This is a genomic window from Shewanella sp. SM95 (assembly GCF_025653595.1).
GTDB classification, from domain to species: domain Bacteria; phylum Pseudomonadota; class Gammaproteobacteria; order Enterobacterales; family Shewanellaceae; genus Shewanella; species Shewanella oncorhynchi.
This window is the reverse complement of record NZ_JAKKSE010000006.1, coordinates 115,344-172,402: the sequence shown is the minus strand read 5'-3', so window position 1 is coordinate 172,402 and position 57,059 is coordinate 115,344. Positions and strand designations below refer to the sequence as shown.

The 57,059-nt window shown below is 45.1% G+C and carries 55 protein-coding genes and 1 tRNA gene (2 of these 56 cut by a window edge); 29 read left to right on the top strand and 27 right to left on the bottom strand.

Translation table 11 applies throughout. The features are described from left to right. A protein-coding gene (locus L5M29_RS09735) for a porin (RefSeq protein WP_263167609.1) crosses the window boundary here: on the bottom strand, nt 1-994 show its 5' portion. It extends 71 nt beyond the left edge of the window; 994 of the gene's 1,065 nt are visible here — the first part of the coding sequence; the start codon lies at nt 992-994; its stop codon lies beyond the left edge, outside the window. A gap of 426 nt (nt 995-1,420) precedes the next feature. Here L5M29_RS09735 and tcdA point away from each other — a divergent pair, with 426 nt between their 5' ends. Beyond that, nucleotides 1,421-2,230: a tRNA cyclic N6-threonylcarbamoyladenosine(37) synthase TcdA gene (tcdA, locus tag L5M29_RS09730; protein WP_263167607.1), complete on the top strand. Its 810-nt coding sequence runs from the start codon at nt 1,421-1,423 to the stop codon at nt 2,228-2,230. 86 nt (nt 2,231-2,316) lie between these two features. On the opposite strand, the gene L5M29_RS09725 is transcribed toward tcdA, so the two are convergent. Further along, the gene (locus L5M29_RS09725; protein ID WP_263167605.1) at nt 2,317-3,942 is read right to left on the bottom strand and encodes an ATP-binding protein; all 1,626 of its coding nucleotides are present in this window, start codon (nt 3,940-3,942) and stop codon (nt 2,317-2,319) included. A gap of 168 nt (nt 3,943-4,110) precedes the next feature. On the opposite strand from L5M29_RS09725, the gene L5M29_RS09720 reads away from it, so the two are divergent. Beyond that, nucleotides 4,111-4,722 (top strand): superinfection exclusion B family protein, encoded by a 612-nt coding sequence (locus L5M29_RS09720; RefSeq protein ID WP_105251480.1) that lies wholly within the window; start codon nt 4,111-4,113, stop codon nt 4,720-4,722. Between the two features lie 142 nt (nt 4,723-4,864). Here L5M29_RS09720 and L5M29_RS09715 read toward each other — a convergent pair whose 3' ends face one another. Beyond that, nucleotides 4,865-4,996, bottom strand: coding sequence for a DUF3149 domain-containing protein (locus L5M29_RS09715; RefSeq protein WP_105251481.1), 132 nt, complete (start codon nt 4,994-4,996; stop codon nt 4,865-4,867). 311 nt (nt 4,997-5,307) lie between these two features. On the opposite strand from L5M29_RS09715, the gene L5M29_RS09710 reads away from it, so the two are divergent. Next, entirely contained in the window at nt 5,308-6,897 is a 1,590-nt protein-coding gene (locus tag L5M29_RS09710) for a bacteriohemerythrin (protein WP_263167603.1), read from the top strand. 146 nt (nt 6,898-7,043) lie between these two features. Next, nucleotides 7,044-7,130: transfer RNA gene (locus L5M29_RS09705), tRNA-Leu, on the top strand. A gap of 87 nt (nt 7,131-7,217) precedes the next feature. On the opposite strand, the gene modC is transcribed toward L5M29_RS09705, so the two are convergent. From modC to modA, 3 genes are read right to left on the bottom strand one after another with little or no spacing between them, the layout of a single operon-like run. Continuing rightward, nucleotides 7,218-8,303 carry a molybdenum ABC transporter ATP-binding protein ModC gene (modC, locus tag L5M29_RS09700; protein ID WP_263167602.1) on the bottom strand — a complete coding sequence of 362 codons (1,086 nt, stop codon included), beginning with the start codon at nt 8,301-8,303 and terminating at the stop codon, nt 7,218-7,220. Continuing rightward, entirely contained in the window at nt 8,297-9,034 is a 738-nt protein-coding gene (modB, locus tag L5M29_RS09695) for a molybdate ABC transporter permease subunit (RefSeq protein ID WP_263167630.1), read from the bottom strand. Before modB ends, modC begins: the two co-directional genes overlap by 7 nt. Before the next feature lie 16 nt (nt 9,035-9,050). Beyond that, on the bottom strand, nt 9,051-9,842 hold the full coding sequence (gene modA, locus L5M29_RS09690) for a molybdate ABC transporter substrate-binding protein (protein WP_263167601.1): 792 nt from the start codon (nt 9,840-9,842) through the stop codon (nt 9,051-9,053). Between the two features lie 205 nt (nt 9,843-10,047). Between modA and L5M29_RS09685 the strand changes: the two genes are divergently transcribed. Continuing rightward, on the top strand, nt 10,048-10,827 hold the full coding sequence (locus L5M29_RS09685; RefSeq protein WP_263167599.1) for a TOBE domain-containing protein: 780 nt from the start codon (nt 10,048-10,050) through the stop codon (nt 10,825-10,827). Nucleotides 10,828-11,052: 225 nt separating this feature from the next. Further along, the gene (locus L5M29_RS09680; RefSeq protein WP_263167597.1) at nt 11,053-11,943 is read left to right on the top strand and encodes an IS982 family transposase; all 891 of its coding nucleotides are present in this window, start codon (nt 11,053-11,055) and stop codon (nt 11,941-11,943) included. 265 nt (nt 11,944-12,208) lie between these two features. Here the strand turns inward: L5M29_RS09680 and L5M29_RS09675 are convergent, their stop codons facing one another. The 3 genes from L5M29_RS09675 to L5M29_RS09665 all read right to left on the bottom strand — a co-directional run bounded on the left by L5M29_RS09675 (nt 12,209) and on the right by L5M29_RS09665 (nt 16,112). Further along, nucleotides 12,209-12,994: a RelA/SpoT domain-containing protein gene (locus L5M29_RS09675; protein WP_131523742.1), complete on the bottom strand. Its 786-nt coding sequence runs from the start codon at nt 12,992-12,994 to the stop codon at nt 12,209-12,211. 217 nt (nt 12,995-13,211) lie between these two features. After that, nucleotides 13,212-15,296, bottom strand: a complete 2,085-nt coding sequence (locus L5M29_RS09670; RefSeq protein ID WP_168824750.1) for a M13 family metallopeptidase — start codon at nt 15,294-15,296, stop codon at nt 13,212-13,214. Between the two features lie 261 nt (nt 15,297-15,557). Then, entirely contained in the window at nt 15,558-16,112 is a 555-nt protein-coding gene (locus tag L5M29_RS09665; RefSeq protein ID WP_263167595.1) for a sugar O-acetyltransferase, read from the bottom strand. Between the two features lie 78 nt (nt 16,113-16,190). Here L5M29_RS09665 and rsuA point away from each other — a divergent pair, with 78 nt between their 5' ends. After that, nucleotides 16,191-16,943 carry a 16S rRNA pseudouridine(516) synthase RsuA gene (rsuA, locus tag L5M29_RS09660; protein ID WP_219250439.1) on the top strand — a complete coding sequence of 251 codons (753 nt, stop codon included), beginning with the start codon at nt 16,191-16,193 and terminating at the stop codon, nt 16,941-16,943. A gap of 71 nt (nt 16,944-17,014) precedes the next feature. Here rsuA and L5M29_RS09655 read toward each other — a convergent pair whose 3' ends face one another. From L5M29_RS09655 to L5M29_RS09645, 3 genes are read right to left on the bottom strand one after another with little or no spacing between them, the layout of a single operon-like run. Next, nucleotides 17,015-17,971 carry a DUF4097 family beta strand repeat-containing protein gene (locus tag L5M29_RS09655; protein ID WP_219250393.1) on the bottom strand — a complete coding sequence of 319 codons (957 nt, stop codon included), beginning with the start codon at nt 17,969-17,971 and terminating at the stop codon, nt 17,015-17,017. Beyond that, nucleotides 17,968-18,552, bottom strand: a complete 585-nt coding sequence (locus tag L5M29_RS09650; protein WP_113939048.1) for an anti-sigma factor — start codon at nt 18,550-18,552, stop codon at nt 17,968-17,970. Before L5M29_RS09650 ends, L5M29_RS09655 begins: the two co-directional genes overlap by 4 nt. Continuing rightward, complete coding sequence (locus L5M29_RS09645) at nt 18,552-19,085, bottom strand: RNA polymerase sigma factor (protein ID WP_113939254.1); 534 nt, start codon at nt 19,083-19,085, stop codon at nt 18,552-18,554. The genes L5M29_RS09650 and L5M29_RS09645 overlap by 1 nt, the downstream gene beginning before the upstream one ends. A 438-nt stretch (nt 19,086-19,523) precedes the next feature. On the opposite strand from L5M29_RS09645, the gene L5M29_RS09640 reads away from it, so the two are divergent. Then, on the top strand, nt 19,524-21,386 hold the full coding sequence (locus L5M29_RS09640; RefSeq protein WP_263167592.1) for a methyl-accepting chemotaxis protein: 1,863 nt from the start codon (nt 19,524-19,526) through the stop codon (nt 21,384-21,386). 184 nt (nt 21,387-21,570) lie between these two features. Here the strand turns inward: L5M29_RS09640 and L5M29_RS09635 are convergent, their stop codons facing one another. The 3 genes from L5M29_RS09635 to lolB all read right to left on the bottom strand — a co-directional run bounded on the left by L5M29_RS09635 (nt 21,571) and on the right by lolB (nt 24,131). Continuing rightward, complete coding sequence (locus tag L5M29_RS09635) at nt 21,571-22,518, bottom strand: ribose-phosphate pyrophosphokinase (protein WP_006080255.1); 948 nt, start codon at nt 22,516-22,518, stop codon at nt 21,571-21,573. A 112-nt stretch (nt 22,519-22,630) separates the two neighbouring features. Next, entirely contained in the window at nt 22,631-23,485 is an 855-nt protein-coding gene (gene ispE / locus L5M29_RS09630) for a 4-(cytidine 5'-diphospho)-2-C-methyl-D-erythritol kinase (RefSeq protein WP_263167590.1), read from the bottom strand. A gap of 1 nt (nt 23,486) precedes the next feature. Then, nucleotides 23,487-24,131, bottom strand: coding sequence for a lipoprotein insertase outer membrane protein LolB (gene lolB, locus L5M29_RS09625; protein ID WP_263167589.1), 645 nt, complete (start codon nt 24,129-24,131; stop codon nt 23,487-23,489). Between the two features lie 253 nt (nt 24,132-24,384). Here lolB and hemA point away from each other — a divergent pair, with 253 nt between their 5' ends. The 3 genes from hemA to prmC are packed head-to-tail and all read left to right on the top strand — an operon-like array spanning nt 24,385 to nt 27,592. Further along, nucleotides 24,385-25,635, top strand: a complete 1,251-nt coding sequence (gene hemA / locus L5M29_RS09620) for a glutamyl-tRNA reductase (protein ID WP_028761678.1) — start codon at nt 24,385-24,387, stop codon at nt 25,633-25,635. 14 nt (nt 25,636-25,649) lie between these two features. Continuing rightward, nucleotides 25,650-26,741 (top strand): peptide chain release factor 1, encoded by a 1,092-nt coding sequence (gene prfA / locus L5M29_RS09615; protein WP_131523734.1) that lies wholly within the window; start codon nt 25,650-25,652, stop codon nt 26,739-26,741. 2 nt (nt 26,742-26,743) lie between these two features. Continuing rightward, nucleotides 26,744-27,592, top strand: a complete 849-nt coding sequence (gene prmC / locus L5M29_RS09610; protein WP_113939044.1) for a peptide chain release factor N(5)-glutamine methyltransferase — start codon at nt 26,744-26,746, stop codon at nt 27,590-27,592. 135 nt (nt 27,593-27,727) lie between these two features. Here prmC and L5M29_RS09605 read toward each other — a convergent pair whose 3' ends face one another. Next, the gene (locus L5M29_RS09605) at nt 27,728-28,141 is read right to left on the bottom strand and encodes a GNAT family N-acetyltransferase (RefSeq protein WP_219255813.1); all 414 of its coding nucleotides are present in this window, start codon (nt 28,139-28,141) and stop codon (nt 27,728-27,730) included. A 119-nt stretch (nt 28,142-28,260) separates the two neighbouring features. Between L5M29_RS09605 and L5M29_RS09600 the strand changes: the two genes are divergently transcribed. The 6 genes from L5M29_RS09600 (at nt 28,261) to L5M29_RS09575 (ending at nt 34,497) form a co-directional block, all read left to right on the top strand. Beyond that, complete coding sequence (locus tag L5M29_RS09600; protein WP_263167584.1) at nt 28,261-28,656, top strand: SirB2 family protein; 396 nt, start codon at nt 28,261-28,263, stop codon at nt 28,654-28,656. Then, nucleotides 28,656-29,444 (top strand): SirB1 family protein, encoded by a 789-nt coding sequence (locus L5M29_RS09595; protein ID WP_113939759.1) that lies wholly within the window; start codon nt 28,656-28,658, stop codon nt 29,442-29,444. The genes L5M29_RS09600 and L5M29_RS09595 overlap by 1 nt, the downstream gene beginning before the upstream one ends. A 156-nt stretch (nt 29,445-29,600) precedes the next feature. Then, nucleotides 29,601-30,848, top strand: a complete 1,248-nt coding sequence (locus L5M29_RS09590) for a DUF819 domain-containing protein (protein ID WP_105250145.1) — start codon at nt 29,601-29,603, stop codon at nt 30,846-30,848. 58 nt (nt 30,849-30,906) lie between these two features. Then, nucleotides 30,907-31,755, top strand: a complete 849-nt coding sequence (gene kdsA, locus L5M29_RS09585) for a 3-deoxy-8-phosphooctulonate synthase (protein WP_105250144.1) — start codon at nt 30,907-30,909, stop codon at nt 31,753-31,755. 188 nt (nt 31,756-31,943) lie between these two features. Beyond that, the gene (locus tag L5M29_RS09580) at nt 31,944-32,816 is read left to right on the top strand and encodes a DMT family transporter (RefSeq protein ID WP_263167581.1); all 873 of its coding nucleotides are present in this window, start codon (nt 31,944-31,946) and stop codon (nt 32,814-32,816) included. A 160-nt stretch (nt 32,817-32,976) separates the two neighbouring features. Beyond that, nucleotides 32,977-34,497: an EAL domain-containing protein gene (locus L5M29_RS09575; protein WP_263167579.1), complete on the top strand. Its 1,521-nt coding sequence runs from the start codon at nt 32,977-32,979 to the stop codon at nt 34,495-34,497. 89 nt (nt 34,498-34,586) lie between these two features. Here the strand turns inward: L5M29_RS09575 and L5M29_RS09570 are convergent, their stop codons facing one another. From L5M29_RS09570 to L5M29_RS09555, 4 genes are all read right to left on the bottom strand, one after another. Continuing rightward, nucleotides 34,587-35,900, bottom strand: a complete 1,314-nt coding sequence (locus L5M29_RS09570) for an ammonium transporter (RefSeq protein WP_263167578.1) — start codon at nt 35,898-35,900, stop codon at nt 34,587-34,589. Beyond that, a complete protein-coding gene (locus L5M29_RS09565) occupies nt 35,897-36,235 on the bottom strand; it encodes a P-II family nitrogen regulator (RefSeq protein ID WP_105250140.1) in 339 nt (112 codons plus the stop codon). Before L5M29_RS09565 ends, L5M29_RS09570 begins: the two co-directional genes overlap by 4 nt. A gap of 350 nt (nt 36,236-36,585) precedes the next feature. Continuing rightward, nucleotides 36,586-37,542: a ketopantoate reductase family protein gene (locus L5M29_RS09560; protein ID WP_263167577.1), complete on the bottom strand. Its 957-nt coding sequence runs from the start codon at nt 37,540-37,542 to the stop codon at nt 36,586-36,588. A gap of 50 nt (nt 37,543-37,592) precedes the next feature. Further along, nucleotides 37,593-37,955: a VanZ family protein gene (locus L5M29_RS09555; protein ID WP_105250138.1), complete on the bottom strand. Its 363-nt coding sequence runs from the start codon at nt 37,953-37,955 to the stop codon at nt 37,593-37,595. A gap of 155 nt (nt 37,956-38,110) precedes the next feature. Here L5M29_RS09555 and L5M29_RS09550 point away from each other — a divergent pair, with 155 nt between their 5' ends. Continuing rightward, on the top strand, nt 38,111-38,596 hold the full coding sequence (locus L5M29_RS09550) for a YajQ family cyclic di-GMP-binding protein (RefSeq protein WP_006080274.1): 486 nt from the start codon (nt 38,111-38,113) through the stop codon (nt 38,594-38,596). Nucleotides 38,597-38,717: 121 nt separating this feature from the next. Here the strand turns inward: L5M29_RS09550 and L5M29_RS09545 are convergent, their stop codons facing one another. The 4 genes from L5M29_RS09545 to L5M29_RS09530 all read right to left on the bottom strand — a co-directional run bounded on the left by L5M29_RS09545 (nt 38,718) and on the right by L5M29_RS09530 (nt 41,992). Next, nucleotides 38,718-40,133, bottom strand: coding sequence for an AmpG family muropeptide MFS transporter (locus L5M29_RS09545; RefSeq protein WP_263167576.1), 1,416 nt, complete (start codon nt 40,131-40,133; stop codon nt 38,718-38,720). Between the two features lie 284 nt (nt 40,134-40,417). Then, nucleotides 40,418-40,738, bottom strand: coding sequence for a hypothetical protein (locus L5M29_RS09540; protein WP_028761869.1), 321 nt, complete (start codon nt 40,736-40,738; stop codon nt 40,418-40,420). 73 nt (nt 40,739-40,811) lie between these two features. Next, nucleotides 40,812-41,396 (bottom strand): peptidylprolyl isomerase, encoded by a 585-nt coding sequence (locus tag L5M29_RS09535; RefSeq protein ID WP_263167575.1) that lies wholly within the window; start codon nt 41,394-41,396, stop codon nt 40,812-40,814. Between the two features lie 29 nt (nt 41,397-41,425). Then, on the bottom strand, nt 41,426-41,992 hold the full coding sequence (locus tag L5M29_RS09530) for a YajG family lipoprotein (RefSeq protein ID WP_105250136.1): 567 nt from the start codon (nt 41,990-41,992) through the stop codon (nt 41,426-41,428). 227 nt (nt 41,993-42,219) lie between these two features. Here L5M29_RS09530 and L5M29_RS09525 point away from each other — a divergent pair, with 227 nt between their 5' ends. The 9 genes from L5M29_RS09525 (at nt 42,220) to L5M29_RS09485 (ending at nt 50,494) form a co-directional block, all read left to right on the top strand. Further along, nucleotides 42,220-42,744, top strand: a complete 525-nt coding sequence (locus L5M29_RS09525) for a porin family protein (protein ID WP_411569041.1) — start codon at nt 42,220-42,222, stop codon at nt 42,742-42,744. Between the two features lie 215 nt (nt 42,745-42,959). After that, the gene (locus tag L5M29_RS09520) at nt 42,960-43,991 is read left to right on the top strand and encodes a DUF2804 domain-containing protein (RefSeq protein ID WP_263167572.1); all 1,032 of its coding nucleotides are present in this window, start codon (nt 42,960-42,962) and stop codon (nt 43,989-43,991) included. A gap of 143 nt (nt 43,992-44,134) precedes the next feature. Beyond that, a complete protein-coding gene (locus tag L5M29_RS09515) occupies nt 44,135-45,001 on the top strand; it encodes a sterol desaturase family protein (protein WP_263167570.1) in 867 nt (288 codons plus the stop codon). 169 nt (nt 45,002-45,170) lie between these two features. Next, nucleotides 45,171-45,794, top strand: a complete 624-nt coding sequence (locus L5M29_RS09510; protein ID WP_263167628.1) for a hypothetical protein — start codon at nt 45,171-45,173, stop codon at nt 45,792-45,794. Nucleotides 45,795-45,992: 198 nt separating this feature from the next. Then, complete coding sequence (mpl, locus tag L5M29_RS09505; RefSeq protein WP_263145309.1) at nt 45,993-47,387, top strand: UDP-N-acetylmuramate:L-alanyl-gamma-D-glutamyl-meso-diaminopimelate ligase; 1,395 nt, start codon at nt 45,993-45,995, stop codon at nt 47,385-47,387. A gap of 1 nt (nt 47,388) precedes the next feature. Then, nucleotides 47,389-48,048: a flavin prenyltransferase UbiX gene (locus L5M29_RS09500; protein WP_212599735.1), complete on the top strand. Its 660-nt coding sequence runs from the start codon at nt 47,389-47,391 to the stop codon at nt 48,046-48,048. 7 nt (nt 48,049-48,055) lie between these two features. Then, nucleotides 48,056-48,586: a hypoxanthine phosphoribosyltransferase gene (hpt, locus tag L5M29_RS09495; RefSeq protein ID WP_028761726.1), complete on the top strand. Its 531-nt coding sequence runs from the start codon at nt 48,056-48,058 to the stop codon at nt 48,584-48,586. Nucleotides 48,587-48,788: 202 nt separating this feature from the next. After that, the gene (locus L5M29_RS09490; protein WP_263167568.1) at nt 48,789-49,727 is read left to right on the top strand and encodes an ABC transporter ATP-binding protein; all 939 of its coding nucleotides are present in this window, start codon (nt 48,789-48,791) and stop codon (nt 49,725-49,727) included. After that, nucleotides 49,724-50,494 (top strand): ABC transporter permease, encoded by a 771-nt coding sequence (locus L5M29_RS09485; RefSeq protein ID WP_006080287.1) that lies wholly within the window; start codon nt 49,724-49,726, stop codon nt 50,492-50,494. The genes L5M29_RS09490 and L5M29_RS09485 overlap by 4 nt, the downstream gene beginning before the upstream one ends. A 181-nt stretch (nt 50,495-50,675) precedes the next feature. Here the strand turns inward: L5M29_RS09485 and asnC are convergent, their stop codons facing one another. Further along, entirely contained in the window at nt 50,676-51,137 is a 462-nt protein-coding gene (gene asnC / locus L5M29_RS09480; protein WP_006080290.1) for a transcriptional regulator AsnC, read from the bottom strand. A gap of 95 nt (nt 51,138-51,232) precedes the next feature. Then, a complete protein-coding gene (gene rluA, locus L5M29_RS09475) occupies nt 51,233-51,910 on the bottom strand; it encodes a bifunctional tRNA pseudouridine(32) synthase/23S rRNA pseudouridine(746) synthase RluA (protein WP_263167566.1) in 678 nt (225 codons plus the stop codon). A gap of 203 nt (nt 51,911-52,113) precedes the next feature. Here rluA and L5M29_RS09470 point away from each other — a divergent pair, with 203 nt between their 5' ends. Then, nucleotides 52,114-54,030: a peptidase U32 family protein gene (locus tag L5M29_RS09470; RefSeq protein ID WP_113939781.1), complete on the top strand. Its 1,917-nt coding sequence runs from the start codon at nt 52,114-52,116 to the stop codon at nt 54,028-54,030. 200 nt (nt 54,031-54,230) lie between these two features. Beyond that, a complete protein-coding gene (locus L5M29_RS09465) occupies nt 54,231-54,605 on the top strand; it encodes a PH domain-containing protein (protein ID WP_105250128.1) in 375 nt (124 codons plus the stop codon). A 143-nt stretch (nt 54,606-54,748) separates the two neighbouring features. Here L5M29_RS09465 and L5M29_RS09460 read toward each other — a convergent pair whose 3' ends face one another. After that, nucleotides 54,749-57,059: the 3' portion of a toxin-antitoxin system YwqK family antitoxin gene (locus tag L5M29_RS09460; RefSeq protein ID WP_263167564.1), read on the bottom strand. 86 nt of this gene lie beyond the right edge of the window; 2,311 of the gene's 2,397 nt are visible here — the last part of the coding sequence; its start codon lies beyond the right edge, outside the window — the gene reads right to left on this strand; it ends in the stop codon at nt 54,749-54,751.

Here is a 57,059-nt window from a genome sequence, read left to right as displayed (position 1 = left end):
GATCACCATCAAAGCGTGTGTAGTGACCATAGACCATAGTCTTAGTGCTCAGGCGGTAATCAGCACCCACACTGAACTGTTGCAGGTCAACATCGCTGACTTGTTCTAGGCCACTGTTGTCTTGGTCACCAACATAACGGCTCACGTATTTACCTAAACCTGAGTCATCTTTGCCGTACATCATCTTTAGTTTTAAGTCGCCAATTAAGTAGGCTGCGTTGACAAAATAGGTATCGCCTGAGAGATTGGCAAACTTATCATCTACATGCTCACTGTGTTGATATAAGGCACCTAAGATTACGTCACCGAATTTAGCTTGGGCCACACCACGGTAGGCTTCAACGTTGTCAATACCATCACTATAGGCGGCAGCGACATAGTAGTTTTGTGCTTTAAAGGCTTTATCCCCTAAGGTGGCGCTCAGAGCATACATTTGATCTTTGCTATACACGTCGTTGCCATTCTTATCCACTTGGTTATAGTTATCACTCATCAGATAAGTGGCATTAAGCGTCACGAGATCGGCAATTTTAGGTGAATAGTAAGAAATGCCATCGGCGGAGCGTGTTTGGCCTGCAACCAGTAAGTCGATATCAGCATTGGTATTACCGAAAAGATCGAAGCTACCTTCAGCTGCTTTAAATACGGTATCGTTACGACCCACTAAAGCCGTACCTGCGGCACTTCTGATACCTAGGAATGTATTACGGGCATTGAAGGTTTTATTTGAGTTGTCAAAGTTTTCGACACCAAATTCCATTTGATAAATGATGTCAAAGTAAGGGCTTACAGCTTCAGAACCTTTTACGCCTAACCAAGAGAAGTTGTTTTCAAGAACAGTGCCCTCCTTTTGGTTTTGAGTTGCATAACCTGTGTCTGAATTGGTAATGGCAAGATCAGCATGGCCATAGAATTCAGGGCCATCGGCGAGTGCTGTGAATGAATAGAGTGTGAGGCTAGAAATAATAGCCGTCGTCAGTAGATTCTTTTTCATCTTCATTTTCCTGTGCTTATCGCTGTTATATGCATTGATAACTTCAGTATCTATGCATGCTGTTGAGCTTTTATGCGGCAAAGTCTGCACAGACTTGAAATGATAAAGTGTGATCTGGATCAAGTTTCATATAAAGAATGGCTTATTCAACATATTGTTTTACAAGTGAAATACATGTTTTTATTAAGTCGATTACCAAATGACTCTGTGGTAAATGATGGGCCTTTGCTTTTATTACACTTATTTAGTGTTCGTATCCCTTTGCATCTAGTGTTTTGTGGCTGAGGATCTGATTTCGGTTTATGTCGATATCGTTTAGAATCCACGGCACATTTCTGGTGTTGCTTTTAAGCTGTCCCAGCTGGTGTTTACTGGATGCTAGGGCAAGCGTTCCTGCTGTTATTGGGTAATATAAGGTAAGTATTTATGACTGAGGCCTATCAAAATCGATTTGGTGGAATTGGCCGTTTGTATGGACAAAAGGCGTTGGCTAAATTTGCCATATCCCATGTGATGGTAATTGGTATTGGTGGCGTCGGTACTTGGGCGGCTGAAGCCTTAGCGCGGAGCGGCATAGGGCAGATAAGCTTGATGGATTTAGATGATATCTGCGTCACTAACACTAACCGACAAATACATGCTCTTAGCTCCACCATCGGCGGTTCTAAAGTTGCTGTGATGGCACAACGGATCCGTGAAATTAATCCTGATTGCCAAGTGAATGAAATTGAAGATTTTATTACATTGGATAATCTAGGCGAGTATTTGCTTGGAGCTAAAGAGGGCGGCAATATTGATTATGTTATTGATTGTATTGATGCCGTTAAGCAGAAGGCTGCGTTAATTGCTTGGTGTAAACGTCAAAAAATTAAGATAGTGACAGTGGGTGGTGCGGGTGGACAGACAGATCCGACGCAAATTCAGTTAACTGATCTCGCTAAAACCTACCAAGATCCTTTGCTAGCCAAAGTGCGTAATATTTTGCGCCGCGAGTATAACTTCTCTAAAAACGTGCAACGCCGGTTTGCTATCGATGCTGTTTTTTCCAGTGAGCAGTTAGTGTATCCCCAAGCCGATGGCTCAGTGTGCGGTACTAAAGCGGCGGCTGATGGCAGCATGAGGATGGATTGTGCTTCTGGTTTTGGGGCTGTGACTATGGTCACTGGGACATTTGGTTTTGTGGCGGCAAGTCGCGTGTTAGCGCGATTGGCACTGCAGGCTCAAGAGGCGGTTTAAACTCTTAACCTAGATTCAGTCAAGATATCACCGCTTTCAAGGGCGGTGATACCCCTTCAATATTATGTAATTTCATTAGGTTATAGCTAGATATAAAAATCTTGTTGATTATTGACTGATTCACATTGAGTGTATGGAAATTTAATATCAAATTGTGGGCCGCCTAGTTTTGAGTCTGCGCGATAACTCATCGTGCCTTTTAACAGTGTTGCGGCATTAAAGGCCGCTGATAATCCTAAGCCAGTACCACCTTTATTACGATTTGTAGTAAAGAAGGGTTCGAACATGTGCTCAGCAACATCGGCTGGAATGGCTAAGCCATTATTTTGAATGCTGATTTGAATTGATTCTTCATCCAAAGTCGCACTAATGTGGATAAGATTGTCTTCATGTCCTTGGAATGCATGGGTAAAGGCGTTCGAGAGAATATTACTAACAATTTGATTTAACAAACTGATATTGGTTTTGATATTGAGTGTAGGCTCCACGTTGATCTCCGTTGAGGCGTTAACATTGGGATGCATAATTAATGTCGACTCTAGGATTTCATGTAGCTGCTGGTTTAGATTACAGCATTGGTGTTCTTCATGACTGCGATCGATGGCGATCGTTTTAAATTTTTGAATTAAACTACTGGCTTTAGTGATATTACGGACAATGAGTTCACAGCTTTCTTGGTACTCATTAAGTATTTCATTTATCTCATCTAATGTGGCTTGATCGCTGTGGATCAGGTCGATCAGTTCTTCAATATGGCTGAGCTGCGCACTCGCCGCCGTCAAACAAATGCCAATTGGGGTGTTTATCTCATGGGCAACCCCTGACACGAGTCCACCCAAGGCCGCCATTTTTTCTTGCTCAACTAAAACCTGTTGTGCTCGTTTTAGTGCGCTAAGGGATTGTTCTAACTCTAGTGTTCTTTCTTTTACTTGCCTTGCGAGCTCTTCTTTATAGCTACGTTCGAGCTTGAGTAGCCGCTCTCTATCTTCTAAGGCTATTTGCAGTTCCGTCTTAGAATTCTTTAAGGCGCTAAATGAGCTTCTAAGTTGTACTTGCATGCTATTGATGGAATCGGCGACTTGTTTGAATTCATCAATTTTTTCATGACGGTCAAATTGTAGTGGCTCGTATTCATGGTCTATGTCGATATTTTTGCAGTATTGGCTGAGTTTATCTAAGTGTTTAGTAATGTTGAACCACACTAAAAATAGAATAAACCCAGCCACTAAGAAGGTTTTAATGCCATTAGAAAGCAGAATGATAATGGCCTTATCATACAAGCGTTGATAGATAGCATCGACATCGACTTGTATTTCGAGTGTGCCGACATTGATGTTTTCAGTCGGTGATTTATAGACTAAAGGAAAGGTTTTATCTAAGGAGTGTTCTTGTTTCTGCTCGCCTGCATTCCATGCTTGGCCGCTGTCATCTTTAATCGAAATATAGTTAATATCGGGCAGCTGAATTAGCCCATTGAGCTGAGTGTTAATGAGCCGCTCGTCAATAACCCAAATACTGGCGGCGAGTACATCTAAGTTCACCTTTTCCATGTTGGAAAATACTCTATCGATACGCACTACATCATTGCGATAATCACTGATCAACTGATACGCAGTGGTGATTAAGGTGATAACAGAACTAAAAAGTACAATAGACAGGGTAAGGTGCCTGCCTATGGGGCTTTTGATAAGTTGGCTAAAGAATGTCAGCATCTTAAATTTTCTTTATGCAATAGCGGCTTGAGATGCTTATAAGCATAGACCTACAGATCCAGAAAGTGCATTTTCTCGCAGATAAAATCAACGAAATATGTCTTCATTTGTGGCATTAAATTTGCTTATTAGCCGATAAGTTCAATTTTTTGTCACTGGGATAGCACTATGTTTAAACTCAAGCTGGATTCAGTTAAGTTTTTTAGCCCGAAGAAAATGATGTTTAGAGTCATGCTGTGGCTTATGGTGAGTTGTTCTGTCTTACTTCTTATTCCCCCTAATGTACTGGCAGTGCTGGCGCTCGATAAATTTGTGCCAGAACATGCACAGTTTGTTGGATTAGGTCTAATCGTTTCTATCGCTTACTTTTTGAGTCAATTAATTAACTTAGGCTTAGATGAGTCTATCCGTCATTTAAGTGATAAGCGCGTTATTGAGACGATTGAAGCTAAAGTGAATCTACTTGATCCCGCCGAGCGAGCTTTAGTGAGGGAATTCTTTCTTCAAGGCGCCACGATTTTGACTCTGCCGCAAAATGAACCCGCTGTAAAAAGTTTAGTGAATGCCTGCATCTTAGAAAAGCTCGGTAACGAGCGCCATTATGCGATTCAGGGACCGACCGCCGACTATAAGATTGCCATGAAAGCGCGTATGTACCTCAACCGTGATGTGCTGCGTTTGCCAGCAGGTGAGCCGAGCCAAGAAGAAATGCAGTCGTTGATTAAGGCGCGCCCGCAATTTTTGAATGGATTAGTACAAAACAGAAAACACGCAGCATAGGCGTGTTCTATCTCACTCGGATGAGTGCTAGCTATGGTTTAGTTAGCATTTTTAATATGCGAGACAACAAAAAAATGGGGGTGATAGGACCCCCTAGATTTTGCATTTATACAAGAAACATGAAGAACAACTGGAGCAAAAACTATGGTTTCGGTGCCGACTTCACAATGAACATCCAAGTGATATAAGACACTATTCCTATTGTGCTAAAGATAACGATCATTGAAAGTAAGCCTATGGGGTTACCAAACATCAGATCTAACCAAAATGCCATGACTGAAATCCTCTTTCCTGTGAAGTCCTCGCTAAATTAGCGGTATTCGATAGCTAAAATACTGATCTCGATCAATAAAAAATTGACATAGGAATACAAAGTCATAACCCTTAGTTAACTCTGTGATCTTGGTCAAATTTAAGAGTATGCTTAACAGCGACGAGTTCAAATAATTTAGCTTTGTTTCTTCTTCCGTTAGCGTCTAGGATTAACCTATTCAACTCGATCGATATTTAGTTAACGCGCTATTCCATTTATTCGTTCTTGTTTTTATATGAAGGCGCGATATCAGTTTTTTAAAGGAGTAAAAAATGGATTATAAAAAAAGTCACAAGGATTCAATGGGATATAATTCTATCTTTGCGCCACTATTGTTGCTGATTTATCCCCTCTATTGTTTGGTGATCACAGGGCACTTTGTTGCCATTTTGTGTTTAAGCGCGCTCGCCGCCATTTTAATATTCAACATCAATAAATTAATTCGTAATTTGAGACAACTTGAGCGTGCAGCACACCACTTAGGCGAGGGAGATTTAAGTTATCAATTGGAAGAGAAAGATGCGGGTGTGTTCATCAAGGTAGTACATAACATTAATCGCATGGGTGAGGATGTCAGCCGTACGATTTTGTCTTTATCTGATACCTGTGAAGGGATGAAAAAAGTCGCCTCGGATATCAAGGTTATCAGTGAACAGGCAAAGCAAGGCGTGTTAGAGCAAGAGCATCAAACTGAACTGGCAGCCAGTGCAATGACGCAGATGGTTTCAAGCGTACAAGCTGTATCGCAAAATGCGGTGAGTGCTGCGCAGGCAGCTGATATTGCCCAAAGTTCTGCTAAGCGCGGCGATCAAATCATGAATGGCATAGTCACTAAAATTGGCGCTATGTCGCAACAGATCCATGATACTCGAACCGTGATCGAGCACTTGGCCGCCGACAGCAACAATATCAGTAGCATTATTGAAACCATTTCGCAGGTGGCCGAACAGACCAATTTACTCGCTTTAAATGCTGCCATTGAAAGTGCGAGAGCGGGTGAACATGGTCGCGGTTTTGCTGTAGTCGCCGATGAAGTGCGTAATCTCGCTAAACGAACATCCGAAGCCACGGTTGAGATCCAGCAGCAAATCGCCGCATTACAAAAAGGCGCACAACATGGTGTTGAAGTCATGTTGAAAAACGTGGCGATTGCCGACGAAACGGCTGATATGGTTGATCAAGCTCACAGTGCACTCGGGCAGATTGTCGCTCAGGTGGAGACCATTACCGATATGTCCCACCAAATTGCCACTGCATCGGGACAACAACATACAGTAGCAGAGGAAATTAATAAAAATATCAGTGTGATGGCTGAGCTAGCCCTGAGTAATGCCTCCCACACCAACAACACTAACTTATCGAGTTTGAAAGTGTATAACATGTCGCAGGAAATCGGCTCCTTGCTGCATCGATTCCATGTGAATGCGGCATTCTTTAACTCGAGTCAGGCACAAAATAAACTCTTTGTGAAATGGGGGCCTGAGTTAGACATAGGGATGCCAGAGATCAATCGTCAACATCAGCGCTTAGTCTCATTGATCAATGAATTACACCGCACATTAAATGAAGAATATGGACTCGAAGCCATCAAACGTATCGTGCAAGGGTTAGTAGATTACACCGCCAATCACTTTGCCTATGAAGAGGAACTCTTTGCGCGTTTTGGTTACCCTCAAACTGACAGCCACAAGGAAAAACACGGCAAGTTAGTTGGGCAAGTACTTGATTTTCAAAAGCGGGTTGTTAGAGGTGAAGATGTTGCCGACGAATTAATGGCTTTCTTGAAAGCTTGGTTGGTAAACCATATTCAAAAAAGTGATAAAGAATATACCGCTTTTTTATTATCCCATGGCGCAGAATAACCCCAAGAGCATGATTTTTGAGCGGTTAAATGCAATTTGTATTAAAGTCGCGGCAAAAGACTTGCCATTGTCATAAGCAAAGGTATAATTCCCAGCACTTAGAGACAGCCAGTTGTTTTGATTGCTTCTAAGTGCATATTTGATATGCCAGTGTGGTGAAATCGGTAGACACAGGGGATTCAAAATCCCCCGCCCTTAAAAGCGTGCCAGTTCGAGTCTGGCCACTGGTACCAAATCCTTCTGATGAAGGAACTAAAACCGACCTAGAGTCGGTTTTTTTGTGCCTGAAATTTGGTTTTCGAACGGTGCTCTAGGTTGAGCTAGTGGGATTCAGCGATATCCATTTGCGTCATAGTCACTCCTTTGATTTGTGCATAAATCGCTTTGCCATGAGTGAGTTGCAGTTCGTCGCAGGCCCAAGGGGTGATGTTGGCCCAAAGTTCATCACGGCCTAGGGCGATTTTTAATTGGATTTGCTCGCCGTTATCACTGAGGTATAACTCTTTAATTTCTCCCTTTAGCAGGTTACGTATACTTGAGCCTTTGGGGAGCTCAGTGCAAACCGAGACATGATTTGCCTGAATACGCACTTTGAGTTTCTTTGCCGTTTCAGCCAGGTAGCCACTTACCCACAAATAGTTTCCATCATCCATCACGAGTCGAGTCATGGGGTAGTCGGGATGTCTGTCGGCGACCTTTGCACTGAGGAGTGAGCTGAGTTCCTGCAATGGCACCCAAGGGCGCATTTGCTCGCTATTCCACACTTCACTTAAGGCCCCTTGGGCGATCAATTTTCCCTGATGCAGCACCAGCATATAATCCGCCAGTTGTAAGATCTCATCTAAGCTGTGGCTCACATACACTATCGGCAGTTTTAGTTCCTGCGATAAGGTTTGCAGGTAGGGCAGTAACTCGCGTTTACGGGGTAAATCGAGTGATGCCAGCGGCTCATCCATCAGCAGCATGTCAGGTGATGTCAGCAGGGCACGGCCAATGGCAACCCGTTGTTTTTCACCGCCAGATAGCGTGCTGGGATAACGACTGAGGAGTTTTTCAATCCCTAGTAGTTGCACAATTCTATCGAACAAGACTGGGTTAGCTGTACGCATACCATAGTTGAGATTGCCCTTCACGCTATAGTGCGGGAACAGTCGTGCTTCTTGAAATACATAGCCAATTTGGCGCTTCTCTGGGGGAAGGTTCACTTTGCCTTGTTGATAAAGCAGTTTGTCGCCGAGGCGGATTTCACCGCTATCTGGGGTTGAAAGCCCACCGAGTAGGTTCACTAGTGAGGTCTTACCCGCACCCGAACGGCCAAAAACGGCTGTCACGCCTTGCAATGGCAATTGGGTATCGACTTTCAGTTGCAGTTGTCCGAGTCGTTTTTCAATATTGATTGTTAACATACGCTTGCCGTCCTCTGCAGGGCTTTTTTACTCAGCCATTGGGAGGCAAGTAAAGACGCGAGTGCGATAACGATCGATATAATGCACAGACGCATGGCCTGATATTCGGCTCCCGGAGTTTCAATAAAAGAGTACATGGCGAGCGGAATCGTACGGGTTTCACCTGGGATATTAGAAACGAAGGTAATAGTCGAGCCAAATTCCCCTAGGCTGCGGGCAAAGGCGATAATCATGCCTGACACTATCCCTGGAGAGGTGAGTGGCAGTGTGATGGTGAGAAATACTCGCCATCGACTGCTACCTAAAGTGCGTGCGGCCTGCTCGAGTCGAATATCAACGGTTTCAAAGGATTGGCGTATGGATCTGACCATCAGCGGGAATGACACTATCGCCGCCGCGAGGGCCGCACCGCGCCAACTAAAGCTAAAACTGATACCAAACCAATTAAATAACCACTGGCCGATAAAACCTTGGCGGCCCATGCTGATCAGCAAGAGGTAACCCACTACCACGGGCGGTAACACCAGTGGTAGATGGAGCACACTGTCAAATATAGCCTTGCCAGGAAACTCGACCCTTGCCAGTAACCAAGCGCACAAAATACCCAAGGGTAAACTGGCGATAACGGCAACGGATGACACCTTTAAGCTGAGCAGCAGTGCGGCAATTTCATAGTCGCTCAAAAGAGAGCCACTTAGCAGAGAGCCGCTTAAAAATGAGCCGCTTAACAAAGAACCACTCAGCACCCTAATTCACTCCAAAGCCATATTTCTCAAACACATTTTTTGCGCTTGGGCCCTGCAGATACTCATTGAACGCTTTGGCGCTTGCGGTCGATTCTTGTTTGACTAAGGCGACAGGGTATTCAATTGGGCTGTAACTCGTTTCTGGGAAGGTGCCAACGATTTTGATCTTTTGAGCGACTTTCGCATCGGTTGAATACACTATGCCAAGCGGCGCTTCACCCTGTTCAACCAAAGCGAGGGCGGCACGGACATTGTTAGCACGGGCGAGTAAGGGCTCAGCGGCTTGCCATAGCTTGAGGTTTTCGAGGGCTTGCTTGGCATATTGTCCAGCAGGCACATGATCTGGATCGCCAACAGCCATACGACTGCCTTTTAATGCGGCTTTAATATCCCAATCGCCATTGAGCACGACTTCTGTAATGGGACTATTTTTCTCGGCAATCAAGACTAAGGTATTTTTTAACAAGGTTTTTCGGCTGTTAACATCGACCGCTTTAGCATCGACCAGATAATCCATCCACTTTTGATTCGCCGAGACAAACAGATCGGCTGGCGCACCATTGGCGACTTGTTTTGCCAGTGTTGAGGAAGAGGCGAAGGAGAATATCACCTTAGTATTGTGTTCTTTTTCATATTGCTGGCCGATTTCGTTAAGTGCATTGGTGAGCGATGCCGCTGCAAAAACAGTCACTTGCTCATTGTCTGCCGCAAAAATAGGGCTAGATGTCAGTACGATTGTGAATAACGAAGCCGTGGTAAAACGCAGTAATTGCTTAAGGTGAATGGATTTCATTGTGTTCCTCCGTGATAAAAAGTGATCGTTATATACCAATATATACATCGATTATTCAAGCCCTAAGCAATCAATTAGTGATCTGTGTGCGGTTTCTTGCTGATTAATGGTATTGATCTGCTGAAATATCTCGGCAATCTTATTGGTATCCTCAAGGTGATGAAGGACAATAGGACTCAAGTCAGACTTGGGTGCGGGATAAACGATGGATTTACATGCATTACTTACGCTTTACCTCGGGGATAAGCCCTTCGCCAATCCTAGGCGGATAAGACTGCTTGAGCAGGTCGCCAACACAGGCTCGATCAGCCAAGGCGCCAAGCTTGCGGGGATCAGTTATAAAGCGGCGTGGGACGCGATTAATGAGATGAACACCGCCATGCCCGAACCCGTAGTGTGTAGCGAAAAGGGCGGCAAAGGCGGTGGCGGCGCTAAACTCACCGAATTTGGCGAACGGTTGCTTAAGGTGTATTCCATCACCTCCCAAGTACAAGAAATGGCTTTGGCTGCCTTGCTCGATGAGTCCGTCGATATGCACAGTTTATTGGATGTGATGGCGCATTTCTCCCTCAACACCAGCGCCCGCAATCAGTTAACGGGGCGTATCAATAGCATTGATTCATTTGGATTAAATGATAACATCAGCGTGACTTTAGCGGGCGGACAACAGATTCAGATTTCAGTGACCCATTCGAGCTGCGAACGCTTGCAGTTAGCCCTGGATAAATCTGTGTTGTTACTGTTTAAAGCCCCCGCTGTACTGGCGACGACTCATGTCTGTGAAGTGGATGGGCAAAATTGCCTAAGCGGTCGTTTGCTGAGCGTGACTGAACTTGGCGATAAGGCCGAATTAGCCATAGATATTGATGGCAAAGACATCATCTATTCAGTGATGCCACTGACTCAAATGCAGGCGTTGGCTGTCGGCGAGCCATGTTTCGCCTGTTTTGATGCCACGCAGGTGATTCTTGCCAGCATGAATTAGTCGAATTGAATAATTAATTCGATTAATCATTGGGTTATTCACTGGGGATGGCCCGTAACTTGGCGTTATTGTTGTCAAAGTGAGTTGGTGGGGCTCTCTATTTATAAAGTAAGTCTTGGACTTATGGATAAATAACCTGAACTCGGGATAAGAAATGTTGAACTAATAGCCCTCCAAGTGATCGGATCTTTCGACCAAGAGAAACCCCATCACACCGGAGGGCCTATGCATAAATTAGTGGAAGTGTTTTGCGATGTCGATGATTTTTGCGCTGTTTTCATTCCAGAATGGGAAAAAACGCTGTTAACCGATGGTACACGCAAGCGTCAACGCCCTGGCCGTATGACGATGAGCGAAGTGATGACCATCATCATACTTTTTCAGATGTCCCACCACCGTGATTTCAAGAACTTCTACATCGGCTATCTGGCTCATTTCTACAAATCTGCTTTTCCTAATTTACTCAGCTATACCCGCTTTCTTGAGGTGATGCCCACTACTTTAGTGCCGCTTTGCAGCTACTTTGCCAGCCTCAAGAGTGACCCCACTGGCATTGAATTTATAGATTCAACCAGCATCAAAGTGTGTCATAACCTACGTATTCATCGCCATAAAACCTTGGCGGGACTGGCGTGCAGAGGTAAAGGCACCATGGGGTGGTTTTATGGCTTTAAGCTGCATTTGATTGTGAATCATCAAGGCGGAATCGTGGCGGCCAAAGTGACGCCTGCAAATGTACATGACACAAAACCGGTGAATGAGATGGTGCACAGTGACATGAATAAACTCTATGCAGATAAAGGGTATATCAGTAAAGCGCTGTCCAGTGAATTGCTGGATAAAGGCGTGAAGTTGGTGACGAACGTGCGTAAGAATATGAAAGCGAAGGCAATGTTGTTGTGGGATAGAGCGATGCTGTCGAGACGTTTCATCATAGAAACCATCAACGACCAGTTAAAAAATATCTCTCAAGTAGAGCACTCAAGACACTGCAACGCGCATGGTTTTATGCTGAATATGATTGCGGGACTCATTGCCTATCAATTGAAAGACAATAAGCCACAACTGAACCTCACTAACGGGGAGTTTAATGCGATTGCAGTTATGGCTCGTTAAACCGCTCTCAGGTTATATAGCAATCGCGTTGGAATGCAATATTCTTGTACCACAGAAGCAAGCCATATGGACGTCCATGGCGATAGTGGCTATTTACTGAAACTAATTATCTTTAGGTTCTTTGCGTATCGACTTAAATGGCGCTTTGATGTGAGAGAGTGCTTTTTTAAGCTTATTTTTAATATGGTTTTTCAGGCACTGTAAAATATAAAAAAAGGCGCTGGCACCTTTACAGATAACCAGCGCAAGAGTGGAAGCTTTTTAGTTAAGCGACTGAGGCTCTTAATAAACTGGCTTCATCAACCCGTTTATAGTTAAGCCATGCCTTGTGGTACAACTTATGTGATTCTTGACGTAATTGGGCAATCTGCGCGAGTTCAAACTCACTTAGTGAACGTTGTTGTTTACGAGCATTGGCCTCAATCCTCTGTACTTTTTCATATACCTTGTGTTCAGGACCATTTTTAATATCAGCGATATCCTGTAGGTGTAATTGCACTTCAGCAATCATGCCTGATTGGGGTAAGCGTACCAGTAGATTGAGATCGCGATAGCCGGAGGCTTTAGGTTCAGCAAAGCGGTTTTTTTGTTTCACAACTTGGGTGTGCTCATTCAAAGTTTGGTAGGCCTGCATCAGATCTTGAATGCTGTCGGTCACAATACTTGCCCTTGCAAGGTCGGTAATTTGGCTGGCATCACCGTTAAATTTTGTGGCCACTTTATCGGCAGCTCTTTGGTAACTCTTTACTGGCGGAACAATCACTTGTGCCTGTGAATAATGGGCAATCTTGGTGAGTAATTGGGCGAGTTCAGCTTGTGCATCATAGGCTTGGTGATGGAGCACGGATAAGTCATTCGAGGATTGATGAGGCGCATCGAAGGTCTGACTGCTGAGTGCATATAGACCTTGTAGGTCATGGCTTGATGCCTGTCTTGCACTGTAATTACCACGTTCTGCTTTACTGTCACTAATGTCGAGAGGATTTGCTACACCAGCGCGGCTTGATAATAAGAGTAGAAAAATAAAAAAAGTACGAAATAACTTAGTCATGCGGCCTACTTCCTTATGGGTGAGTTATTCAGGTCACGCACCCACCATAGGCTTCTATTGCTTAATTAAAGCTGAACCAACCATGAAGACTTGTTCATCTTGCGCATGGGGTCACATTCATAACTCAGTGGTTTAAGGAAATAAAAATGGCGCCACCTTTAACAGTGAGCGCCATTGTTGGCCAGCTTATGCCGCTGAACAGTGATTTAAATTTGGCTTACCAAATTTTTACGCGTTTCTCTGGTGCGATATACATGGCATCGCCAGGTTTTACATCATACGTAGTGTAGAACTCAGGCATGTTAGATAGTGCACCCAGTGCGCGGAATTCCGCAGGTGAGTGTGGATCGGTCGCTACGCGGTTACGCATGGCTTCTTCTTTGGCTTTTGCGCGCCAAATTTGCGTGAAGCCGATGAAGAAACGTTGATCGCCAGTTAAGCCATCGATAACGGGTGCATCTTTACCGTTAAGCGATTTCTTATAAGCACGATAAGCGATAGTCACACCTGACAAGTCACCAATGTTTTCGCCTAAGGTTAAGCTGCCGTTGACATGCAGATCATCAAACACTGCGTAACCATCGTACTGTGCGATTAGCGCTTTGCCGCGAGCAGAGAACTCTTTCAAGTCTTGCTCTGTCCACCAATCACGCATATTGCCTTCGCCATCGAATTTAGCGCCTTGGTCGTCAAAACCATGGCCCATTTCGTGGCCGATTACCGCACCAATACCACCGTAGTTGACTGCATCGTCAGCTGCCAAATTGAAGAAGGGTGGTTGCAGAATGGCAGCAGGGAACACGATTTCATTCATGGTTGGGTTGTAGTAAGCGTTAACCGTTTGTGGCGTCATGTGCCATTCGTCTTTATCGATTGGCGCGCCCAGTTTGGCTAATGATTTAGCATGTTCAACTTCGCTGGCACGCATAGCGTTACCGACTAAGTCGTCTGCCTTGATGGTCAGCTTACTGTAATCTTCCCATTTGTTCGGGTAACCGATTTTCGGGTTGAATTTTGCTAATTTATCCGCCGCAGCCACTTTAGTGCTGTCGCTCATCCAAGTTAATTCTTTGATGCTGTCGCCGTAAGCACCACGCAGGTTTTCAACCAGTGCTTGCATACGGTCTTTGGCTTCTGGAGTGAAGTGACGTTTGACATACACTTTACCCACAACTTCACCAAGAACGCCATTGACGGCTGCAACGCCACGCTTCCAACGAGGTTCTTGTTCTTCTTGACCATTTAAGGTTTTAGAGAAGAAAGCGAAGTTTTCATTGTCTAACGCTTCACTTAGATTGCTCGCCGCGTGCGTCAGCACTTGCCATTGCATATAGGTTTTCCAAGTGGCTAACTCAGTCGTTTTTAAAACTTCGTTTAACCCTTGGATATAGCTAGGTTGGTTAACTATGATATCGGTTTGCTTGTCAGCGCCAAGAGCGGCTAAGTAGCCTGCCCAATCGATATCCGGTGCCAGTGTTGGCAGATCTTTGACTTGATATAGATTGTAGGTCTTAGTGCTGTCGCGGTTTTCAACCACATCCCAGTGCTTGGCAGCAATGGCCGTTTCTAAGGCTAAAATAGCTTCAGCACTGGCTTTAGGGTTAGCAAGACCCGCAAGGGTAAACATTTTTTCGATATGAGCGACATATGCCTTACGGATATTAACGAAGCGTTCGGATTCGTTAAAGTAGTAGTCTTTCTCTGGCAGGCTTAGGCCATATTGATAGAGATGCGTTGCGTAACGGCTAGAGTTTTTCGCATCGATATCGATATAAAATGCTATTGGGGTACCCGCGCCAGCGATTTGGCTGTGGGCGAAGTACTTCACTAATTCATTCTTATCTTTTAAGGCATTAATAGCATCAAATTCGCCTTGGATTGGTGTGACTCCCAGCTTATTGAGTGTCTCTGTATCCATAAATGAACGATATAAATCGGCCACTTTTTGCTCGTCTGTACCAGCGGCGAGATTGGGCGTTGCAGCCACTTCTTCGATAATAGCTTTTACGTCGTCACGTGATTTTTCACGTAAATCGTAGAAAGCGCCAATGCTAGTGCGATCGGATGGGATCTCAGTGTTTTTTAGCCAAGTGCCGTTAACGTATTTATAGAAATCGTCTTGTGGACGAATCGCTTTATCAAAATTAGCAAATTCAATTCCAGAACCTAGTGCTTGAGTCACTGCCGCTGCGGTGGCTGTTTTAGCAGTTTCAGGTGCTTTAACTTCGGCAGCCTTGTCATTACAGGCAGTCAGGCCTGCGATAAGTGAGGCACACAGTCCCCCAATGAGTACTTTTCTCATGTTGTTTCCTTCGAGTTTATTATTGTGCCCATTATTGGGGCTGTTATTTTGGCAAAATGGGATTGCTTCAGGCGCAATGAACTATGTTAATGCCTTACTAGGAATCGAAACAAGATCATTACACTGTTTATCGTGGATTTATCTTGAGTGATATGTAACTAAAGGTTACCAGTGAGCATATTTAAGTCAGTAGCTGCAAAGTTACCGTATGCAGGCCTTTTCAGGTAAGTGAGCACTTCGATTTATCATTTTAAAATAGGGTTAATTCAGTTGCCTAATTAGTTTTGCAGGGTTACCTGCAACCACTGTTTTGGCTGCGACATTTTTAGTTACTACGGCGCCAGCACCAATGACGGCATCATCACCAATATTGATTCCTGGCATTATGATTGCGCCGCCGCCAATCCATACCCGTTTACCGATGTGAATCGCTTTAGCGGTTTCCAAACCTGAGCAACGTAGCTCGGCATCAAGTGGGTGACTTGAGGTATAAAACTGTACATTGGGGCCAATCATAGTCTGTTCATCAATAAAAATGGGGGCATTATCCTGCAAGGTGACATTCACATTGATGAACACTCTGTCAGCAAGAGTCAGATTGATGCCATAACTGATAAAAATCGGCGTGGAGATAGTTGCGACTGGCGATTTAAGGGGCAGAAGTTGTTGGCAGAGTTGGACGTACTCAGTGCTATTTTGAGCAATCGTTTGATTTAATTGTCGATTCAGTCGCTGCTGTTGTGTTCTTAAACTTAAGAGTTCGCTGTTAAGACAATCATATTCTTGGCCTGTGATCATCTTTTGGAATTCAGTCATAGCATCTTTCCCTATGGTGATTGCTGTCAATGCGTAAGGGCTAATATAGAAACACAGCTCGCGTTGAGCAGCAATTCTTTGCCCTTTGAACGGGTCGGCTTCATAATACGGCAGTTTTCTTTATTGAAGTTGAGTATTAACGTGCGTTTAGACAAATTTATCTGTGAGAGTACCTCACTGACTCGCTCATTAGCGAAAAAAGCCCTGCATCGCGGTGATATTACTTGTGATGGTTTAGTCGTTAAAGACTCGGGTTTTAAAGTGACTGAAGGTATGTGTGTTTGCCTTGAAGGCGAGCCGATTGTCTTAGTGGGCGAGCGTTATTTAATGCTTAACAAACCGGTAGACACTATTTGCTCGACGATAGATGAAACCTACCCTTCGGTATTGAGCTTAGTGGATGTGCCTAAGCCAGAAACTCTGCACATTGCTGGTCGTTTAGATGCTGACACTACAGGACTCGTGTTGATTACCAGTGATGGCCAATGGTCGCATAAGATCACCTCACCGAAGAAAGAATGTGGCAAACGCTATTTAGTGCAACTCGATGAGCCAGTGGATGCTAGTTTGATTGCGGTATTTGCCGCTGGCGTTGAATTGCGCGGTGAAGATGGTCTAACTAAGCCGGCGTTACTGGAGATTATTGATCCACAATTAGTGCGATTAACCATCACCGAAGGTAAGTATCATCAAGTGAAGCGTATGTTTGCCGCTGTGGGCAATCATGTGCAAGGGTTGCATCGTGAAAGTGTAGGGCAAATTGAATTAGACCCCTCCTTAGCACTGGGTGAATGGCGATATTTGACGCCTGAAGAGATAGCTTCAGTCTGATGACTTTGATATAAAAAATGCCGCCCGAGTTTTACTTTGGCGGCATTTTTATTTGTGCTAAATAGCTTTTATTACTGTTTCTTTAAAATCAGATGACCGCTGATGGTATTCATCTTCACGTTGGCTGCACCAGAGCCTGTTTGGAATGATAACTCTGTGCTTGGTACATATTTTTGTTTTTGCGGTACATCTTGGGTTAAACCGTTGTTGATTTTTCCACCAGGACCACCATCTAAGTTGAAGCTGGCATCGGGAACATCATTAAAGATCACGGTAATATCGCCACTCACACTTTCAAAATTTGCTTTGTTGAAGTTTTTAGCGAGTGATACTTGTGAATCTCCGCTGACGGTTCTGAGCTCGATTTCCTTGGTGACGCTAAAGTTAGCATTCACTTCACCTGAGACTTGTTCAATCGTGACTTTTTCTGCTTGAGTGTGGCTTTTTAAGTCACCGCTAACGAGGCGATAATTCATTTCTCCTTTACTGTCAGTGTCCTGAATCGTGCCGGATACGGTTTCTAATTTGATTTTTCCATCAAGTGCTTTGGTCGTGATATCACCAGAGACTGTATGTAACTCAGGTTTACCACTTAAGTTGTTGGCGTTGATATTGCCGCTTACCGTATTCAAATCCAGTTCACCTTGAGTTTCGGCAACTTGCAGATTGGCAGAGATGGTATCTGCACTGAGTTTAACCGTTTTTGGGACTTTAATGGTGAGCTGTGATCCTTTGTCATTATTGCCATTATAGTGGCGAGGCATTTTGTCTTCGATATTGAGACTATTTCCCTGTTGCTCAAACACAAAGCCTTCGCTCAATTCATCTAATGTGCCAGTGACACTCACTTCACTCTTATCCCATGTTTGAATGGTCACATCACCGCGTTGGACTTTGATCTGCAGTTGAGTGTCGCTGCTGACACTTAACTGTTTATCAACGCTTTGTGCTGCTAACACATTGCCCATTAAGCCTAAACAGAGTGTCGAAACCAATAGGCTAGCTTTAGTGAGATTGAGGTTACTCATAGGGTGTTTCCTTGTGTCGAGTTTCTAATGGGTAATTTTTGGCCCTGTTGTAATAGGTCGAGCTCACGCTGCTGCACCCAAAGCCACAGTTGCCAAAGTTGTTTATCGGTTGGATTCGCTTGTAAAGCTTGGTAAATCTGTGTTGCCGCGAGCCTTAGCTCAGTTAAACCTTGCTCAACGGGTGCGCTGAAGCTGCTCGTTTGCCACATTAGCGCATTTGGCGCCTGTTCTAGGTTGTCCACTTGCGCTTGGTGTGATGTTGCAATTTGGGTGAGTAATAAATGTAAGGCCGCATCCCCTGGTTGCTCTGGCATAGCTTGGTTCTGGGCAAGCTCTGTCTGCTGCATTATGAATGAGTTGAAATAGGGCAATTGGGTATATCCCAATGCCGCTAGAATAATAAACGAAGCCGCTATCGCCCAAGCGTGACTCTTCTGGGATTTGTACGTTTGGGGTATCAGCGTTTTATCCATGCGTTTTTCAATGCCTTGCCACAGATCATGTGTAGGCGACATCTCTTTGGGCGCGCTATTAATCAATTGCTCAAGCTGTTGTTCACGGGAAAGCGGCGTTAACGTCATTACAGCATCTCCTGTAGTAGTTGCTTAGCTCTATGGTATTGGGTCTTACTGGTGCCGACGGCAATGCCAAGTAAGTCAGCGATTTCATCATGTTGATAACCTTCGATTGCACAGAGTACGAAAACCATGCGAGCGCGTTCTGGCAGTTTGAAAATTAACTTATCTAATCCGCTATAGCTGCTATCAGAGCTTAAGGGTTCAGTTTCTTGTTCCAGCGGAATAAATCGTGACCAAAAGGACTTTTGTTTACGAATGCTGCTCAATGCTTGATTGACACAAATACTGTGTAACCAAGTGGAAAACTGACTCTCACCTCGAAATTGTGGCAACTTCTGCCACACTAAAATAAAACACTCTTGGGTTATTTCTTCAGCCATAGCGCTATGGCCGCAAAGGCGCAGTGATAGGGCGTAAATACGTTGGTAATGGCTTTGATACAGCAACTTGAAGGCAGTTCTGTCTCCTTGGCTCGCTAAGGTGACCAGTTCAAAGTCAGACATTGAGCCATTGAGTGGGAGTATCCCTGCTGTCACTGTCATTCCCTGCCATAATTATTAAGTGTTGTAGTTTTGACGCACTGAATGCAGCAAAAGGTTTGGAGTCGTAAAAAATATATTTTATTAAGATTCATTATTCAGCGTAACATTTTTGTAATCTGTAGTAGAATCCGCGCGAAATTTACAGTTAAGCTTATGAAGTTATTCATTTTATACCAAGTGGTATTGTAATGTTTTTATCGGCGTTTAAACGGTATCGTTACCAAGGTTAACACGCATTACTTTGTAAAATATGCCGACAGTATCTTGATGAACTAAGCTAGAAATAATGAGGTGCTTTCGATATGTGAGCTTTTAATCAACAAGCTATCAGAGTATTTGATATGAACTTTTCATGTATTGCTACACTGGCGCTGTTAAAGGCTTAATTTGCAGCTATCTTTTTAAGATAGGTTATTTATTCGGGGACTTTCTATGCTAATCCGCTCAAAGTTGTTACTCAGCGCAGCTGTGTCTATTTCGGCATTAATTGCCATGTTTGGATTACAACTCTATTCAAATTCGGTGAAATCGGAACTTTCTAACGCGGCTCAAAGTGTGCTTGAGTTAGAGCGCGATGTTTTGATGCTGCGTAAAAACGAAAAGGATTTCTTCGCTCGTAAGGATTTAAAATATGTCGAGCTGCATAAGCAAAGCTACATGGCAATCGACAGTATTGTCCCCGAGTTAGAGAGAGTGTTTAAAGACTACGGTATGTCGACGGCATCGCTTGAAAGTTTCGACAGTAATTTAAATCAGTATCAAGCCGCTTTCTCTGAAGTGGTGTTACTACAGCAGGAAATTGGCTTAACACCTAAAACAGGTTTGTACGGCACATTGCGAACTGCGGTACATAATGTTGAAACGTTACTGAAGGAATTTGATCAGCCCGCACTCGAAGTGGCTATGCTACAACTTAGGCGTAACGAAAAGGATTTTATGCTACGTCGTGAGTTAAGTTATGTTGAAACCTTCGATACCAATATTGGTAAGTTTAATGACAAGCTCCATGCTTCGAGTTTGGATCTTGATACTCAACGGAAAATTGAAGAGCTTATTACTCAGTATCAGAAAGATTTCAAAAGCTTAATTAATAAGGAGCAGCAGCTTGGTTTGACAGAGAAGGATGGCACTATGGCGCGTCTTATCGCTGCTAACCTAGAAACTGAAAGTAGTGCGAATGACTTACATAACCTAGCGCTTAAGGCCATTGATGATGCTGAGAGTAGTAGTGTTAATGTCGGTATTACTGTGTTTATCTTTATTGCGTTACTACTATCAATCATTACCTACTTGATTATCCGCAGTATTATCGCGCCTGTTGAGCGTATCACTCAGATCATTTCTCGCATTGAGGTGAGTAAAGATCTGACATTGAGGTGTGATGCTTCTACCCAAGATGAACTCGGTGAAATTGCACAGCATTTCAATAGCATGGTGAGTAGCTTCCAACAGCTGATTGAGCAAGTGATTGAGTCGGTCGCAACGATTAACACTTCCTGTAAACGTGTTTCAGAAAATGCCATGCTCGCCTCCGAAGGTGTGGGTCAACAACTTAATGAGACCGACATGGTCGCAACAGCAATCACTGAGATGGGCGCAACGATTGAGGAAATCGCTAAAACAACCGAATTAGCGGCATCAAAAGCGGGTCAGACCCACGATAATGCTCAAAGTGGTCAATTAGAGGTTGAGCAAACGATACATAAAATCCAGTCACTTGCTGAGCAGCTAAATAGCTCAGCAGCGGTCGTTAATGAATTGGAACGTGACAGCGAGACTATCGGTAGCGTGTTAGATGTGATCCGCGGCATTGCTGAGCAGACTAACCTTTTAGCCTTGAATGCCGCGATTGAAGCGGCGCGTGCGGGTGAGCAGGGCCGTGGTTTTGCTGTGGTTGCCGATGAAGTGCGTAACTTAGCGATGCGGACGCAATCGTCAACCCAAGAGATTGCTAACATCATTCAGACCTTACAGACGCGGACTCGCTCGATTGTGCAATTGATGGAATCGAGCCAAAAACAAGGTGTTGAGAGTGCGGAGCAAGCGGCAAGTGCTGGTGCCTTACTTAAGCTTATCAATACAGATGTGCGTAACATCATGGATATGAGTACTCAAATTGCTGCGGCGATTGAAGAGCAAAGCATGGTGGCGGCCGAAGTGAATAAGAACGTGGTAGTGATCCGCGATATCGCCGAGGAATCCTCCCATGCGGCAGATGCAAATGCGTCGGCATCGGATGAGCTGAAAGCGCAGGCTGAATTCTTATTCCGTGCGGTGAGTAATTTTAAAATCTAATGCGTAGAAGCCAGTTTACATCTGATGATCAGAAGCTGGCTTAAAAAATACACTAACAAAAACGCACTCCGAGGAGTGCGTTTTTATGTCTGAGTGATTAGCTCTGCAGCTTAGTGATTCGTTAAAACAGTAAGCTGTGCATTGGAACCACTCAGATTAGTCAGAACGTTCAGTAACAGAACTATTAGTGACGGAACATGGCAGAAATAGACTCTTCGTTGCTTACGCGACGAATTGCCTCAGCCAGTACCGCAGACATAGTTAACTGAGTCACTTTAGCCACTTTCAACATTTCTGGGCTTAAAGGAACTGTGTCAGTCACAATCACTTCATCAATCACTGAGTTAGCGATATTTTCAGCCGCTTTGCCAGAGAACACTGGGTGAGTTGCGTAAGCAAATACGCGGTTCGCACCATGTTCTTTTAAGGCTTCAGCCGCTTTACACAGAGTGCCGCCTGTGTCGATCATATCGTCAACGATAATGCAGTCACGACCTTGAACATCACCAATGATGTGCATAACTTGCGCAACGTTCGCTTGTGGGCGACGTTTATCAATGATCGCTAAATCAGAATCATCCAACAGTTTTGCTACTGCGCGAGCGCGAACAACACCACCGATGTCTGGAGAAACAACGACTGGATTATCTAAGTTCTTCGCTAACATATCTTCTAGCAGCACTGGGCTACCGAATACGTTATCAACGGGAACGTCGAAGAAACCTTGGATTTGCTCAGCGTGCAGGTCACAGGTCAGAACGCGGTCAACACCCACGCTAGACAGGAAATCGGCAACCACTTTTGCAGTAATAGGTACACGGGCGCTACGAACGCGACGGTCTTGACGTGCATAACCAAAGTAAGGAATAACAGCTGTGATACGGCCAGCAGATGCACGGCGTAGCGCGTCAACCATCACGATGAGTTCCATCAGGTTGTCGTTTGTCGGCGCACAAGTGGATTGGATGATGAACACATCGGCCCCACGTACATTTTCGTTAATTTGGACACTGATTTCACCATCGCTGAAACGACCAACCACTGCGTCTCCGAGTTTGCAAAATAGACGATCGGCTATCTTTTTAGCGAGACTGGGGGTGGCGTTCCCAGCAAAGAGCTTGATGTCGGGCACTGTATGAACCTCAGGCGTTTGCTTTATATTTTAGTGGCTAGAGTAACGACGATGTAGGGACGGGAGGAACCCGAGGCGTTATCGTTAAGTGGTTACTCTAGAAGAAAGTAGTTTAAGGGTGACTGAGTCGCGTGATGAGCGGCGAAAGATTCATCCCTTGTGCAACAAATCCTTGCATTTCAGACGGTAATTTCGCCAAGGCTGCGAGAGCTTGTTGCTTTTGTGTGAATTCCCCGAACACGCATGCGCCTGTTCCTGTCATTCTCGACGGCGCATATTCTAGCAGCCAGCCTAATGCCTTGGCAACTTGAGGGTATTTAGAAACGACTAGTTTTTGACAATCATTTGCCCAAGGTTGGTTCATTAAGGTATCTATGGCCAGTTTCGGGGTATCACGTGGTAAAAGTGGATCTTGGAATACTTCAGCGGTGGATACATGGGCATCGGGTGCGATGATTAAGTACCAAAGCTCACTCGGATTTACCGCTTGTAAGCGTTCACCTACACCTTCGGCAAAAGCGGCGAAACCATGAATAAAAACAGGAATATCGGCACCAAGTTTAAGGCCGATTTTAGCCAGTTCTTCGGTCGATAATTGGGTGTTCCATAATGTGTTCAGTGCCACTAAGGTGGTGGCAGCATCTGACGAGCCGCCACCTAAACCTCCGCCCATGGGTAGACGTTTATCCAACCAGATTTCGGCGCCGCCAGTAAAGCCTGTGGTTTGTTGTAATGATTTTGCGGCTCGCAGAATTAAGTTATCGCTATCGGCGACAACATTAGAGATATTGGAGTGCAAAATCAGTTCTGCGGTTTCAGTGACCTTAAAATCGAGCATGTCGCAGCAATCGATAAACTGAAACAAGGTTTGCAGTTCGTGGTAACCGTCGGCGCGGCGGCCATTAATGTGTAAAAACAAGTTGAGCTTGGCTGGCGCAGGCCAATTGCGGGAAATTGCAGCGGGCATGTTAAGGTTGTTCTCCGACTAAGATCGCGGGCTTGCCAAGAGCTTGCCATTGATTCAGTTGTAGTTTGAGTTGTAAGTCACCACGCTCAAGCTTTAATTGATGGGGCACGTTGGCGCCGCTCTGGGATTGCCAACTTAAAAATGTGACCTGCCAAGGCGGTGGGGTTTGAGTGTTCGTGAGCTGTTTGGGTTTGCCTTGGCTATCGCTTTCCAGTACTTGGTCATTCGGGCCAACTTGGCCGGTGATCCATAAAGGTAAATCGGCCAAGGGGATGGACCAACCGCTGACGCGCTCGAGTAAACGCTGGGCATTATCGTCGCGAAAATCTTTGCCATCGATATGTAAATGGGCAGAGTTTGAGGTTGAATTAAGCGTCAACACCGTTGTACCTAGCATAGTCGTGAGTGTGAGTTCATCGCGATCTTCACTGTGGCGCCAGTAGATATTGGCACTGAGTTTATCGTCGGGAGTTTTTATCGCTAGTTTTCCCTGTAATTCCCAAGCTTTGGCTTGGCGCGCATCATTGACTGTGATTGGGCTTAAGTCAGTCATCGGCGGCAAAGTTTCACACCCCGCCAGTAAGAGTAGGGCGCTTAAGGTAAAACAAGAGAAAATGGTTTTTGTGAGGCGCTTCAAATTATTCATCTATGACTGATATACCAAAGTCCTTATGATACGAGGGCTTGGAAAGAATACCAATGCCAAACGTAAAATTTCCATCGGCGGTCACTTAGATTTGCTCCCTTGGGACAAATTTTGCCTTACCTATTATTGATAGAAAATTTAGGTAAGAAGTTAGACCTTTATTCGGTTTTGTTAAGCGTATTCTGTTTTTAGTTGGGCCAATTCAGTAGAATGCCCTTATTAAGAGAGTCGCCAAGAATCTAGAAAGAGTCAGATGAGCCTTGTAGCAATCGGTATTAACCATAAAACAGCCACGGTAGACCTGCGTGAGAAAGTTGCCTTCTCTCCGGACAAAATTCATGATGCTATGAAGAGTCTGGCCAGTCGTACACGCTCGGGTGAAGCCGTTATTGTCTCAACCTGTAATCGCACTGAGTTGTATTGCAACAACGGCGATGAGGCCGACATTATTGCGTGGCTTGAAGAATATCACGGCCTAGATCATGAGGATGTAGCACCTTGTCTCTATAACTATCATGGTCAAGATGCCGTCAGGCATTTGATGCGCGTAGCCTCTGGGCTCGATTCTTTGATCCTTGGTGAGCCGCAGATTCTCGGTCAAGTAAAGCAAGCGTTCGTTAAGGCCAAAGAGGCTGGTACGGTTGCACTAACCATAGATAGACTCTTTCAGAACACTTTTTCAGTCGCTAAGAAAGTCCGCACTGACACTGAAATTGGCGCCGCCGCAGTTTCTGTGGCATTTGCCGCGGTAAGCATGGCGAAACATATTTTCTCATCGATATCGACCACTAAAGTACTGTTGATTGGCGCAGGTGAAACCATAGAACTGGTTGCTAAGCATCTTAAAGATAACGGCGTGGCTTCAATGGTCGTAGCAAATCGGACGTTAGAACGTGCCCAAGGCATGTGCGAGGAGTTTGGCGCAACAGCAATTACACTGGCGCAGATACCAGATTATCTCCCAAAAGCCGATATCGTGATATCCTCTACCGCCAGCCCTCTGCCTATCCTAGGTAAAGGCATGGTCGAAAAAGCGCTAAAGCAGCGTCGCCATCAACCTATGTTATTGGTTGATATAGCAGTTCCCCGGGATATTGAGCCGGAAGTCGCCGATTTGGATGACGCGTTTCTGTATACAGTGGACGACCTGCATAGCATTATTGAACAGAATATGGCTTCTCGAAAAGAAGCCGCCGAGCAAGCTGAAGTAATTACTGAAGAACAATCTTTCCTATTTATGGATTGGATCCGTTCTTTAGAGTCGGTCGACAGTATTCGCGAGTATCGCAGCCAGAGCATGGCGGTAAAAGATGAGTTAGTGGAACGCGCCTTGAATAAATTAGCCCAGGGCTCAGACACTGAGCAGGTATTGATTGAACTAGCCAATCGCCTGACCAACAAACTTATCCACGCACCGACACAGGCCCTCACGGCAGCGAGTCGTCAGGGCGATTTGAATACTCTCGGTCAGTTAAGATCAGCGCTTGGATTAGATAAAAACTAAGGTTAGCGAGTTAAATGAAGGAATCCGTTATCCGCAAGCTGGAAGGCTTGCTCGAGCGCAATGAAGAAGTCATGGCTTTGCTGGGTGATGCTAGCGTCATTTCTGATCAAGACAGGTTTCGTGCGTTATCGAAAGAATATGCCCAGTTAGAAGACGTTGTTGCTGGCTTTAAAGCCTATCAGCAAGCGCAGGCCGATCTCGATTCTGCCAAAGAAATGCTGGAAGAAGACGATGCTGAAATGCGTGAAATGGCGCAGGAAGAGATGAAAGCCGCTAAGGCCAAACTCGAGCAGCTCGAAGACGAATTGCAAATTCTATTATTGCCAAAAGATCCTGACGACGATAAAAACGCCTTCGTTGAGATCCGCGCTGGTGCTGGCGGCGATGAAGCGGCTATTTTCGCCGGTGATTTATTCCGCATGTACAGCCGTTATGCTGAAGCAAATCGCTGGCAGATCGAAATCATGAGCTGTAACGAAGGCGAACATGGTGGCTTCAAAGAAGTGATCATGAAGGTCAGTGGTGACGGCGTATACGGCAAACTTAAGTTTGAATCCGGCGGCCACCGTGTACAGCGTGTGCCAGAAACCGAATCCCAAGGACGTGTGCATACTTCAGCGGTTACTGTTGTGGTACTTCACGAAGTGCCTGAAGCGGAAGCGATTTCAATCAACCCAGCCGATCTGAAAGTTGATACCTATCGTTCATCGGGCGCGGGTGGTCAGCACGTTAACAAAACTGACTCAGCTATTCGAATCACCCATATTCCTACTGGGATCGTGGTGGAATGCCAAGATCAACGTTCGCAACACAAGAACCGTGCCCAAGCCATGAGTGTACTGGCCGCACGTATTCAAGCTGTTGAAGACGAAAAACGCCGCAGCGCCGAAGAATCGACCCGTCGTAGTCTGGTTGCCAGTGGCGATCGCTCCGAACGTGTACGTACTTACAACTTCCCGCAAGGCCGCGTGAGCGAACACCGCATCAACTTGACCTTATATCGCTTGAACGAAGTGATGGAAGGCGATCTCGATGCTATTTTATTGCCTCTGATGCAAGAGCATCAAGCCGATCAGTTAGCCGCACTGGCTGACGAGCAGGGGTAATTTTGTCAGATCAATCTAGCATAGCCGAAGCCCTGCAATGGGCTTATGTGCAGTTAGCATCAACCTCTGAATCCGCTCATTTGGATGCAGAGGTTTTGTTGTTATATTGCCTCAATAAAAGCCGCAGCTATTTGTATACTTGGCCTGAAAAATCCCTAACGGTTGAACAGTGGAAACGCTTCCAGCAAATGGTACAGAAACGCCAAAAAGGCGTACCTGTGGCACATATTGTCGGTGAGCGCGAATTTTGGTCGTTGCCTTTTATCGTCAACGACACCACTTTGATCCCGCGTCCTGATACTGAAATTTTGGTCGAAACCGCCTTGAACATGCCGCTTTCCACCTACGCCAAAGTGCTCGATTTAGGCACTGGCACTGGGGCAATTGCGCTGGCGTTGGCGTCTGAGCGTGAGTCATGGCAAATCACCGCGGTCGATAAAGTCGATGATGCCGTGGCTTTGGCTATCGCGAACCGCGAGAACTTAAAGCTGCCACAGGTCGAAATTCTCCAGAGTGACTGGTTCAGTGCCGTAAAGTCGCGGGACTTTGATTTAATCGTCTCAAATCCGCCCTATATTGATGAAGCTGACGAACACTTACACCAAGGTGACGTGCGTTTCGAGCCCCAAAGCGCGTTAACCGCCGCCGAGGAAGGCTTTGCCGATCTTTATTATATTGCCAACACTGCCCGAGATTACTTAAAGCCTAACGGCTATATCCTGCTCGAACATGGTTTTGAGCAGGCTGTGAAACTCAGAGCTAAGCTTATTGAACTGGGCTATGAGAATGTCGCCACAGTGCGAGACTTTGGCAGTAATGACAGATGCACTATGGGCAAATGGGCGGAGTAATAACTCTGCTTTAAGTGAAGATATTTACCCAGTTATACCGATTTATCGAACGCCATTGGTTATTGCCAATGGCGTTTTTGTTTTCGATAGGGCGACCTTAAGTTGGTGTAAGGTGAAGATCCTAAACCTTAAACATCACAACACTTTTACCATAAAAAATTTACTGCCGGTTTCTGGATAGGCTTGTTGTATCCACTGCACGCGATAGTCGTGGCGCTCATAAAAGGGCTTAGCTTGAAAATCTAAGGTATCGAGTAGGGCAAATTGGCAGCCGCGCTCCTTTGCTTGGCTTTCTGCGGCTAATAATAAGCGCGTGCCGATACTTTGGTGTCTTAAAGAATCATTGACCCACAGATAGTCGATTAACAACCAATTGCCGAAGGTTTTACCGCTGATCCCTGCTAACAGTTTACCTTCGGAGTCCTGTAGTTTGAGTCCGAGATTTTTACGGCTAAGCCCCTGCCATTGGACTTGGTTGAACTCGACAATTTTTTGTTTTACAGCGTCGGCGAACTCGGTTGATTCATCATTAATTAAGCTTAAATTCATCGTCACTTCTCGTTTGATTTTTTATGATGTTAGCTCTGAATATCTAGGCTGATAGGCATTGGTATGCCGCCAAGGATTAGGGTAAACTAGCGCCTTTGTCACTGGCCATAAGTATCGTAATGGAAACTTTTTACAGTCTATATCCTGCGGTTAAACATCTGCATTTTACCTTTATCGCGTTGAGCGTGTTACTGCTTAGCGTGCGCTTTGTCCTGCATCTTCGCCAATCGGCTCTGATGGAGAAGAAGCTGCTCAAGATAGCGCCCCATGTTATCGACACTTTCCTACTGCTGTCGGGCTTAACTTTGTGTTTTATGATCCAGCAATTTCCTTTTGTGGATCCTTGGATGACCGAAAAAATCGGTGCTGTAGTTGCTTACATTGTCCTAGGCGCCATTGCCATAAAAGCGAATAGAAACAAATTGTTCAAAGTGTTTGCTTACTTAGGCGCGATAGGTTGGTTGGTTTATGCTGCTAAATTGGCTCATTTTAAACAAGCGGTATTATTGGGTTAATGGGTAACTACACTCTGCAAGATGGCATTTCATTGCCCGAGTCGGCATTGGATGTAGGTGCGCACCTTGGATTTTCTAAACTTGAAGCCGCTAAATGGGCTTGGTTTGAAATGGCGGGAGCCGTATTAAGTCATTACTTGGTTGATCAACAACAGCGTTTTAATGCGCTGTTGCATTGGTTTTACGAGGATTTAGGTTTTTGTGTTCGTGAGAACTACTTCAGTACAGAGGCGGCAGATTTAGGTACTTGCTTAATTAGTCGCCAAGGTAATAGTACAACGCTGGCGACGGTATTGATGTTGCTGGCAAAGCAGTTAGATCTTGAACTCGACCCCATATTGCTACCTGGCAATACAGTGCTGCGTTGTAAGATTGGCGGTGAAGTGAGTTATTTGGATCCTTTAACGGGCAAGGAACTCACCCGTCACCAGTTGCACGTGTTAGTGCGCGGCGAGTTAGGTAATGCTGCTGAACTTAAGGCAAGTTACTTAAAGCCTGCAACGGTGAAAAAACTGCTGACGCGTATGCTGCATGAGCTTAAGGCGGGTTGCATAGTGTCGCATCAATTTGAGGCAGCGATGGAGTGTTGCAGTCTGCTGTTGCAATGGCATGTTGACGATGTGCATTTGAATCGTGAGCGGGCGTTTATTGCACAGCAGTTGGGTTGTATTAATGTGGCCGCCGCCGATCTGCAGCATTTTGTTGATAATAGTCCTCACGATCCCGTGATCGAGATAGTGAAGATGCAGCTCAAAGAATTAAACGAACACGCCGAGGTTTATCACTAAAGCAGAGCCTTTCGGGGCTCTTCTTATTTATTCAACTTTTATTAACGAATTCAATCCGCAAAAATAATAACACTGGGCAGATGGAAGTTTGACCCAGGGACTTAAAAGTTAAGTCTCTAATAAAAATAATAACTGTATCGACAGGGAGAAATTAGCATGACAAGCACGGCTTTAGTGACGAACGATGCCACGGCGTTAGGAATACTCGCGACAATTCTAGGTTTTGTATTTTATACCAGTAGCAGTAGTCATCCTTTTTGGCAGAAGTTTTATCGTTTTATTCCCGCCCTTTTATTGTGCTATTTCTTGCCATCGTTATTGAATACCTTTGGGGTAATCGATGGTAATACCTCACAACTGTATTTTGTTGCATCCCGTTATTTGCTGCCAGCTTGTTTAGTCTTATTGATTTTAAGTGTTGATTTAAAAGCCATTTTAAGTTTAGGGCCGAAAGCTTTGATCATGTTTTTAACCGGCACTGTCGGTATCGTTATCGGCGGCCCTATCGCCTTGTTGCTGGTGTCGGTTATTGAACCTTCTTTAATTGGGGTCGATGGCCCCGATGCGGTATGGCGTGGTATGACGACCTTAGCGGGGAGCTGGATTGGTGGCGGCGCAAACCAAGCTGCAATGAAAGAAATTTATGACGTGGGCGGTAATATTTTCTCTGTGATGGTGACAGTCGATGTGATAGTCGCCAATATTTGGATGGCAGTGCTGCTGTTCCTAGCCTCAAAAGCGAAAGAGATCGATGCTAAAACCGGTGCGGATACTTCTGCTATTGAAGCGTTAAAAGATAAAGTTGAAAAGTATCACGCTGAAAATGCACGCATTCCTAATCTGCGCGATCTTATGCTGATTGTCGCTGTAGGCTTTGGTATCACAGGTATTGCTCATATCGCCGCTGATTTTCTGGGGCCATTTTTTGAAGTGAACTATCCTTGGACCGCAGATTACAGTTTAACCTCTAAATTTTTCTGGCTAGTGGTGATAGTCACAACGATTGGTTTGGCGATGTCATTCAGCCCAGTGCGTCATTTAGAGGCGGCGGGGGCATCAAAAGTGGCTTCAGCCTTCCTTTACATCTTAGTTGCGACCATTGGTCTACATATGGATGTGAGTAAGGTGCTCGATACGCCATTGTACTTTTTAATTGGTATTGTGTGGATGATCGTTCACGCAAGCTTTATGTTACTGGTGGCTAAGCTGATTAAAGCCCCGTTATTTTATATGGCCGTAGGCAGCCAAGCGAATGTGGGTGGCGCTGCGTCAGCCCCTGTAGTTGCGGCGGCATTTCACCCCGCTTTAGCACCCGTGGGCGTACTGTTAGCCGTATTAGGTTATGCGTTAGGAACCTATATGGCATGGATTTGTGGTCAAATTTTACAGTTAGTTGCGGTATAACCGCCTTAGCTCCTATTCACCGCTGGGAAAGGTACCAGCATTTTAGAGAGAAGTTGCGATGAGTAATAAAATCATAAACCTAGGTTCAATCGAGATTGCCAACGATAAACCTTTCGTGTTGTTTGGTGGCATGAACGTGCTTGAGTCTCGCGATCTCGCTATGTCGATTGCTGAAACCTACGCCGAAGTGACTCAAAAGCTGGGGATCCCTTATATATTTAAGGCGTCTTTTGATAAGGCGAATCGTTCTTCGATCAACTCTTACCGCGGTCCAGGTATGGAGGAAGGCTTAAAGATTTTTGAAGAGATTAAAAAGACCTTTAATTTACCTTTGATCACCGATGTGCATGAAGTGCATCAGTGTGCGCCAGTGGCAGAAGTAGTTGATATTATTCAGTTACCTGCATTTCTAGCACGCCAGACAGATTTGGTTGTCGCGATGGCAAAAACTGGCGCTATCATCAATGTGAAAAAGCCACAGTTTTTAGCACCACATGAAATGCGCCATATCATCACTAAGTTTAACGAAGCGGGTAATGACGAGATCATCCTGTGTGAACGTGGTTCAAGCTTTGGATATAACAACTTAGTCGTTGATATGTTGGGTATGGACGAGATGAAGCAATCTGGCTATCCGGTGATTTTCGATGCGACCCATGCGCTGCAACGCCCTGGTGGTCGTGCCGATTCAGCGGGCGGACGTCGTGCACAGGCGACCGAGTTAGCGCGCAGTGGTATGGCGCTGGGTTTAGCGGGTCTATTCATTGAGGCGCACCCCGATCCTGATAACGCTAAGTGTGATGGCCCATGTGCGCTGCCTTTGCATCAGTTAGAAAATTATCTGAAGCAAATGAAAGCGATCGACGATTTGGTTAAATCCTTCGAGCCAATCGATACCAGTAAGTAATCGCAAGCTAAGACTTAATGAATTAGTGACTTAATCCTAAAGCCTCGACTCGTTCGGGGCTTTTGTTTTTCAGTCGAGGAATGTGATTGGTATAGCCCCGTAGCTATCTGAAACATTAATGTTTTATGATGGGCTTTGCCTAACAATCTTGTTTTTATAGCCGACCAGATTCTTTACGGAATACCTTTATGTGGATCTTACTCACTTTGCTGGCGGCATTTATGCAGGCTTGGCGTAATGCGTTTCAAAGCCAGCTGAGTAAAGAAGTGAGTGTTGCGGGCGTGACCTTAGCGCGTTTTATTTGGGCTGGGCCGATTGCCGCCGTGTATCTGGCGAGCTTATATCTTTGGCAGGATGTCGGAATCCCCGATTTTAGCGATCGTTCTATCGGTTTTATTCTCGGAGCATCGGCGATGCAAATCCTCGCGACGGGCTTGATGGTGAAATTGTTCAAGCAACAGAACTTTGCCGTTGGTGCTGGGCTAGCCAAGAGTGAAGCTGTGGTCGCGGCTGTGTTAGGCACAGTGTTTTTTGGGACGCATTTATCCCTTTTAGGTTGGTCGGGAGTGTTGTTGGGTGGTGTGGCAATTTTTCTCATGAGTGCCAAGCAAGGCCTGCGAAGCTTGTCGCTCAATACGGTATTGATTGGTTTGGCTTGCGGTACTTCGTTTGCGCTGACATCGCTTTGGGTACGAGAAGCGAGTTTATGTTTGAATGTGGGTTTCCCCCATAGCGCAGCTTGGGTGTTGCTATTTGTGATAGGCCTACAAACTTTGCTGTTAGTCAGTTATTTGTTGCTTAAGGATAAATTTACGCTGATAGCATTATGGCAACGACCTAAGTTGACTTTACTGACAAGCATCGCCAGTTGTTTAGGTTCTATCGGTTGGTTTAGTGCTATGTCGTTGCAGGCTGTGCCCTATGTTAAAACTTTAGGTCAAGTTGAAGTTTTCTTTATGATCTTGATTGCCACCTTTTGGCTGAAGGAAAAAGTAAAGATAAAAGATATGCTAGGGTTAGTCTTAATCGCTATCGCCGCCATTTTGGTGATGTGGGAATAGACTAAATTAATAGAAGGTATGCTGGTTTTTTAGACTAAAATAGAACTCGATTCAGTGTGTTTATATCAAGCAAACATTCGCTGAGATACAAATATACACACGTCTTGCTCCATAGATTTTGATACCATTTTTAACCGAGCGCTGTGCGAGTTAAGGATATATGCGAAAAAAGTTAGCAAAATTAAATCTGTCATTATGGCAATGGCTGGCAGTCATATTGTTTCCAATTGGAATTGCTGCTGCCGCAAGTTATCTCTCTGCACAGTATTTTGTTGAAGATAAAGTCAAAGGTGTGGGGGCTATTTATGTGAGTCATATTGATACTTTGGTGTCCCATGCTAATGAAATCAGCCATTATGCATTGGCATTGAAGGATTCTGAGTGTCAAGAGTTATACAACTATATGTTGTTCCAACCTTACTTTCGCTCGGCTTTAATATATGATTCACAACATGTTTATTGCTCATCTAAAACTGGTGATATTGATACTCCCCTGAGCATTGTTAGTGCTACCGAAAATCTTGAAATATCTAACCAGTTTATTATTACGGGCACGCCTTTTATGCCTGAGGTGCCCGCGATAGTGTCATCTAAATGGGACCCTAAATCTAAACACGGCGCTGCTGTCATTATAGAAGGACAATATTTATTAGATTCCTTTGTACAGCCCGATGTGTTTCCTAGCGCAGTTATCAATGTCGCTTTATCCATCAATGGTAAAACGATTCCTGAATCACTCGAGTTTATCAAAAATGAGGTAATGACTTTAGATTCTGAGGATCATCGTTTTTCGGTGTTACTAGAAATGTCACCTGCTTTTTTTAGGCATTTTTTTTGGATATTTTTTGCCATCTCATTACCCTTTAGCATTATTTTGATTACGGGTTCTATCTTGTTTGTGCTCTATTCACGGTTATCTCGTCACTCCCTTGCTGATGATATTCGTAGCGGGATAGAGAACGAAGAGTTCTTTTTGGTTTATCAACCTGTGATCTGTGCTGAGGACGGCAAGGCCAAAGGAGTCGAGGCATTAGTGCGTTGGCAGCACCCACAAATGGGCTTAGTACGGCCTGATTTGTTTATTCCTATCGCCGAAGAGAGCAAGCTGATTGTTCCATTGACCAATTATATCTTCGAAAAGGCATTAAAAGATTTTGCTAATATGAAGGTTGAATCGGGCTTTAGAGTCGCGTTCAACGTGGCGCCAGAGCATTTTACCCAAAATGATATCGAGTCGAAATTTATTCATCTGCGGGATTCTTTGGATCGTATTGGCGTTAAGCCTTTAATCGAAATCACCGAACGGCAATTATTAACGCCGGATATTTGCCAGCGCATTGAAAGCTTACGCCAGTTGGGGATTTTAGTGGCTATCGATGACTTTGGTACTGGGCAAACAACCTTATCTTTGTTACAAACCATGCCATTAGATTACTTGAAAATCGATAAATGCTTCATCGATACCATAGGGCAGGATTCCGTGACTTCCCACGTGCTCGATACCATTATTGAGCTCTCCCATAAGATGAATTATGTGGTGGTGGCTGAAGGGGTTGAAACCCAGGAGCAGGCAGATTATTTGACCAGTCGCCAAGTCCATTTTTTACAAGGTTATCTCTTTGCTAAGCCGATGAAGTTGGCGGATTTAAAGTTATGGTTAGTCGAGCATTTTAAAAAGTAGCATCATGATGTAAGTCTGCCATAAGGGCGCCTTGGTACCCTTATGGCTATTCAACTGTCTTAACTAAAGGTTCTGGCTCGAGGTTCTGATTAAAGGCTATAACCCGTTTCTTCGTGTTCCGATAAATCTAAGCCGTTAACTTCTTGTTCTGTGCTGACGCGAAGGCCGCCAAGTAGCTTACGGATGATCACAAACAGCAACCAAGTGACCACCGCAGTATAAGTGAATGTCGCCGCAACCCCGATAATCTGTACCCCAAGTTGGTCTATCATAGTGTCGTTCACTGCCGCAAAACCGTAGCCGCTAAAGACGCCTAATTGGGTCGAACTAAATACTCCTGCCAAAAGGGTACCGAGAATACCGCCGATACCGTGTACGGGGAAAACGTCTAAGGAGTCATCGATTTTAAGTTTCTGTTTGATATAAACCGTTGAGTAAAAACACACGATTCCACCGAGTAAACCTATGACTAAGGCGCCTGCTGGGCCAACATAACCAGAGGCGGGAGTGATAGTGCCTAAGCCCGCTACCATGCCTGTGACTATGCCAAGGGCGCTGGGTTTACCAAACTTAATCCACTCAATTGCCGCCCATGTTATCGCGCCCATAGAAGCGGCGAGATGAGTGGCTAGAATCGCCATGGCTGCGGTGCCGTTAGCGCCTAGCGCACTGCCGCCGTTAAAACCGAACCAACCCACCCACAGCATGCCCGCACCTGTGACAGTCATCGTCAGGTTGTGCGGCATAATCGCCGAGTTTAAAAATCCTTTGCGTGGACCTAGCACTTTAGCGGCCACGAGTGCAGCAACCCCTGCGGTGATATGCACCACGGTTCCGCCCGCGAAATCATACAGTCCTAGCTGTGCTAACCAGCCACCGCCCCAAACCCAGTGGGTGATCGGCGCATAAACCAGTAATAACCAAGCACCTGAAAAGATAAGCACAGCTGAAAACTTCATTCGCTCGGCAAAACCACCGATGATTAAAGCTGGCGTTATGATGGCAAAGGTCATTTGAAATAGCATAAACAGCGGCTCGGGAATATCCCCGCTAAGACTATCGCGACCAATACCTGACAGTAGTGCTTTGTCTAAGCCACCGATGAGACTGTTACCTGTGTCGAATGCGAGTGAATAACCTAGCCCGAACCATAAAACTGACACTAGGGCGGCAATAGAGAAGCATTGCATCAATATTGAAAGCACGTTTTTACTGCGAACTAAACCGCCGTAAAATAAGGCTAATCCTGGCAGGGTCATCAACAACACTAATGCGGATGAGCTTAAGATCCACGCCGTATTTGCAGCGCTAAATTGACCATCATCGGCGACGGCGTTCGTCGTCAATATACTGAATAATATCAATAGGGATTTAATACTGAATCTGAAGCTCGCTAGCATCATAGGGCATCAACTCCTTCTTCCGAAGTGCGAATGCGCACCACTTGTTCTAACGAAGTCACAAAGATTTTGCCATCACCCACTTTGCCCGTATGGGCTGCAGCAATAATGGCATCAATAACGGCATCTTCTTGATCGGAATGAATGGCAACTTCGAGTTTAATCTTAGGTAAAAAGTCCACTGCATATTCAGCACCACGATACAATTCCGTATGGCCCTTTTGGCGGCCAAAACCGCGTACTTCAGTGACTGTCATGCCATGGACGCTGAGCTGAGTTAAGGCTTCACGTACATCGTCTAATTTGAACGGTTTAATGATTGCGGTGACCAGTTTCAATTTTCTCTCCAACAAGCTGTAGACTCAATTTATTGGAATAAAGCAGGAATTAGGCCATATAGATAAAGCATTTATTATCATTGCGTTAACATTAAAACGCACCGAAATAGCTTAAAATTTTGGTGCAAAACAGTGCAAAGCAAAGTTAATCTGCCCTGATTTGGTGCGTATTGTTGGTGCAAGGTAAATTTGCTTGACTAGCATGAGTGCAGCAAAAGCCGAGTGAGTATGGCGCTAGGGTAATTCGCGTTTTAATGTGGTAAATAAAAAGTGAGGATTCAGCAAAAAATTAAAAATTATTTAAATTAAACATACTGTTATATTTGGTTTTGTTATGTGAGTTTTCTTGCTTAAGCTTCTAGCTGTTTGACGCGCGCCCAGAGGTCAGCATTAACTGGCGCACTTAAACCGTGCGCTCGTGCACGCTCACAGATATAACCATTAATTTGGTCTATCTCAGTTCGTCTTTGGTGTGCAATATCTTGGTGCATCGATGAGAAATTCCCCGCAGTGAGGCGGATCACCTGATAGACCCTGTCGTGTAACAATTGTTTATCGAGAGGCACGCCCTCGAGTGTGGAAACCGTGACTAACTCATCGAGAATACCCTTAATCATTTCACTAAAATCTGGCTCAGCTAGTTTGCCATTGGGGCATTGATATAGCGCCGTGAGCGGATTGATGGCGGCATTGACTGCGAGTTTTTGCCACAGGCAAGGTACAATCGCATCGACCCATTCACTGCCCGGAATGGCAGCCAGCAAAGCATTGCGATAATGCTCAGTGAGCTCTGTACCTGCAAAATGCCCAAATTGAGTTAGCCCTTGTCCCGTTTGCCTAATTTGCCAACTGGCTTGACGTAACACCCCTTGAGAAGTTGTCCCTAGGCTTAACCCTCTGCTATCAGCTTGCGCATCAATTAGCGGCGCTAGGGCTAAATGAGGTCCCATTCCATTGTGTAACAACAAAATATGGCATTGTCTGGGCAGTTGGTTAAGTAAGGGCAAAAGTGCATCGAGCACTTGATAGGCTTTGACGCAGACAATCACGAGGCGGATATTATCGAGCGCATTGGCCGTCAAGATAGGCACAGAATACTGGAGTGCGTGTGTTTTCTGTTGATTATCATTGGCCGGCGCTAATGGAGTGACGCTAAGTGTCTGCTGTATAGATGCAATTGAATCGCGGCCGATAAGACCAACACCCATGCCCGCTGTAGTCAGTTGGTGGCAAATAAGCTGCCCAACGGCACCAGCACCTAAAATCGCAATATCCACCACGCGATTTATGTTCACAGCATGAGTCATATCTGTAGCCTTAAGGTATCGGTCATCAGTACCAGTTTGAAGCGCCTGAGTTAATCTTCTCGCAATTGCGCTGCGCGGAAGTATTTGCCATAGGCCCAATTGCAAAAGTAAAACAGTGCAATACCCGAAAAGTCGGCAATAACGTCACCCACAGAAGCGCTACGGTAGGGCAAACGTGATTGCACTAACTCAATTAAAATGGCATAGCTTGCCAGTGTGAGAGATAACCAATACCACTTAGGTTTGAAAGCAAGATAGGTGAGATAGGAGAGGCAAAAAAAGCTCCCAAGATGGCCTACCTTGTCGATATTCGGAATACTTTGCGAATAGGTTGGTCTGGAAAATACCAGATAACTGATCACGACAAAGGCTACGGCTAAAGCCAGCTTAAATAGGGTGTTTTTAGTTATCACAAATATGTTTGTATTAGCTTAGAGTGGGGCAATGATAGGAAAATGTGTGGCTAAAGTCACCCATGATTACGCTTTTATTCTAGGCTTTACCTTCAACTTAGGCCTGTGTGTGGGTAAACTAGCTGCATATTAATTTGATATGGGACATAAAAACTATGCCTTCAATGGATATTGTGTCAGAAGTGAATGAAGTTGAACTGCGTAATGCGGTTGATAATACTAAGCGTGAGCTGGCGACACGTTTCGATTTTCGCGGTAAAACGGCTGACGTGGAATATAAGGACCATGTGGTCACGTTAACCGCTGAAGATGACTTCCAATGCCAACAATTAGTGGACATTTTACGTATGCAACTGAGCAAACGTAATGTGGATCCGTCTTCGATGGAAGTCGATGAGAAAGCCATCCACAGCGGTAAAACCTTCTCCCTAAAAGTGAAGTTTAAAGAAGGTATAGAAACCTTAATTGCTAAAAAACTGGTCAAGCTAATTAAAGACAGCAAACTTAAAGTGCAAGCGTCTATTCAGGGCGAGAAAGTACGAGTTACAGGTAAAAAACGTGACGATTTACAAGCTGTCATGGCGTTGGCACGTGAGTCTGAGTTAGGCCAGCCTTTCCAATTTGATAACTTTAAAGATTAATCGAGCAGAATTGGTTTAACGTGATGCAGTATCGCGTTTGCCATTTCGTCTTTAAATGTAAAAGCCCTCACACTAAGGTGTGAGGGCTTTTTTATATTGATGACATAAGTGCTATGAGACCTTAATCCGATTTTGTTGGTGCACTTTTTGACGAATCATCCATTAATGATGTGCTTGGATGCGGCGCATACTTGTTGACTAAGACAACCAAAAACAACACCGGAAAGCCAATAACACTGGCGGCGACAAAGAAGTTCACATAGCCAAATGCGTCGACATAAGCGCCCGAGAAGCCCGCGATAAATTTAGGGAAAAGCAACATAATCGAAGACAGTAAGGCATATTGCGTTGCACTGTAGCCGTTGCTAGTGAGACTCGAGAGATAGGCAATAAATGCCGCCGTGGCTATCCCAGCGCTGAAGTTATCCACGGAAATCGCAAAGGTTAAAAAGGGCACGTTGTAGCCAATCACTGCCTGCCACGCGAATAGCAGATTGGTTACGGCAACCAGTAAGGCACCGAGGAAAAGGATTTTCATAGTTCCGAAGCGAGCTAACAGAACGCCGCCAAAGGCTGCGCCGACTAAGGTCATGATCAGACCATAGATTTTACTCAAATAGGCAATTTCTTCCTTAGTGAATCCCATGTCCACATAAAAGACGTTCGCCATAATCCCCATCACAATATCCGAGATCCGGTAGCAAGAAATCAGTAATAAGATGAGGATAGCGCTGCGGCCATAGCGTTTGAAAAAGTCGATAAAGGGTAAAATACTGGCCGTATATACCCAAGATATGCCCGCTGCGATAATTCTTGGATAACGGGCACTTAAGCGTTGTTTTAGCGCTAATTCAGTGGCATCGGCGGCGCGGGTATCGACTTCGGGTTCGCGGCTAAAAAGCGTGGTCAAAATCCCAACAGACATCAATCCTGCCATAATCAGGTAAGAAGTTTGCCATGCCACTAAGTTGTATTCTGTGTTACCGGGTTCAACCCAAGCCGCTATGGTGAGTGCGCCTGCGGTGGCGATAATCATGGCGCTGCGATAACCCACTTGATAGGCCGCTGCTAGTGCGGCTTGCATCTTTTCTGGGGCTGATTCAATCCGAAAGGCATCAATAACAATATCTTGGGTGGCTGAGGCAAAGGCGACCATTAACGCGTACAGTGCCAAGCGCTCGAGATCTTTGAGAGGGTCACTAAAAGACATGCCTAAGATGGCACCAACCAATAACAACTGAGCGAACAGCATCCAGCTACGGCGGCGGCCTAGAAATCGAGTTAGCAGCGGCAATGAAAGCCGATCGACTAAGGGTGACCAAGCCCATTTAAACGCATAGGCTAAGGCTATCCAGCTGAAATAACCGATTGAAGTGCGATCAACACCAGCTTCACGCAACCAAAAGGATAACGTTGAAAATACCAGCATTAATGGTAGACCAGCAGAAAAACCCAGTAATAACAGGATCAAAACCCGCTTGTGATAATAGACACTGAGGGCATCGAGTGTACGTTGAATAAAACCTTTTGCGGACATAGGCATGAGTCTAAGTGTTTAATCCGCTTAGCTTACGGGTAAGGTGCCATAGGGTTCAAGGGCTAATGGTATTCCTTTTACTTTGGAGTCCCGTTTAGCACTATAAGATGGTTGAATATGGCTCGAGAGTTAACTGCTTGTAGCTAAAAGTTTACCGCTTATCTTTATCGCTAGCATAGATCTTGATAGTAAGGAGAGCGTAATAATGTACACACGAGGAATTGGTTTACGAAATAAAAAAGGCCCTATTACAGGGCCATTTTTTATCGATAGGAATGCTGAACTTAAGGTCTTATCCCGATGCATCCCTGCGGCACTCGGCCGCCTAAACTCAGGTAGTCACAGCAATCATTTACTTGCTTACGCAGATATTGATTACCGCGGATCACACAGTCAGGCCACCTGTTAAAGCTGTGGAGCAAGTGCCAAAACACTTTTTCAGTTTCAGTTTGCGCTTCGCCAGTCGAATTCAGTTGCTGCCATTCTTCTAACGTGTCCCATAAGTAAAGTTGCACTTCATGGAAGTCGAGTTCTTCACTCAAAAACGCTTTTCCATAGAAGGCGAGTTGGGGCGCTTTATTATCGATGAACTCAGTTGCCGTCATCGTTTGCCTCCTTTCTGTTTACTATCACAGTATAGATGCAAAATTAGCGCTTTTGCTCGAAATTATATTTTGATTACTGTTTTGGTAATAATTTGGCTTTTTTCAATATGATAGGGGTAACAGGAACATCGGGCCAATTGAGCTTAGTGTTAGTCCCTGTCTCAACGACAGCCATAGCTTCGAGGACGGTTTTACCTTCAATCACTTCACCAAATACGGCATAACCCCAACGACGTTTAGAGGGATCGAGTTTAGTGTTGTCGGCTACGTTAAAGTAGAACTGACGAGTGGCTGAGTGCGGCTCGTTTTCACGAGCCATGGCGATAGTGCCCATGCTATTTGTTAGGCCATTTCCTGATTCGTTGACTATCGGCTTACCTTCGGGCAGCTCTTCATACTTGGGGGTGATTCCGCCGCCTTGCACCACAAAGTCACTGATCACGCGGTGAAATATTGTGTTGTCGTATTCGCCTTTAACGACATGAGTTAAAAAGTTATCGACAGTGATTGGTGCACGAGTTCTATCTAGCTCGACCACTATTTTGCCTAAGCTAGTATCAAATTCGACTCTGGGATACAAGGTATCGGCCTGAATGTCGAGTGCGAGGCTATGATGACTCATAAAGATGAGTAAGAGGGCTGATATCCAACGGAGCATATTGATTTCCTTATAATAAACTGACGCTGTTATTTTTGTAGAAACTGATTAAGCTCAGGATCGTTTAGAATCTCGCCGGTAAGTTGGCCGAGCAATTTGTTCATATCCAGTTCTAAGGTTGCAAAATCGGGCGTTAAAGGACCTTTTAAAGTGCCTTTGGCTTTATAGCGTTTTACCAGCTCTTGGGTGGAATTTTTGGCTTGAACTGCGATTAACACACTGTGTTTTGCCTCATAGCCAAAGGTCTTTTTAGTGATATCCATTTGCAATTCTTCTAATTGAATTTGCACTGAATTAGTTGCGCTTGGGTCGATTTGGTAGCCCGCTTGAGCAAAACCTGCGCGGAATACTTCATCGAGTAACAGTTTAGGCGGTTCGCTCGGGCCAACTAAACGTGTTTTTGTCCCTTCTTCAATAAAACGAGCAACATAATCGACTGTGCGTGTATCTACCGTTTCAAGAGCGATAGGTACAAGTTGCGCCGTTTGTTGGCTGATATTGGGCACTTGAGGGCTGAAAGCCATATGAGTCGGATTTTGGCTGGCACAGCCCGCGAACAGCAGGGGGAAAGTCAAGGTCAGTAATAGCCGTTTCATGGGATCTCTCGTACAAGTAAAAGTGGCTACAGCATACCAGAAATCACTTTTGATGCCACAGAACACCGTGATTCAGTTGAGGTACAGCTTTTATTGCTAATATCTTGTGCTCATTATTCACATCCGTGTTTTCTGTGCATTCACATCATTTATTCGCATAGTTACAAGGCATGGAAGGCAGGTTAAATATGGAAAAAATATCATTCACTTCGTTATTTGTTGGCCTGATGCTGGCGTCAGGCCTGATGAGCTCCAATGCGCTCGCGGGCGATTCTGCCCATATACTGGGTGGTAGTTTAGGTTACGGTACCCAAGAATTTGAAACTAAGAACGGTAAATATGATGCGGGTGACACATTAACCAGCGACTTATATTACCGCTATATGCTCAACGAGCATTTTGGGTTTGAGGCGGGTTATTTAGCGGGTTCAGGTGGGGTGGCGAGTGCGCTTGTTAGCGTCATCAGTGAGATAAAAGATTTACGTTACCAAGGTGTTATAACCGCCGCTTACGCTGAATATGCTTTGTCTCGTGGTAACAGCCTGTATGCCAAATTAGGCGCTGCTTACACTCAAGTCAGCTATGAGATAGATAAACAAGATATGGACTCGGATGATGTCGGTTTTTATGGCGCTGCAGGCTGGCAATATCGATTTAAGTCAGGATTCGGTTTGAATTTGGAATACCAATATATCCCGATGAAAGAGCTTGAATTACAGGGGATCAACTTTGGTATTAGCTACCGATTCTAATCTTTCCTTATCCAACGATTAAAGCGCCTTTAGGCGCTTTAATCGTTTTACAAACAAGGAATTTAAAACATTAAACCGAATACTGGCTGGCAACAAAATGACAACATTTTGTCCTTGCACTCTTTTAATGCAATGGGGGACAGGTTAGAGTAAAAATTCGATGTTTAGAATGAGAGAGCATAGATGCTCCCGCGTCCTTTTTGTAAGGCTTAGTCATGTTAACGATAGCAACGCAAATCGCCCCAGATAACTTGATCAATCCGAAGGGGTTACCCCATTTTGGTCATTTCGATGGCATAGTCAAAACCTTAGGTTTAGCGGACTTTGCCTATTTCGATACTATGGATAAACCTGCTTCAGCGTGGGCTAAGCATTTCGATTATAAACAATTTCAGTTTGTCTCTTTGGTCACGCCGCGTTATGTCCTAGGCATCGCGCTTGCCGATATTGCCTACGTCGGCAGTGCTTTTTGTTATTTATACGATATAAAAACCAACACACTCACCCAGCTTGATTGGCTAAAACCTTTGAGGTTTGGCTATCAAATGACGCCATCGCCAGCCGAGGGCCGAAGTAGTATTGGCCGTAAAGGGGCGCAGTTAAGCTTTGAGATTGTAGAGGGCGGTTGGCGGTTAATGATTGATACTAAAAACATTCAAGCCGATGTGACTTTACACTCAGCCCCCTTAAGTTTGCCTATGGCTATGTGTAGTCCTACTGGATACAACGGCTGGACTTACACACAAAAGCATAATGGTTTGACCGTTAAAGGTAGTTTGACTGTGGGTCATGAGCCGCAGCCGCTGAATCAAGCTTTAGCAGGCTATGACTTTTCAGCGGGTTACATGCGCCGTGATACCAGTTGGCGCTGGGCGTCAATTAACGCGCGGATCCATGAGGGCATTATGGGGCTTAATTTAGCGGCGGGTGTTAATGAAACTGGGGCTACTGAAAATGTCTTTTGGATTAATGGCGAGCGTCATTTACTCGGGCCAGTGCAATTTGAGTTTGATCGCCATGCCACGCTCGGCGCCGAGGTTTGGCGAGTCTACAGTCAAAATGGCCAAGTGGATTTGCAGTTTGCGGCGCGCAATTGTCGCAGTGAAAAGCGTAATTTGCTCTTGCTTAAGAGTAATTTCCGCCAATTCATCGGTCATTTCAGTGGCACGATTACCGATAATCAAGGGCATAGTTACCAGTTAAATAATGTTCTGGGACTCGCCGAAGATCACTATGCTCGCTGGTAACCTAATGCGGGTCGTCAAACGCGACTAACCGGCCGCGGTTGTCTGTGTTGTGGCGTTTAATGCGGTTTATAAAATTCGCTCAGAATCGATATAAAAAACACTAAAAATAATCATAAAACAACAAGAGAACAGGACGACCTTATATGGATATCGCCTCGCTGATCCAGCACCCCGAAGTGTTACTGCTCGTACTCGCGCCGTTGTTTTTCGTGTGTATTTTGCTGGAATGGTATTTTGGCGATAAAAGACAAAAGCTACCGTTAACTGCACGTTATCGCGGCCAAGAAGTACTGTGTAATTTCAGCCTTGCGGCCATGCATCAAGGTGCCGATCTACTCACTGGCTTGTTGATCGCTAAGCTGTATCTGGCGATGTTTGGTTGGAAGTTATTCGATATTGAAATGGGCCCATTAAGCTTTATTGCCTTGATGGTTGCGCAGGATTTTTGTTACTACTGGTTCCACAGGGCGAGCCACAGAGTGCGTTGGATGTGGGCGGCTCACGTGGTGCACCACAGCTCTGAGAATATGAATTTTAGCACGGCGTTTCGCCAGAGTTTAATGTATCCGTTTGCGGGCATGTGGGTGTTTTGGTTGCCGCTGGTGGTCATAGGTTTCGACCCAAACTGGGTGGTGTTTGTGGTATTACTCAATCTAGGATTGCAATTTTTTGTGCATACCCAAGCGATTAAATCACTCGGACCGCTGGAATGGGTCTTTAATACTCCATCGCATCACAGGGTGCACCACGGTCGTAATCCCCAATATATAGATAAAAACTATGCTGGCGTGCTGATTATTTGGGACAAGCTGTTTGGCACTTTTGAGCCCGAGGTAGAGACTGTTATTTACGGTATCACTAAGCCTGTGAATAGTTTCAATCCCTTTAAAGTGACTTTTAGTGAATGGCGAGACATGTTTGCTGAGGTTACTGCGGCAGGCTTGAGTGTTAAACAACGCTTACGTATCTTGTTTGCTCCGCCTAACAGCAGTTTAAAAAGCGAGGAATAACAATCCACTGCATTTTCCAAGTTAAATAGCGCAAATGGCTAATAGAGTCTTGAATTTAGCCTTGCTAGCCTATATTCCGTTTTTTGCCACTGTTTTGGTGTAAAAATGTACAATCCCATACTTTGGTGGTACTTTTTGGGATAAGGAATTTAACTTGGGAGGACTTATCATGATGGATGAACCTCGATTATCCGCGGAGGAGCTTGCTTGTTTTAGCGAACTTTTTTCGCCGACTCGTGTGGGCACTGCCTTGACTAACGATCCCCTAGTCAATCACGTGCTCACAGTCACAACTGAAGTGCCGCAAGTTATTGCCTCGATTCTCGGCAAGGCAAAACTCACTTTATTGGCCGAAGTTGGACCCTATAAACTCTGGTTTCCGCTACTGATGAATGTGGATGACTTTGGACAGTTTCAACCCACTTTAGGTGTGCCTGAAGTGCTAGATGCCTCGGGAGTGGAGCGCAGTTGGCGGTTAACTCAAGCCGATGATGTGTGGATATTTGACCACGATCAAGGTGAGCAATGGTCTGTTGCCTCGTTATCCAGTTCTGGCATGGCCATCCGTCCTAAATCACAGCAGCAATTTAAGCAATTGTTAGGCAGTAAAGACTTGCAATTACAATTGCCCAATGGCGAGACTATGCGCGTCGATATCGAGCCTATTCGTAGCGAGAAAGGTCTGGCCTTCGTTAAGTTTCAGGCCGAAACCGAAGAGCGTGAAGCCTTACGTCAATTCTTATTTAGTCGTCACCGTAGCCAGCACGCTCAGCTCTACCGTGACTTACGTTAGGACCTCCATTGCGACAGTTTTCGGCCTTGTGTTAGTTGACCTGTTATCTAAAAATCTCAGTTCTGCAGCTCAAATGTGAAATCTACGGATTTAAAAACTGTCATTTGCGATTGCAGTGCTTTTCACCGATTGTTACCTGCCAATCTGTCGCCCGATGGATTAGAATGGCGGTGAATTCAACACATCAGAGCGAGCGGTATGCACGTACATATTTTAGGGATTTGTGGAACCTTCATGGGTGGTCTAGCGTTATTGGCTAGGGCCAAAGGGCACAGAGTGACGGGCTCGGATGCCAATGTCTATCCTCCAATGAGCACGCAACTAGAGGACCAAGGCATTGAGCTTATTCAAGGTTTTGATCCCAGCCAGCTGGGTGAAGCAGGGCATTATCCTGACTTAGTTGTGATTGGTAATGCCATGAGCCGGGGTAATCCTTGTGTGGAAGCCGTGTTGAACATTGGCATCCCTTATACTTCTGGCCCGCAGTTTTTAGCCGATCATATTTTGCCTGAGCGTTGGGTGCTGGCAGTGTCTGGTACTCACGGTAAAACCTCGACATCTAGCATGTTAGCCTGGATTTTAGATGATTGTGGTTATGAGCCTGGGTTCTTAATCGGTGGCGTACCGCAAAACTTTGGTGTGTCGGCACGTTTAGGCAAGACCGCTTTCTTTGTCGTTGAGGCCGACGAATACGACAGTGCCTTTTTCGATAAACGTTCGAAATTCGTGCATTATCATCCGCGTACCTTAGTGATCAACAATCTTGAGTTTGATCATGCCGATATTTTTGCCGATCTGGCTGCTATTCAAAAACAGTTTAACCACTTAGTTCGCACCGTTCCAGGTGAAGGCAAGATCATTTGGCCCGCCGATTCCCATGCTGTTAAGCAAACGATTGATATGGGTTGTTGGAGTGAGCAAGAAACCTATCATTTAGCCGAATCGACCAGCGGTTGGTATGGCAAAGCGTTAAGTGATGATTGCCATCGCTTTGAAGTGTTTTTTGATGGTGAGTCTCAAGGCATTCTCGAATGGGATTTGATTGGTCAACACAATATTGAAAACGCCATAATGGCTATTGCTGCCGCACGCCACGTGGGCGTTAAGCCGAGTGCTGCAATTGAAGCTTTAGCTAAGTTTATGCCACCTAAGCGTCGACTAGAATTACTCGGAACCGTTAACGGTGTGAGCGTATATGACGATTTTGCCCACCATCCGACGGCCATTGCGACCACGTTAAAAGGTATGCGGGCTAAGGTTGGGCAGAGCAAAATTACTGTGGTACTTGAGCCGCGCTCAAATACCATGAAGAGCGGTGTCCATAAAGACACTTTAGCTTTTTCTATGATGCAAGCCGACGAAGCCTTTTTATATCAAGCCGATACCATCGACTGGAATATGAAAGAAGCCATGGAAGCGGCGGTGATCCCTGTGACTGTGTTACATCAAATTGATGATGTGGTCGCGAAAGTCGCAGCAACCGCCAAAGCAGGCGACACCATAGTGGTGATGAGTAACGGCGGTTTTGGTGGGTTACATAAGAAGCTGCTGGCCGCATTAGAACAGGCTTCAACTGTAGAGCAGGTTAGCTAAGATGGCCTACGCAAAGTCGACTAAGGCGATTAGCTTAGCTTGGACAGGTGCCTCGGGTGCACCCTATGGGCTTAAGTTACTCGAGTGTCTATTGGTATCGGGTTATCAAGTGTTTTTGATGATCTCCAGTGCCGCTCGAGTGGTATTGGCGACGGAACACGGCTTACAGTTAAGCGCCAACGGTGACAAAGCCCATGCCCAGCTGTTGGCTTTGCTGCACGAAAAAGGCGTGATTATTGCTGGCGAGTTAGTGGTATTAGGCAAAGATGAGTGGTTTTCGCCGCCTGCATCGGGTAGCGCTGCACCTAAACAAATGGTGATTTGCCCTTGCTCGACGGGGACGTTAGCGGCTGTAGCCACTGGAATGAGTAATAATTTACTCGAACGCGCCGCCGATGTGGTGATTAAAGAGCGCGGTCAGCTTATCCTAGTACCGAGGGAAACTCCTTTTAGTGCCATACACTTAGAGCATATGTTAAGCCTTTCTCGCCTCGGCGCGACCATTATGCCCGCTGCACCCGGTTTTTATCACAATCCCAAATCGGTAGAAGATCTGGTAGACTTTATGGTCGCTCGAATTCTCGATCATTTGGGCGTTGACCATGCATTAACGAGTCGCTGGGGTTATGACAAACAGTCTAACCGCGACCTCGACAATTGAGACTTATATGAAACACACCACCGAAGTGATGATCTCTGCTGAAGAGATAAGCCAGAAATTGGATCAAATGGCCGAGCTAATCAATGCCCATTATGCCCACAGTGAACGTCTGCTGATGGTAGGCTTGTTAAAAGGCTCAGTGGTCTTTATGGCTGACCTGTGTCGCCGCATTAAAGGGCATGTTGAAATCGATTTTATGTCGGTTTCCAGTTATGGCAATACTATGACCAGCTCACGGGATGTGAAAGTGCTGAAAGATGTGCAATCAGATATCGCCGGTCGCGATGTATTGATTGTGGAAGACTTGATTGACTCAGGTAACACCTTAAGCAAAGTGCGCGAGATGTTGTTACTGCGGGAGCCTAAGAGTCTTGCACTGTGCACCCTGTTGGATAAACCTGAGCGTCGTGAAGTGGATGTGAAGGTCGATTTTATCGGTTTTACTATCCCTGATGAGTTTATCGTAGGTTATGGTATTGATTATGCCGAGCAGTATCGCAATCTACCTTATATCGCCAAAGTCGTACCACTCGATTAAGTGTCCGATACAGTTTAAAACTCCCGCAACAGGCGGGAGTTTTGCTTTTTGCGGCAATATAAAAAGCATTAATGATTGAATCATTAAATTTTTCTTTTCAATCAATTAGCTAATTTTTTGCTTTAGTTCTGCAATCCATCATTGTAATTGTGTTTTTTAGCACCATCTTATTACTTTCTAATGTGTAAGGAACGGTACAAATATGGCGAATATTACCCATGCTCTGGTACTCGAAGGGCTTAAAAAAACCTATAAAGGCGGCGTAGAAGCGGTCAAAGGCATCAGCCTTACCGTCAATCAAGGGGATTTTTTTGCCTTGCTCGGCCCCAATGGTGCGGGTAAATCCACCACGATTGGTATTATTAGCTCCTTAGTGCAGAAGAGTTCAGGTACGGTCAAAGTCTTTGATTATGATATTGATAAGCAGTTAGAACACGCCAAGCTCTGCATTGGTTTAGTACCACAAGAGTTTAACTTCAACCAGTTTGAAACCGTGCTGCAAATTGTGGTGAATCAAGCGGGTTACTATGGTGTGCCAAAACCGGTTGCCCTTGAGCGTGCCAAAAAATATTTAAGCCAACTGGATCTGTGGGAAAAGCGCAATAGCCCTTCGCGGGAATTATCCGGTGGCATGAAGCGACGGTTAATGATTGCTCGCGCCCTGATGCACGAACCTAAGTTATTGATTTTAGATGAACCTACCGCAGGTGTGGATATTGAACTGCGCCGCTCTATGTGGGAGTTTCTTAAACAAATAAACCAGCAGGGCGTGACGATCATCCTGACCACTCATTACCTTGAAGAAGCGGAAATGCTTTGCCGTAATATCGGCATTATCGATAAAGGTATTTTAGTGGAATGCACTAGCATGAAGGCGTTGCTGAGTAAGCTGAATATGGAGACGTTTATTCTCGATCTGCGTCACGATACAGCAACAGCACCAGTACTCGATGGTATGACTTGTCGCTTAACCGACTCTCATACCTTAGAGGTGGATGTAGCGAAAGAGCATAATCTTAACGATGTCTTTAGCCAATTGAGCGCAGCCAATATTGAAGTGCTATCGATGCGTAACAAGTCTAATCGGTTAGAAGAACTCTTCGTCGAACTCGTGAAGAAAACTCAGGGAGCCTCAGCATGAATCAGCTCTACTTTATTGCCTTTAAAAGTATTTTAAGTAAAGAGATCAATCGTTTTACGCGAATTTGGATCCAGACCTTAGTCCCGCCAGCGATTACCATGACCTTGTATTTTTTGATTTTTGGTAACTTAGTCGGCAGCCGGATTGGAGAAATGGGCGGCGTATCTTATATGGAGTTTATCGCCCCTGGTTTGATCATGATGTCGGTGATCACTAACTCTTACTCGAATGTTGCTAGCTCATTTTACAGTGCCAAGTTTCAACGTAATTTAGAAGAGTTGATGGTGGCACCTGTGCCCCATTATGTGCTGATTGCTGGCTACGTAGGCGGCGGCGTGGCGCGCGGTTTGTGTGTTGGCCTGATAGTGACATTAGTGGCCATGTTCTTTGTTGATATTAGCTTGCATCATGCCGGTTTAGTGGTAATGACAGTGTTTTTAACCTCAGTGTTATTCTCACTGGGTGGGTTAATCAACGCTGTTTTTGCAAAGAGTTTTGATGATATCAGTATCATCCCGACCTTTGTGCTCACCCCATTAACTTACCTTGGCGGGGTATTTTATTCCCTGTCACTCTTGCCCCCATTTTGGCAAGGCGTGTCGGCACTCAACCCTGTGGTCTATATGATCAACGTGTTCCGCTATGGCTTTTTAGGCTTCGCCGATATCAGCGTGCCATTATCCATCGCCATTATGATCGGTTTCTGTGTCGCCCTGTGGACCTTAGCGTATTACTTAGTCTCGCGCGGAATAGGCCTGCGTTCTTAAACATATTTCTTTAGAGCGTAATAGAAAAAGGGAGCCATTAAGGCTCCTTGTTTATGTCCGAGGACTTAATAGTGCATATGCTGAGGTAGTAATAGGATATTTTTAGTTGTTGCTGAGGAAAATGAATCAATTCAGTATTGGAATATCTTTTCTGTTATTAGTCTTAAGGGGGATTTCCTGTTTAAGGCTTAACCGCTCTGACGATTGGGTTTTGTAGGCTGATTAAGGTTTCTGTCGACTGGATTTCATCGATAGATTGAATGCGATTGATGAGTACGTGCTGTAAACCATCGATGGATTGGCACATTACCTTTACGAAAATACTGTAGTTGCCTGTGGTGTAATAGGCTTCGACGACTTCTTCGAGAGCGTTGAGTTTGGCGATAGCGGCGGGGTAATCGCCAGCGCTTTTAAGGTTGATACCGATAAAACAGCAAACGTCATAGCCTAGGGCTTTAGGGTTTACCGTGATTTGCGCACCTGTAATGATCCCCGCTTGCTTCATTTTTTCTACCCGAACATGGATAGTGCCGGCGCTAACGCTAAAGCGTTTAGCGAGTTCGGCAAAGGGGGTGCGGGCATCCTGCATTAGGGCTTCGAGGATATGATTATCGAGTTGATCGCGCTGAAATGCGGTATCCATAAATAAACTCTCTATAACGTAGTGAATTGTCATAAAGTTACGTTTTTTTATGGGGAATTGCTACCGATTTTGCCCGTATTATTTGATTTTAGTGATCATTGTTCACCCAAAGGCTCACAAAAAGGGACTTTTGCGCTAAAAGTCATACTGACACCCGAGTAGGGATGTTTGATGGTGAGCTCTGCTGCATGTAGTAATAGTCGAGGCGCTAAGGATTTTGCCAGTGAGTCGGCATAAAAACCATCGCCTAAAATCGGATGTCCTAGCGCCATCATATGCACCCGTAATTGGTGTGAGCGGCCTGTGATTGGCATCAGTTTAACCAGCGTTGAGCGTTTGGCGCGGCTCATTACTTGGTAGTGAGTCAAAGACGGTTTGCCAACAAGATGATCGACTTTCTGTTTAGGGCGATTTGGCCAGTCGCAGATCAGTGGATAATCAACGCTGCCAGTGTCATTTTTGACATGGCCTGCAACCCTTGCATAATAGGTCTTGCTGGTTTCTCTATCGTGGAACTGACGTTTTAATTCCCGCTCGGCGCTACGAATAAGGGCGACAACTATCACACCTGAGGTTGCCATATCGAGGCGATGGACGATTTGACAATGGGGATGCTCTGCTTTTACCCGGGCATAGACACTGTCATAATGGGCGGGGTCGCGACCGGGCACAGACAACAATCCTGAAGGTTTGTTGATGACGATAATGTCTTTATCTTGATAAAGAATATCGAGCCAAGGAGTGGTCGGTGGTTGGTAAATAAAATCAGTCATAAATAGTGCCTATTCGTCAATGCGGGGCAAAGATACTCTGCTAGGCTTGAGGGCGCAAGTGTGAGGCCAAAAGATCGGCTGTGCCATTATCCTTGCTGACAAAAGTAAAGCGGATTAGTTGATGATTTGCTGATAGAGCTGTATTTGAGTTTTTGTTATACTCCCGTCCTTTTCGTTAATGATCATTTTGAGTCTGTGAAGCCATGAGCCAGCCAGAGATATACACTCCCGAGAATCTTTCTCACGTCCATAACCGTCTTGAGTTATTGGCGCCTGCAAAAAATGCTGACTACGGTATCGAAGCCATACGCCATGGTGCCGATGCGGTATATATAGGTGGTCCTGCATTTGGTGCGCGGGCAACGGCGGGTAACAGTGTTGAAGATATCGCGCGCCTGTGCACTTATGCTCACCAATACCATGCTCAGGTATTTGTCGCCCTCAATACCATTTTGATGGATAACGAACTGGCCGACGCCGAAAAACTTATTTGGCAATTGTACGAAGCGGGAGCTGACGCGCTGATTGTGCAGGACATGGGCGTATTACAGCTCAATTTGCCGCCGATTGCCCTGCATGCCAGTACCCAAATGGATAACCGCAGTCCAGAAAAAGTGGCGTTTTTAGAGCAAGTTGGTTTTTCTCAGGTGGTGCTCGCCCGTGAATTGGGCTTAAGCCAAATCCGTGATGTCGCCGCGCATACTAATATGCAGCTCGAATTCTTTATCCACGGTGCTTTGTGTGTGGCTTACAGTGGCTTATGTAATTTGAGCCACTCCTTTAGTAACCGCAGTGCTAACCGCGGTGAATGCTCGCAAATGTGCCGTCTGCCGGGTAATCTTAAAACCCGTCAAGGGGATGTATTAGCGCAGAATGAACACTTATTGTCTTTAAAAGATAACAACCAAACTGAAAACCTTGAGGCGCTCATCGATGCGGGCATTCGCTCGTTTAAGATTGAAGGTCGCTTAAAAGATTTAAGTTACGTTAAAAACGTCACCGCGCATTATCGCCAAAAGCTGGATGCGATTATGGCGCGTCGCCCTGAGTTTAAGGCTTCGTCCCACGGCCGCTGCGAACATAGTTTTACCCCTGATCCTGAAAAGACCTTTAACCGTGGCAGTACAGATTACTTTGTTAACGAACGTAGCCAAGGAATTAAAGATTTTCGCTCGCCCAAATACATAGGCGAAGAAGTCGGTAAAGTGGTTAGCATAGGTAAAGACTTTATCCAAGTGAGCTCGACCCATGAGTTTAATAACGGCGATGGCTTAGCGTTTTTCCCCGCGAATTTTGCCATGGCAAAACAATCCGATGACAAGCTGCAAGGCCTGCGGGTTAACCGTGCCGAAGGTTTAAAACTGCATATATTGCAGGTGCCAAAGGATTTAAAGGTCGGCATGACTTTATATCGTAACCATAACCAAGCCTTCGAAGCCCTGCTATCGAAAGAATCTTCTAAACGGATTATCGGCGTCGATTTACGGTTGAGTGACACCCAAGATGGACTGGCGCTGACCTTGACGGATATCTATGGCCTAACCGCCACAGTCAATTTAACAGTCGAGAAGACACCTGCGACAGATGTCGATAAGACCTTACAAAATACTCGCACTCAGCTGGGTAAGCTCGGCAGTACCGACTTTGTTGCCCGTAGCATTAGTATCGATACGGCCCAAGCTTGGTTCTTGCCTGCATCTGTGCTCAATGGTCTGCGCCGTGATGGTGTGGCCGCTCTAGAGGCTGCTCGTGTGCAAGGCTATGTGCGTCCACTGCCGTGGAAGCATAATCAAGATGCAGTCTATCCCGTCAAGCATTTGAGTTACTTAGGTAATGTTGCCAACGAAAAGGCCAAGGATTTTTATCAACGCCATGGCGTGATTGAAATCCAAGATACCTATGAGAAAAATGGCGTTACCGAAGATGTGCCATTGATGATCACTAAGCATTGCCTACGCTTTAACTTCAATCTGTGTCCGAAAGAAGTGCCAGGGATCAAGGCAGATCCTATGGTGCTTGAAATCGGCAATGATGTGCTCAAGTTGGTATTCGACTGCCCTAAATGCGAAATGATGGTGGTCGGTGAAAACCGTCAAGTGCGAGGCCAGAAGCACCTTTAATATTTGTCATTAGGAGCATTGCCCGAGTGCAATGCTCCTAGCACCTATTCAGCTACATCCACGCACCTACACCAGCCTACCTCTCATTGATGTTGCTCTCACCAGCGTCACTCTCATATTTTCATCAAAGCCCTATATTGCACATGCGGTAATGAGCAGATATCTTATTGAAAATAATATCAATAATAAGGGATGTTAAAATGGGATTGTTAGACGGTTTACTCGGTAATGCTGCTGAGGTTGATTTACAGGAATTAGCCGAGGAATTAAGGCCTATCATGGGCATTCAAGAAGAATTAAAACTCGCCTACAAAGTGATCCGTGATTTGTTTATTTTCACCAATAAACGCCTGATCTTAATTGATAAGCAGGGACTTACAGGCAAGAAGGTTACTTACCATTCAATACCTTATAAATCTATTACCCATTTTGAAGTGGAAACGACAGGGCATTTTGATATGGATGCAGAGCTTAAAATTTGGATCTCAGGCCAGAGTGAACCTTTAGTCAAAGAACTCAAGCGTGGCACGGATGTCGTGGGTATTCAAAAGACTATTGCCACTTTTGCACTTTAGTCTTAGTACTGCGACTTAGATTCATTTAGTGCTATCAAGCTTGGAATTGTTATCGCAAGCTGACGGTTAATGTGAGTAAGGTAAGCCAAGTTTTATCTGGGCTTACCTATCCTCGCTATCGAGTGTGATTCAAATCTGCTTGATTAATTTAACACTATCCTACTTGTGCTAGTGGAGTGCTCTATCGGTTCGCCCGCCATAGTATAGGTTTCGGAAAGCTTGAGTTTGCCTTGCTCATCGTATTGATTGTGGATGCCGACCCAGAATTGCTCCTGTCCTTGAATTTGTAAATTACCTTCTTCTGCAATCTGGCGATTGGGATGATAGCGTTTCATTGCATAAAGCTTGCTTTCATCATCAAATTTTAAGTGATAAGCCAATATGGGTTCTTCGGTGTGAGTGGCGACATCTGCTATTGTTTTATCTTCTCGCTGTTTTGTCGCGGTATTGCCATTGGGTGCGTGATACTTCTGACGAGATAAATATGCGTTATTTCTACTATTGCTAGCATGATGTTCGCTGTCATCCGTACGGTTATTTGGTCCGTTACTTTGCCCATCAGCATCGTCTTCATCATAGTCATAACTAGGATTTTCTGGGCTATCCCATTCAGGTTCTTCATCTTCCTGAGTTGCTATATTTTCATGAAAATCAAAGTAGTGACGGCTTTCTATCAGTTGGCCTTGTTCATCTAGCCAGGCTTCGCGGTACACTTTTCCTTGGGGCGTAAAACGTTGCCAATGGCCGATATCGAGGTAACGACCATTAGTAATTTGGATTGTGCCAGTTTCTAAAATTAAACCTTGAGGGGATAAGGATTTAGAGCTAAATAAATCCCCTTGCGTACGGGTGAGTAACCAGCGAATGGCGCCATCTTCATAGTATTCGATGCGAGTATCGGCGATACCTTCTTGATAGTATTCCCTTTGATTATTATCAAGATTATAGCCGCAGCGGGTATTCGAGTGACTCTGATAGGATTCGAGGATCCCTTTGTTATTATAAAAGCTGGACTCTTTGAGGTAGCCTTGGCCATCACGAACTTCATATTCAGAAATTGTACGTATCGTGCCATCTTCATAAAACCAGCGAGCAGTGCCATCACGGTTGCCCTGTGTGTGCGGTAAGTACATCTGAATTTGCTGGTTTTCGTGGTATTCAATAAAAGGGGCTACCGAGAGGTTATTTTTATATTGGCCTTCGGCCGAAAGCACGCCACTTTTATAATAGCTTTTAAACAGACCTTCCCTGAATCCCTTTTCAAGATAGATCTCAAGGGCGAGTTGACCATTGTCATGATACCAAAGGGCCATGCCTTGTTCTTTGCCATCCTCAAAATAGATTTTTTCTTCAAGTTGACCATTGGGATGCCATTTTACATGTTCGCCATGTAATTGGCCTTCGGTATTGAAGGGTTCACGCCATGCAGGCTTACCTGAGTCGTAAAACTCTTCAATGACTTTGCCCGTCACATCGTTAAACACTTTTTGTTTAATCGCTCCATTGGGATGATACCAAACGGCTTCATATTCATAGCCTTGGTTGTAATATCTTTCAGCTTCTAGTGAACCATCAGGGTAATATTGTTTTTCAATTCCGTGGATAACATCTTGCACTAAGGGCCGGATCAGCTGTATTTGTCCAGATTCATAGTAGCGAGTTAACGTATTGATATAATAGCCATTGCCATCTTGTTCGGCGGTTTCTTTAAGCTGACCATTGCCATAAAAGTATTGAATAAATTGACCTTGGGGATGGCGATCTTCTATTTGGTTGATCTTGCCATCATGGTCATACCACGTTTGTGTTCCAAGTTGCTGATCATTAATAAAGTTGCCTTCAAATAACAGGGTACCTAGGGCATTGAATTGGCGGGTCACGCCATTACGTTCGCCAAAATAGTTTGAATCGACGGCTTGGGTAAGCCCTGGGCTTTGGGTGATGATTCTAAGTATACCCGCACCATCTTCAGTATTGAGTTGGTGAAAAGTGCGGTGCAGTTGGCCTGTTAGGCTGGCGTAATCTTGAATATCGCCTTGCACTATATTGTCTGCATCTAGGGTAAAGTGGCTTATCAATAATGCATCGAGATTGTTAAGCTCAACTTGCCACAACGCCTTTATTTGGCAGTTCTTTTTGGGGGTGATACTGCACACTTTTACCTTGTCGAGCCAAAAGTGCTGCTCGGGGAAAGGGAATTGATTGCTGATTTCGAGGCGGTCGAATTCGGTATGGTGGAAGTCGCAGCATTCATTGGCGTTTTCCCAGCCTAAGAGTTCTATGACTTGGGGCGTATCGTAGTGATAGAGAGTTAAGCCGTGGTCGGCATTTTCTTCGCAAGAAGCTGCGTCTGCCTTTGTCGCATGAATTTTTAAGCTGAAATGACGCTGGAATAGCGGCGCAGCGACTGACGGCTCCTGCGTTAAATCTTGTTCTTGGCTGAGTGTTTGTGAT

Bases quoted from the DNA above. Each gene is read 5' to 3' on its own strand.
- tcdA (WP_263167607.1), top strand. From the start codon at position 1,421: ATGACTGAGGCCTATCAAAATCGATTTGGTGGAATTGGCCGTTTGTAT.
- L5M29_RS09725 (WP_263167605.1), bottom strand. From the start codon at position 3,942: ATGCTGACATTCTTTAGCCAACTTATCAAAAGCCCCATAGGCAGGCAC.
- L5M29_RS09720 (WP_105251480.1), top strand. From the start codon at position 4,111: ATGTTTAAACTCAAGCTGGATTCAGTTAAGTTTTTTAGCCCGAAGAAA.
- L5M29_RS09715 (WP_105251481.1), bottom strand. From the start codon at position 4,996: ATGGCATTTTGGTTAGATCTGATGTTTGGTAACCCCATAGGCTTACTT.
- L5M29_RS09710 (WP_263167603.1), top strand. From the start codon at position 5,308: ATGGATTATAAAAAAAGTCACAAGGATTCAATGGGATATAATTCTATC.
- modC (WP_263167602.1), bottom strand. From the start codon at position 8,303: ATGTTAACAATCAATATTGAAAAACGACTCGGACAACTGCAACTGAAA.
- modA (WP_263167601.1), bottom strand. From the start codon at position 9,842: ATGAAATCCATTCACCTTAAGCAATTACTGCGTTTTACCACGGCTTCG.
- L5M29_RS09685 (WP_263167599.1), top strand. From the start codon at position 10,048: ATGGATTTACATGCATTACTTACGCTTTACCTCGGGGATAAGCCCTTC.
- L5M29_RS09680 (WP_263167597.1), top strand. From the start codon at position 11,053: ATGCATAAATTAGTGGAAGTGTTTTGCGATGTCGATGATTTTTGCGCT.
- L5M29_RS09675 (WP_131523742.1), bottom strand. From the start codon at position 12,994: ATGACTAAGTTATTTCGTACTTTTTTTATTTTTCTACTCTTATTATCA.
- L5M29_RS09670 (WP_168824750.1), bottom strand. From the start codon at position 15,296: ATGAGAAAAGTACTCATTGGGGGACTGTGTGCCTCACTTATCGCAGGC.
- L5M29_RS09665 (WP_263167595.1), bottom strand. From the start codon at position 16,112: ATGACTGAATTCCAAAAGATGATCACAGGCCAAGAATATGATTGTCTT.
- L5M29_RS09655 (WP_219250393.1), bottom strand. From the start codon at position 17,971: ATGAGTAACCTCAATCTCACTAAAGCTAGCCTATTGGTTTCGACACTC.
- L5M29_RS09650 (WP_113939048.1), bottom strand. From the start codon at position 18,552: ATGACGTTAACGCCGCTTTCCCGTGAACAACAGCTTGAGCAATTGATT.
- L5M29_RS09640 (WP_263167592.1), top strand. From the start codon at position 19,524: ATGCTAATCCGCTCAAAGTTGTTACTCAGCGCAGCTGTGTCTATTTCG.
- ispE (WP_263167590.1), bottom strand. From the start codon at position 23,485: ATGCCCGCTGCAATTTCCCGCAATTGGCCTGCGCCAGCCAAGCTCAAC.
- lolB (WP_263167589.1), bottom strand. From the start codon at position 24,131: ATGAATAATTTGAAGCGCCTCACAAAAACCATTTTCTCTTGTTTTACC.
- hemA (WP_028761678.1), top strand. From the start codon at position 24,385: ATGAGCCTTGTAGCAATCGGTATTAACCATAAAACAGCCACGGTAGAC.
- prfA (WP_131523734.1), top strand. From the start codon at position 25,650: ATGAAGGAATCCGTTATCCGCAAGCTGGAAGGCTTGCTCGAGCGCAAT.
- L5M29_RS09605 (WP_219255813.1), bottom strand. From the start codon at position 28,141: ATGAATTTAAGCTTAATTAATGATGAATCAACCGAGTTCGCCGACGCT.
- L5M29_RS09600 (WP_263167584.1), top strand. From the start codon at position 28,261: ATGGAAACTTTTTACAGTCTATATCCTGCGGTTAAACATCTGCATTTT.
- L5M29_RS09595 (WP_113939759.1), top strand. From the start codon at position 28,656: ATGGGTAACTACACTCTGCAAGATGGCATTTCATTGCCCGAGTCGGCA.
- L5M29_RS09590 (WP_105250145.1), top strand. From the start codon at position 29,601: ATGACAAGCACGGCTTTAGTGACGAACGATGCCACGGCGTTAGGAATA.
- kdsA (WP_105250144.1), top strand. From the start codon at position 30,907: ATGAGTAATAAAATCATAAACCTAGGTTCAATCGAGATTGCCAACGAT.
- L5M29_RS09580 (WP_263167581.1), top strand. From the start codon at position 31,944: ATGTGGATCTTACTCACTTTGCTGGCGGCATTTATGCAGGCTTGGCGT.
- L5M29_RS09575 (WP_263167579.1), top strand. From the start codon at position 32,977: ATGCGAAAAAAGTTAGCAAAATTAAATCTGTCATTATGGCAATGGCTG.
- L5M29_RS09570 (WP_263167578.1), bottom strand. From the start codon at position 35,900: ATGATGCTAGCGAGCTTCAGATTCAGTATTAAATCCCTATTGATATTA.
- L5M29_RS09560 (WP_263167577.1), bottom strand. From the start codon at position 37,542: ATGACTCATGCTGTGAACATAAATCGCGTGGTGGATATTGCGATTTTA.
- L5M29_RS09550 (WP_006080274.1), top strand. From the start codon at position 38,111: ATGCCTTCAATGGATATTGTGTCAGAAGTGAATGAAGTTGAACTGCGT.
- L5M29_RS09545 (WP_263167576.1), bottom strand. From the start codon at position 40,133: ATGTCCGCAAAAGGTTTTATTCAACGTACACTCGATGCCCTCAGTGTC.
- L5M29_RS09540 (WP_028761869.1), bottom strand. From the start codon at position 40,738: ATGACGGCAACTGAGTTCATCGATAATAAAGCGCCCCAACTCGCCTTC.
- L5M29_RS09535 (WP_263167575.1), bottom strand. From the start codon at position 41,396: ATGCTCCGTTGGATATCAGCCCTCTTACTCATCTTTATGAGTCATCAT.
- L5M29_RS09530 (WP_105250136.1), bottom strand. From the start codon at position 41,992: ATGAAACGGCTATTACTGACCTTGACTTTCCCCCTGCTGTTCGCGGGC.
- L5M29_RS09525 (WP_411569041.1), top strand. From the start codon at position 42,220: ATGCTGGCGTCAGGCCTGATGAGCTCCAATGCGCTCGCGGGCGATTCT.
- L5M29_RS09520 (WP_263167572.1), top strand. From the start codon at position 42,960: ATGTTAACGATAGCAACGCAAATCGCCCCAGATAACTTGATCAATCCG.
- L5M29_RS09515 (WP_263167570.1), top strand. From the start codon at position 44,135: ATGGATATCGCCTCGCTGATCCAGCACCCCGAAGTGTTACTGCTCGTA.
- L5M29_RS09510 (WP_263167628.1), top strand. From the start codon at position 45,171: ATGATGGATGAACCTCGATTATCCGCGGAGGAGCTTGCTTGTTTTAGC.
- mpl (WP_263145309.1), top strand. From the start codon at position 45,993: ATGCACGTACATATTTTAGGGATTTGTGGAACCTTCATGGGTGGTCTA.
- L5M29_RS09500 (WP_212599735.1), top strand. From the start codon at position 47,389: ATGGCCTACGCAAAGTCGACTAAGGCGATTAGCTTAGCTTGGACAGGT.
- hpt (WP_028761726.1), top strand. From the start codon at position 48,056: ATGAAACACACCACCGAAGTGATGATCTCTGCTGAAGAGATAAGCCAG.
- L5M29_RS09490 (WP_263167568.1), top strand. From the start codon at position 48,789: ATGGCGAATATTACCCATGCTCTGGTACTCGAAGGGCTTAAAAAAACC.
- L5M29_RS09485 (WP_006080287.1), top strand. From the start codon at position 49,724: ATGAATCAGCTCTACTTTATTGCCTTTAAAAGTATTTTAAGTAAAGAG.
- asnC (WP_006080290.1), bottom strand. From the start codon at position 51,137: ATGGATACCGCATTTCAGCGCGATCAACTCGATAATCATATCCTCGAA.
- rluA (WP_263167566.1), bottom strand. From the start codon at position 51,910: ATGACTGATTTTATTTACCAACCACCGACCACTCCTTGGCTCGATATT.
- L5M29_RS09470 (WP_113939781.1), top strand. From the start codon at position 52,114: ATGAGCCAGCCAGAGATATACACTCCCGAGAATCTTTCTCACGTCCAT.
- L5M29_RS09465 (WP_105250128.1), top strand. From the start codon at position 54,231: ATGGGATTGTTAGACGGTTTACTCGGTAATGCTGCTGAGGTTGATTTA.